General features: G+C 66.3%; 53 protein-coding genes (1 of these 53 only partly in view). 18 read left to right on the top strand and 35 right to left on the bottom strand.

Features of this window, described 5'->3' with window-relative positions; genetic code table 11:
* The 12 genes from mdcB to AB4Y98_RS04185 all read right to left on the bottom strand — a co-directional run.
* Positions 1 to 770, bottom strand: partial view of a triphosphoribosyl-dephospho-CoA synthase MdcB gene (gene mdcB, locus AB4Y98_RS04240; RefSeq protein WP_442243844.1) — the 5' portion only. 88 nt of this gene lie to the left of the window's left edge; only the first 770 of its 858 coding nucleotides appear in the window; it begins with the start codon at positions 768 to 770; its stop codon lies beyond the left edge, outside the window.
* Positions 767 to 1,417: a malonate decarboxylase holo-[acyl-carrier-protein] synthase gene (gene mdcG / locus AB4Y98_RS04235; protein ID WP_442243843.1), complete on the bottom strand. Its 651-nt coding sequence runs from the start codon at positions 1,415 to 1,417 to the stop codon at positions 767 to 769. The genes mdcB and mdcG overlap by 4 nt, the downstream gene beginning before the upstream one ends.
* On the bottom strand, positions 1,410 to 2,114 hold the full coding sequence (mdcE, locus tag AB4Y98_RS04230) for a biotin-independent malonate decarboxylase subunit gamma (protein ID WP_442243930.1): 705 nt from the start codon (positions 2,112 to 2,114) through the stop codon (positions 1,410 to 1,412). The genes mdcG and mdcE overlap by 8 nt, the downstream gene beginning before the upstream one ends.
* 2 nt (positions 2,115 to 2,116) lie before the next feature.
* Complete coding sequence (locus tag AB4Y98_RS04225; RefSeq protein WP_442243842.1) at positions 2,117 to 3,025, bottom strand: biotin-independent malonate decarboxylase subunit beta; 909 nt, start codon at positions 3,023 to 3,025, stop codon at positions 2,117 to 2,119.
* The gene (gene mdcC / locus AB4Y98_RS04220; protein ID WP_248150543.1) at positions 3,022 to 3,342 is read right to left on the bottom strand and encodes a malonate decarboxylase acyl carrier protein; all 321 of its coding nucleotides are present in this window, start codon (positions 3,340 to 3,342) and stop codon (positions 3,022 to 3,024) included. Before mdcC ends, AB4Y98_RS04225 begins: the two co-directional genes overlap by 4 nt.
* A gap of 10 nt (positions 3,343 to 3,352) precedes the next feature.
* A complete protein-coding gene (gene mdcA, locus AB4Y98_RS04215) occupies positions 3,353 to 4,996 on the bottom strand; it encodes a malonate decarboxylase subunit alpha (protein WP_442243840.1) in 1,644 nt (547 codons plus the stop codon).
* A gap of 261 nt (positions 4,997 to 5,257) precedes the next feature.
* Entirely contained in the window at positions 5,258 to 7,450 is a 2,193-nt protein-coding gene (locus tag AB4Y98_RS04210; protein ID WP_442243839.1) for a TonB-dependent siderophore receptor, read from the bottom strand.
* Positions 7,451 to 7,807: 357 nt separating this feature from the next.
* The gene (gene mqo / locus AB4Y98_RS04205; protein ID WP_442243838.1) at positions 7,808 to 9,505 is read right to left on the bottom strand and encodes a malate dehydrogenase (quinone); all 1,698 of its coding nucleotides are present in this window, start codon (positions 9,503 to 9,505) and stop codon (positions 7,808 to 7,810) included.
* A gap of 205 nt (positions 9,506 to 9,710) precedes the next feature.
* Complete coding sequence (locus tag AB4Y98_RS04200) at positions 9,711 to 10,157, bottom strand: GNAT family N-acetyltransferase (RefSeq protein ID WP_442243837.1); 447 nt, start codon at positions 10,155 to 10,157, stop codon at positions 9,711 to 9,713.
* Positions 10,158 to 10,235: 78 nt separating this feature from the next.
* Positions 10,236 to 10,820 carry a hypothetical protein gene (locus AB4Y98_RS04195; protein ID WP_442243836.1) on the bottom strand — a complete coding sequence of 195 codons (585 nt, stop codon included), beginning with the start codon at positions 10,818 to 10,820 and terminating at the stop codon, positions 10,236 to 10,238.
* 151 nt (positions 10,821 to 10,971) lie between these two features.
* Positions 10,972 to 11,406 (bottom strand): tetratricopeptide repeat protein, encoded by a 435-nt coding sequence (locus tag AB4Y98_RS04190; RefSeq protein WP_442243835.1) that lies wholly within the window; start codon positions 11,404 to 11,406, stop codon positions 10,972 to 10,974.
* Between the two features lie 160 nt (positions 11,407 to 11,566).
* Positions 11,567 to 12,472, bottom strand: coding sequence for a LysR family transcriptional regulator ArgP (locus tag AB4Y98_RS04185; RefSeq protein WP_089239508.1), 906 nt, complete (start codon positions 12,470 to 12,472; stop codon positions 11,567 to 11,569).
* Positions 12,473 to 12,612: 140 nt separating this feature from the next.
* Here AB4Y98_RS04185 and AB4Y98_RS04180 point away from each other — a divergent pair, with 140 nt between their 5' ends.
* The 4 genes from AB4Y98_RS04180 to AB4Y98_RS04165 all read left to right on the top strand — a co-directional run bounded on the left by AB4Y98_RS04180 (position 12,613) and on the right by AB4Y98_RS04165 (position 19,514).
* A complete protein-coding gene (locus tag AB4Y98_RS04180; RefSeq protein WP_165376533.1) occupies positions 12,613 to 13,248 on the top strand; it encodes a LysE/ArgO family amino acid transporter in 636 nt (211 codons plus the stop codon).
* A 166-nt stretch (positions 13,249 to 13,414) separates the two neighbouring features.
* Positions 13,415 to 15,382 carry an alpha/beta hydrolase family protein gene (locus AB4Y98_RS04175; protein WP_442243834.1) on the top strand — a complete coding sequence of 656 codons (1,968 nt, stop codon included), beginning with the start codon at positions 13,415 to 13,417 and terminating at the stop codon, positions 15,380 to 15,382.
* 94 nt (positions 15,383 to 15,476) lie between these two features.
* On the top strand, positions 15,477 to 17,462 hold the full coding sequence (locus AB4Y98_RS04170) for an alpha/beta hydrolase family protein (protein WP_442243833.1): 1,986 nt from the start codon (positions 15,477 to 15,479) through the stop codon (positions 17,460 to 17,462).
* A 66-nt stretch (positions 17,463 to 17,528) separates the two neighbouring features.
* On the top strand, positions 17,529 to 19,514 hold the full coding sequence (locus AB4Y98_RS04165) for an alpha/beta hydrolase family protein (RefSeq protein ID WP_442243832.1): 1,986 nt from the start codon (positions 17,529 to 17,531) through the stop codon (positions 19,512 to 19,514).
* Positions 19,515 to 19,569: 55 nt separating this feature from the next.
* On the opposite strand, the gene AB4Y98_RS04160 is transcribed toward AB4Y98_RS04165, so the two are convergent.
* Positions 19,570 to 21,324 (bottom strand): peptide MFS transporter, encoded by a 1,755-nt coding sequence (locus AB4Y98_RS04160; RefSeq protein WP_394196139.1) that lies wholly within the window; start codon positions 21,322 to 21,324, stop codon positions 19,570 to 19,572.
* A 72-nt stretch (positions 21,325 to 21,396) separates the two neighbouring features.
* Positions 21,397 to 22,545, bottom strand: coding sequence for a DUF1624 domain-containing protein (locus AB4Y98_RS04155; protein ID WP_442243831.1), 1,149 nt, complete (start codon positions 22,543 to 22,545; stop codon positions 21,397 to 21,399).
* 200 nt (positions 22,546 to 22,745) lie between these two features.
* Between AB4Y98_RS04155 and AB4Y98_RS04150 the strand changes: the two genes are divergently transcribed.
* The 3 genes from AB4Y98_RS04150 (at position 22,746) to AB4Y98_RS04140 (ending at position 28,381) form a co-directional block, all read left to right on the top strand.
* On the top strand, positions 22,746 to 24,710 hold the full coding sequence (locus AB4Y98_RS04150) for an OPT family oligopeptide transporter (protein WP_089239520.1): 1,965 nt from the start codon (positions 22,746 to 22,748) through the stop codon (positions 24,708 to 24,710).
* Between the two features lie 218 nt (positions 24,711 to 24,928).
* Positions 24,929 to 27,007: a S9 family peptidase gene (locus AB4Y98_RS04145; RefSeq protein WP_312109214.1), complete on the top strand. Its 2,079-nt coding sequence runs from the start codon at positions 24,929 to 24,931 to the stop codon at positions 27,005 to 27,007.
* Positions 27,008 to 27,136: 129 nt separating this feature from the next.
* Positions 27,137 to 28,381 (top strand): DUF819 family protein, encoded by a 1,245-nt coding sequence (locus tag AB4Y98_RS04140; RefSeq protein WP_442243830.1) that lies wholly within the window; start codon positions 27,137 to 27,139, stop codon positions 28,379 to 28,381.
* 61 nt (positions 28,382 to 28,442) lie between these two features.
* Here the strand turns inward: AB4Y98_RS04140 and AB4Y98_RS04135 are convergent, their stop codons facing one another.
* Genes AB4Y98_RS04135 through AB4Y98_RS04115 form a run of 5 tightly spaced genes read right to left on the bottom strand, consistent with a single transcriptional unit; the run spans position 28,443 to position 31,480 of the window.
* Positions 28,443 to 28,922 carry a hypothetical protein gene (locus AB4Y98_RS04135; protein WP_312785588.1) on the bottom strand — a complete coding sequence of 160 codons (480 nt, stop codon included), beginning with the start codon at positions 28,920 to 28,922 and terminating at the stop codon, positions 28,443 to 28,445.
* A 46-nt stretch (positions 28,923 to 28,968) separates the two neighbouring features.
* Complete coding sequence (gene minE, locus AB4Y98_RS04130) at positions 28,969 to 29,229, bottom strand: cell division topological specificity factor MinE (protein ID WP_005408532.1); 261 nt, start codon at positions 29,227 to 29,229, stop codon at positions 28,969 to 28,971.
* Positions 29,230 to 29,231: 2 nt separating this feature from the next.
* Positions 29,232 to 30,041, bottom strand: a complete 810-nt coding sequence (minD, locus tag AB4Y98_RS04125; protein ID WP_099819368.1) for a septum site-determining protein MinD — start codon at positions 30,039 to 30,041, stop codon at positions 29,232 to 29,234.
* Positions 30,042 to 30,077: 36 nt separating this feature from the next.
* Positions 30,078 to 30,938 (bottom strand): septum site-determining protein MinC, encoded by an 861-nt coding sequence (gene minC / locus AB4Y98_RS04120; RefSeq protein ID WP_442243829.1) that lies wholly within the window; start codon positions 30,936 to 30,938, stop codon positions 30,078 to 30,080.
* The gene (locus tag AB4Y98_RS04115) at positions 30,884 to 31,480 is read right to left on the bottom strand and encodes a GNAT family N-acetyltransferase (protein ID WP_100551840.1); all 597 of its coding nucleotides are present in this window, start codon (positions 31,478 to 31,480) and stop codon (positions 30,884 to 30,886) included. Before AB4Y98_RS04115 ends, minC begins: the two co-directional genes overlap by 55 nt.
* A gap of 150 nt (positions 31,481 to 31,630) precedes the next feature.
* Between AB4Y98_RS04115 and AB4Y98_RS04110 the strand changes: the two genes are divergently transcribed.
* The 4 genes from AB4Y98_RS04110 (at position 31,631) to AB4Y98_RS04095 (ending at position 35,272) form a co-directional block, all read left to right on the top strand.
* Entirely contained in the window at positions 31,631 to 32,836 is a 1,206-nt protein-coding gene (locus tag AB4Y98_RS04110; protein WP_394196130.1) for a sensor histidine kinase, read from the top strand.
* Positions 32,836 to 33,477 (top strand): response regulator, encoded by a 642-nt coding sequence (locus tag AB4Y98_RS04105; RefSeq protein WP_025873873.1) that lies wholly within the window; start codon positions 32,836 to 32,838, stop codon positions 33,475 to 33,477. The genes AB4Y98_RS04110 and AB4Y98_RS04105 overlap by 1 nt, the downstream gene beginning before the upstream one ends.
* A gap of 245 nt (positions 33,478 to 33,722) precedes the next feature.
* On the top strand, positions 33,723 to 34,796 hold the full coding sequence (locus tag AB4Y98_RS04100; RefSeq protein WP_442243828.1) for an SRPBCC family protein: 1,074 nt from the start codon (positions 33,723 to 33,725) through the stop codon (positions 34,794 to 34,796).
* 104 nt (positions 34,797 to 34,900) lie between these two features.
* Complete coding sequence (locus tag AB4Y98_RS04095) at positions 34,901 to 35,272, top strand: DUF423 domain-containing protein (protein ID WP_025873872.1); 372 nt, start codon at positions 34,901 to 34,903, stop codon at positions 35,270 to 35,272.
* Between the two features lie 263 nt (positions 35,273 to 35,535).
* Here the strand turns inward: AB4Y98_RS04095 and AB4Y98_RS04090 are convergent, their stop codons facing one another.
* From AB4Y98_RS04090 to AB4Y98_RS04065, 6 genes are read right to left on the bottom strand one after another with little or no spacing between them, the layout of a single operon-like run.
* Positions 35,536 to 36,345, bottom strand: a complete 810-nt coding sequence (locus tag AB4Y98_RS04090; protein ID WP_428703372.1) for a M15 family metallopeptidase — start codon at positions 36,343 to 36,345, stop codon at positions 35,536 to 35,538.
* A 9-nt stretch (positions 36,346 to 36,354) separates the two neighbouring features.
* Positions 36,355 to 36,948 carry a PH domain-containing protein gene (locus AB4Y98_RS04085; protein WP_394196125.1) on the bottom strand — a complete coding sequence of 198 codons (594 nt, stop codon included), beginning with the start codon at positions 36,946 to 36,948 and terminating at the stop codon, positions 36,355 to 36,357.
* The gene (locus tag AB4Y98_RS04080) at positions 36,945 to 38,234 is read right to left on the bottom strand and encodes an alpha/beta fold hydrolase (protein ID WP_442243827.1); all 1,290 of its coding nucleotides are present in this window, start codon (positions 38,232 to 38,234) and stop codon (positions 36,945 to 36,947) included. Before AB4Y98_RS04080 ends, AB4Y98_RS04085 begins: the two co-directional genes overlap by 4 nt.
* A 2-nt stretch (positions 38,235 to 38,236) precedes the next feature.
* Positions 38,237 to 38,416, bottom strand: a complete 180-nt coding sequence (locus AB4Y98_RS04075; protein WP_025873867.1) for a DUF4177 domain-containing protein — start codon at positions 38,414 to 38,416, stop codon at positions 38,237 to 38,239.
* Complete coding sequence (locus AB4Y98_RS04070; protein ID WP_005412615.1) at positions 38,413 to 38,592, bottom strand: hypothetical protein; 180 nt, start codon at positions 38,590 to 38,592, stop codon at positions 38,413 to 38,415. Before AB4Y98_RS04070 ends, AB4Y98_RS04075 begins: the two co-directional genes overlap by 4 nt.
* 45 nt (positions 38,593 to 38,637) lie before the next feature.
* A complete protein-coding gene (locus AB4Y98_RS04065; RefSeq protein WP_025873866.1) occupies positions 38,638 to 39,519 on the bottom strand; it encodes an SPFH domain-containing protein in 882 nt (293 codons plus the stop codon).
* 145 nt (positions 39,520 to 39,664) lie between these two features.
* Between AB4Y98_RS04065 and purT the strand changes: the two genes are divergently transcribed.
* A complete protein-coding gene (gene purT, locus AB4Y98_RS04060) occupies positions 39,665 to 40,852 on the top strand; it encodes a formate-dependent phosphoribosylglycinamide formyltransferase (RefSeq protein WP_363730482.1) in 1,188 nt (395 codons plus the stop codon).
* Between the two features lie 67 nt (positions 40,853 to 40,919).
* Here purT and AB4Y98_RS04055 read toward each other — a convergent pair whose 3' ends face one another.
* From AB4Y98_RS04055 to AB4Y98_RS04045, 3 genes are all read right to left on the bottom strand, one after another.
* Entirely contained in the window at positions 40,920 to 41,156 is a 237-nt protein-coding gene (locus AB4Y98_RS04055; RefSeq protein WP_442243826.1) for a hypothetical protein, read from the bottom strand.
* A gap of 120 nt (positions 41,157 to 41,276) precedes the next feature.
* Positions 41,277 to 42,482, bottom strand: coding sequence for an endonuclease/exonuclease/phosphatase family protein (locus tag AB4Y98_RS04050; RefSeq protein ID WP_442243825.1), 1,206 nt, complete (start codon positions 42,480 to 42,482; stop codon positions 41,277 to 41,279).
* 38 nt (positions 42,483 to 42,520) lie between these two features.
* Entirely contained in the window at positions 42,521 to 43,276 is a 756-nt protein-coding gene (locus tag AB4Y98_RS04045; protein WP_032975961.1) for an arginyltransferase, read from the bottom strand.
* Between the two features lie 156 nt (positions 43,277 to 43,432).
* Here AB4Y98_RS04045 and AB4Y98_RS04040 point away from each other — a divergent pair, with 156 nt between their 5' ends.
* Entirely contained in the window at positions 43,433 to 43,996 is a 564-nt protein-coding gene (locus tag AB4Y98_RS04040; RefSeq protein WP_442243824.1) for an EF-hand domain-containing protein, read from the top strand.
* Positions 43,997 to 44,047: 51 nt separating this feature from the next.
* Here the strand turns inward: AB4Y98_RS04040 and AB4Y98_RS04035 are convergent, their stop codons facing one another.
* From AB4Y98_RS04035 to AB4Y98_RS04020, 4 genes are all read right to left on the bottom strand, one after another.
* A complete protein-coding gene (locus AB4Y98_RS04035) occupies positions 44,048 to 45,265 on the bottom strand; it encodes an RNA polymerase sigma factor (RefSeq protein WP_442243823.1) in 1,218 nt (405 codons plus the stop codon).
* Positions 45,266 to 45,410: 145 nt separating this feature from the next.
* Complete coding sequence (locus tag AB4Y98_RS04030; protein WP_363730489.1) at positions 45,411 to 45,920, bottom strand: pathogenicity-like protein; 510 nt, start codon at positions 45,918 to 45,920, stop codon at positions 45,411 to 45,413.
* 3 nt (positions 45,921 to 45,923) lie between these two features.
* Positions 45,924 to 46,823: an acyl-CoA thioesterase II gene (gene tesB, locus AB4Y98_RS04025; protein ID WP_032951563.1), complete on the bottom strand. Its 900-nt coding sequence runs from the start codon at positions 46,821 to 46,823 to the stop codon at positions 45,924 to 45,926.
* Positions 46,824 to 46,976: 153 nt separating this feature from the next.
* Positions 46,977 to 47,753 carry an enoyl-CoA hydratase/isomerase family protein gene (locus AB4Y98_RS04020; RefSeq protein ID WP_428703367.1) on the bottom strand — a complete coding sequence of 259 codons (777 nt, stop codon included), beginning with the start codon at positions 47,751 to 47,753 and terminating at the stop codon, positions 46,977 to 46,979.
* A gap of 35 nt (positions 47,754 to 47,788) precedes the next feature.
* Between AB4Y98_RS04020 and AB4Y98_RS04015 the strand changes: the two genes are divergently transcribed.
* Complete coding sequence (locus AB4Y98_RS04015) at positions 47,789 to 48,238, top strand: copper chaperone PCu(A)C (RefSeq protein WP_442243822.1); 450 nt, start codon at positions 47,789 to 47,791, stop codon at positions 48,236 to 48,238.
* 53 nt (positions 48,239 to 48,291) lie between these two features.
* Here AB4Y98_RS04015 and AB4Y98_RS04010 read toward each other — a convergent pair whose 3' ends face one another.
* The 3 genes from AB4Y98_RS04010 to uvrA all read right to left on the bottom strand — a co-directional run bounded on the left by AB4Y98_RS04010 (position 48,292) and on the right by uvrA (position 52,497).
* Positions 48,292 to 49,017, bottom strand: a complete 726-nt coding sequence (locus AB4Y98_RS04010; RefSeq protein WP_442243821.1) for an enolase — start codon at positions 49,015 to 49,017, stop codon at positions 48,292 to 48,294.
* 76 nt (positions 49,018 to 49,093) lie between these two features.
* Positions 49,094 to 49,501, bottom strand: a complete 408-nt coding sequence (locus AB4Y98_RS04005; RefSeq protein ID WP_442243820.1) for an acyl-CoA thioesterase — start codon at positions 49,499 to 49,501, stop codon at positions 49,094 to 49,096.
* On the bottom strand, positions 49,501 to 52,497 hold the full coding sequence (uvrA, locus tag AB4Y98_RS04000) for an excinuclease ABC subunit UvrA (RefSeq protein WP_313249426.1): 2,997 nt from the start codon (positions 52,495 to 52,497) through the stop codon (positions 49,501 to 49,503). The genes AB4Y98_RS04005 and uvrA overlap by 1 nt, the downstream gene beginning before the upstream one ends.
* 319 nt (positions 52,498 to 52,816) lie before the next feature.
* On the opposite strand from uvrA, the gene rplU reads away from it, so the two are divergent.
* Genes rplU through obgE form a run of 4 tightly spaced genes read left to right on the top strand, consistent with a single transcriptional unit; the run spans position 52,817 to position 54,658 of the window.
* The gene (gene rplU, locus AB4Y98_RS03995; protein ID WP_004148331.1) at positions 52,817 to 53,134 is read left to right on the top strand and encodes a 50S ribosomal protein L21; all 318 of its coding nucleotides are present in this window, start codon (positions 52,817 to 52,819) and stop codon (positions 53,132 to 53,134) included.
* Between the two features lie 11 nt (positions 53,135 to 53,145).
* The gene (gene rpmA / locus AB4Y98_RS03990) at positions 53,146 to 53,409 is read left to right on the top strand and encodes a 50S ribosomal protein L27 (RefSeq protein WP_025873853.1); all 264 of its coding nucleotides are present in this window, start codon (positions 53,146 to 53,148) and stop codon (positions 53,407 to 53,409) included.
* 59 nt (positions 53,410 to 53,468) lie between these two features.
* Positions 53,469 to 53,606 (top strand): hypothetical protein, encoded by a 138-nt coding sequence (locus AB4Y98_RS03985; RefSeq protein WP_157804331.1) that lies wholly within the window; start codon positions 53,469 to 53,471, stop codon positions 53,604 to 53,606.
* Positions 53,603 to 54,658, top strand: coding sequence for a GTPase ObgE (obgE, locus tag AB4Y98_RS03980; RefSeq protein ID WP_025873852.1), 1,056 nt, complete (start codon positions 53,603 to 53,605; stop codon positions 54,656 to 54,658). Before AB4Y98_RS03985 ends, obgE begins: the two co-directional genes overlap by 4 nt.
* Positions 54,659 to 54,750 lie beyond the last annotated feature (92 nt).

The raw sequence follows: 54,750 nt of genomic DNA, 5'->3' as shown, positions 1-54,750 counted from the left end.
TCGCCGATGGACTGCAGGCGCATGCGCCAGTCCGGCGCGAAGGCGCCACCGGCGGAAAGGAATGTGGCCGCTTGTTGTTGCGCCCAGCGCAGGCCCTCGGTACCGCCGCGATGCAGCAGGTTCAGATCGTCCACCTGTGCCACCAGCTGCATCAGCGTCTGGCACAACGCGGCGTCGCGCGGCAGGCCGCTGTCCAGCGCATGGCGCAGGGCAGGCAGGGCCAGCTCACGCAGCACCGGGTAGCCGGCGGCAGCCTGTTCGCGTACGCCGCAGACCCCATGACGCGCACGTGCGCGCTGTCCCGGGCTGTGCGGGTCCAGCGGCGCAGCGATGAGCGCGTCTTTCCACTGCTGAACCGCCAGGCACACCTGCGCGCCCGACACGGCATGGCCATGCACGCGCCTGCGCTCAGCAGTGGCGGCCACCAGCAGGCCAAGGCTGAAGATCGCACCGCGATGGGTGTTGATGCCGGCGGTGGCGACCAGCATGGCCGCTTCAGCGGCGATACCGTGATCGCGTAGCACTTTGAAGGGGGCGCCGGCGGCACCGGCCCTGGCCACCGCCGTGAAGTAGTGGCGCAGGGCGAAAAGACTGCGCAGGAAAGTGCCGGCATCCATGTCGTCATGGCTGCCGCTGTCGAACGGGGTGACCAGGCCCGGCTTCGGGGCGCACGCCAGTTCGGCGTGCAGGCTGGCAATGGCCAGCCGTCCCAGGCGAGCACTGTCGACCACCGCGCCGCGTGCCGGCAACGGCTTCGGGGCGGCAATCATGCGATCGCCTCGCGCGTGGCGAACAGTGCATCACGCGCTTCCAATGCGGCTCCATCAAGACGTTTCACCAGTACCTGGCGACTGCGGCCGGCAAGTTCGCGCCAGTTCACCGCGCCACCATCGGGCAGGCACAGCTCGCCATCAAGGCGATGCGGGTGGCGGGTCTCCCATGCCAGCAACTGTGCGATCAGCGCCTCGGCCTGCGCGGCATCGGTCACCTGCCACAGCAGGTCGATGTCCGAACGCCCATGTACATAGGGCAGGGCGGTCAGCCATTGCCAGGCGAAGGCGCCGAACACACGGGCCGGGGCCAGTGCCTGCAGGTCGTGGAGTGATTCCTGCCACGGCTGTGGAACACCTGCGTCGCCTGCTGCCAGCAGCTCGCTCAACGTCGGCGGAGCGCGCATGCCAGCGACGTCGCACAGCGGTACGCGCAACGACAGGCGCTGCTTGCCTTCGGCCGGTGGCAACGGAACGCCCAATCGCAGGCGCGGATCGGCATCATCCGCGGCACGACGCGCGACCACTGCAGGGAAGCCCTGCGCGAACCAGGCGGCAAGACGCGGCTCGTGCACGGGCAGGTCGGCCCGCCAATCGGCATCGGCCGACAGCCAGACCAGCGTGTGCCGGGCCGGCCGCTCAGGCATTGCCGTGGCTCACAGCGATGGCCACCTGCGCAGCCAGCGTACGGCCACCCCGTTCGGCGCCCAGTGCAGCGCGATGGTCACCGTCGACGGCTGCACGCAGTGCTTCCAGCAGGTGATGCGCCAGATCGCCATCCCACAGCGATTGCACTGCGCCCATCGCCACGTAGTTCTCCACGCCCGGTGCGAACACCGGCGAGGTCAGGCTGAGCGCCTGCAGTTTTTCCAACGGCTGCTTGGTCACCCGTGCCATCGCGCGCAGATCCATCACCCGCACCTGCGCATCGGGCAGGGCATGGATGAGGTCGGCCATCAGCCCGAACGACAGGAAGCCGCCGCTGACCGATTCGCCGTAGACCAGCGTGACCAGGCGCGCGCCACGGCGGCGGGCCAGGTCCAGGGTCTGTGCGAGGTGGGCGAAGTAGCCGTTGATGCCCAGCAGTTCATCGCGGCGCGCCAGCCGCTGGCCGGCGGTATCGACCAGCATCACGATGGGACGCTGCGGATGTGCAGCGGTGCTGGCCAGCACGGTGTCGGCCAGCACCAGCGCGTGGTCCACACCGACTTCGATCCTGTCGGTGGTGCCGATCACCGTCACCTCACCGTCGTCGGTGGTCGCTGTGCCGGTCAGTACCGAATCGTTCACCGCGATCGTATGGCCACGCGGGAACAGTGCGTCCAGCAGCGAATTCAATGGCAGGCTCATGGCAGGCTCCGGTGCGCAGTGGCGGCAAGGAAGGCATCGGTTTCCAGCAGCGCCAGACGTTCCGGGTCGGCAATGCCCTGGCGTGCCCAGATCTGCAGGCCATCGTTGCAGTCGCCCCACGCCTGTACGCGCGCCTTCAACGCGGCGTGGCGTGCCTGCAGCGCAGCCAGTGCCGCGTCGGGGTCGGCACTGGCGGTGTCAGGCTGCAGCGCATCAAAAGCCGCCTGCGCAAACGCGCTGATCGCATCGGGCACCAGCACCTGCGCCTGGTCGATCAGGTAGCGGTGCTTGCCACCGGTCACCCGCCACACCAATGCGCGGTCGCGCGAATCGAATTCCTCCACGCCGCGCACGGTCTCGATCACTTCGGGGCCGGACAGCGACAGCCGTCCTTCTTCGGACATGATCACCGTACTGCAGCAGCGGGCGACGATGCCCATGCCGCCGAAGGCGCCGTTGCCGCTGCCGATCAGCGCCACCACCGGTATCCCGGCGGCCCGCGCGCCGAGCGTGGCGCGCATGATTTCGGAAATGGCGATCAACCCGGCGTTGGCTTCATGCAGGCGCACACCGCCGGTATCGAGCAGCAGCAGCACGCCATCGGGATGGGGGTCCGCCGCGCGGCGCAGCAGGCCGGTCAACTTGGCACCATGCACCTCACCCACGCCGCCGCCCATGAATTCACCCTGCTGTGCGGCCACCAGCACGTGCTTGCCGTGCAGGTGTCCCTCACCGACGACGATGCCATCGTCGAAGGCGGCCGGCTGGTCCAGCTGCGCCAGATGCGGGCTGATGGCGCGCTGGGCTGGGCCGAGAAATTCGCGGAACGATCCTGCATCAAGCAGCCCGGCGATGCGCGCGCGGGCATCGGCTTCGTAATAGCTGGTGCGCTGTGCGAGCGTCATGGCTGGCCTCCGGCAAGCAGGGTCTCGACGGCCTGGTCCAGGCGCAGGCTGACCACCGCCGGTGTAGCGCCGGCATCGTTGATCGACACGCGTACATCGCGCAGGGGATGACGCTGGGCGAAGTCGGCGATCACCGCCTGCCAGACCGTGCCGAAGCCACGTGCAGCGGTGATGATGCGCACGGTCATCGCACCGTCCAGGTCGGCCGGTTCCAGCAGGATTTCCAGGTTGCCCGAGGCCAGTACGCCCACCAGCACCGCATCGGTGGGGAAGCACACGGGCGTCGTGCCGGCGAATCGATAGTCGAGGGTTTCCATGGCGTGGCCCTTACCAGTTGCGGAAGCGCTTGGGCGGGTCGTACAGACCGCCGGACCAGCGCACCAGGTCTTTCACCGAACGCGCGGCAAGAAGATCGCGGCTGGCATCGCGCACGTTGATGCCGAGATCGTCCGGGCGGCGGATCACTCCGCGGTCGCGCAGGTTTTCCACCATGGCGCGGTCGCGTGCCCTGCCCACGGCGGTATAGCCGGCCACGCCGCGGATCGCCTGCTCGCGTTCTTCCGGGCTGCGGCACAGCAGCAGGTTGGCGATGCCTTCTTCGGTCAGCACATGGCTGACGTCGTCGCCGTAGATCATCACCGGCGGCAGCGGCATGCTCGCGCGCTCGGCCAGTTCCCAGGCATCGAGGCGGTCGACGAAGGCCGGCGCCATGTGCTCGCGGAAGGTTTCCACCATCTGCACCACCAGTTTGCGCCCGCGCGGCATCTCGCCGGGCCGCGCGGCCTGCTGGCCCGCCTTGATCCAGGCGTCGCTGGCGTGGCGGCGGCCGCGTGCATCCGAACCCATGTTGGGTGCACCGCCAAAGCCGGCGATGCGGTCGCGCGTTGCGGTGGAGCTGTTGCCCTGCAGGTCGATCTGCAGGGTGGAGCCGATGAACATGTCGCAGGCATACAGCCCTGCGGTCTGCGAGAACGCGCGGTTGGAGCGCATCGAACCATCGGCGCCGGTGAAGAACACATCACCGCGCGCGGCGATGTACTTCTCCATGCCCAGTTCCGAACCAAACGAGTGCACGGATTTGACGAAACCCGATTCGATGGCTGGAATCAGCGCCGGGTGCGGATTGAGCGCCCAGTGCTGGCAGATCTTTCCCTTCAGCCCGAGCGATTCGGCGTAGGTGGGCAGCAGCAGTTCGATGGCTGCGGTATCGAAACCGATGCCGTGGTTGAGCCGGTTCACCCCGTACTCGGCGTAGATCCCTTTGATGGCCATCATCGCCATCAGCACCTGGATCTCGGAGATCTGCGCCGGGTCGCGGGTGAACAGAGGTTCGATATGGTTCGGGCGAGGTGCCTGCACCACGAAGTTGACCCAGTCAGCGGGGATATCGACGCGGGGGAGGGTGTCGACGATCTCGTTGACCTGGGCGATGACGATGCCGCCACCGAACGCGGTGGCCTCCACGATCACCGGCGTGTCTTCGGTGTTGGGGCCGGTGTAGAGATTGCCGTGGCGGTCGGCGGCGTGCGCCGCGACCAGCGCCACGCGCGGGGTCAGGTCGATGAAGTAGCGGCCGAACAGTTCCAGGTAGGTGTGGATGGCGCCGATCTGGATGCGGCCCTCGGCCACCAGGTTTGCCAGCCGTACCGACTGCGGCCCGGAGAAGGAGAAGTCCAGCTTCGAGGCAATGCCGCGCTCGAACACATCCAGGTGCGAGGGCAGCGACAGCACCGACTGCACCATGTGCAGGTCATGCACCCGCGCCGGGTCGAGGTCGGCCAGGGCCTGGGCCAGAAAGTCGGCCTGCTTCTGGTTGTTGCCTTCCAAGCAGACCTTGTCGCCCGGTTCCAGCAGCGAGTGCAGCAGTTCGGCGACATCGCCGGCCGCCACCTCGTGGCCCCTGGCCCATGGCGCGGCGCGTTCCAGCCGCGCCTGGCGGCCCCGCTCCAGCGTGTCCCAACTCGGGTTCATCGACGGACTTCCGAATGGCGTTGGGATAATTACGCCATAATTACGGAGGGGTGTGCAACCCGCAGTGCAGCAAAGAAAAGGCCCGCGCGGTGGCGGGCCCATTCAGGTGGGCCACGACCGTGGGTCGTGGCGGAGCGTCAGAAGCGTGCCGACCAACGGTCGGCACCCACCCCCAACAGTGGGCACCCACCCCCAACGGTCAGCACCCACCCCCAGCAGTGGGCACCCCCCAATGGTCGGCACCCACCGTTCCCGGGGGGCTCAGAACTTCCAGCGCAGGCTGGCCGCCACGAAGCGCGGTTCGCCGTAGTTGTTGTAGTCCAGGTTGGCCCAGTAGGTCTTGTCCAGCGCGTTGCGCACGCTCAGCGTCGCCGTCCAGTTGTCGCTGATGCGGTAGTTGGCGTTGAACTGCACCAGCGCATACGCCGGCTGGTTCACCGTCACCGTGCCGCCGAGCGGGTAGGGGATGTTGTAGCCCTGCACCTTGCTCTGCCACTGCACGCCACCGCCGATGCTCAGGCGTTCCAGCGCGCCGCGCAGCTGCAGCTGGGTGTTGAGCTGCAGCAGGTCTTCGGCCGGGTTGGCGTACAGCAGATCGGTGGCCGCACGGGTCACCTTGACGTGGGTATAGCCGGCATTGACCGTCCAGCCCGGCAGGATCTCGCCGTTGACGTCCACCTCCCAGCCGCGCGCCTTGGTGCCGTTGACCCCGATGTAGGCCGAGCTGCCGTCGCTGAGTGAGCCTTCCGGCACGCTCATGTCACGCACCGCGTAGTTGTCCTGCTTGGCTTCGAACACCGCCGCGTTGGCGGTCAGGCGACCGTCGAACCACTGCGTCTTCAGGCCCGCTTCCAGGTTGGAGCCCTGCACCGGCGCCAGCAGGTTCTCATTGCGGTCCTTGTAGTTCTGCGGGTTGAAGATCGCGGTGTAGCTGGCATAGGCCGCCACGTTCGGGGTGATGTCGTACACCAGGCCCACGTACGGGGTGATTTCATCGCTCACCTTGTACGCGCCGCTGGTGGCGGTGTAGGCGCCGGCCGCGTTGTAGGCGCGGGTCTGGGTCTGCCAGCGGCTCAGGCGTGCGCCGGCGATCAGCGCCAGCGGATCGGCCAGGCGCAGGCGGGTGGCCAGGTAGAAGCCGCTCTGCGTGGTCTTGGCCACGCGGCGTGCGCCGGTGAGGGTGTAGGTGACTTCGGAGATGTCGCCATCCCAGGTGTGCACGTTGGGAATGTAGTAGCAGCGCTCGCTGCCGCAACGAGCCCAGTCACGCGGATAGTTCAGCGCAAGGGTGTTGGTGGTGCCTTCCAGGTCGGCCCACTGCGCGCCCACGGTCACGTCGTGCTGCTGGCCCCACAGGTTGAAGGTGCCGGTCAGGTAGGCGTCGACGTTGCGGCGGGTGTCTTCCGAATCGCCGGCGGCGGTGCGCAGGTAGATGCCCGCGCCGGTCACCGGGTCGGGATTGCCGGTGCCGTACAGGCGCATGTTCTGCACGTTGCCACGCGTGTAGGCGGTGTTGATCTTCAGCAGCCAGTTGTCACCGAAGCGCTGCTCCAGGTTGGCGAACACCGTGCTGGTCTCGCGCTGCCAGTAGCTCCACTTCGGTGCCAGGTTGGTCGAGCGCGGCAGATGGGCGAAGTTGCCCTGGCTGTCGAAGAACGGCACGGTGCCCCAGGTCGAGCCCACCGGGTTGTTGTCCTGGGTCTGGTAGCCGACGGTCACCGTGGTGCTGTCGGTCACATCGCCTTCCAGCACGGCCATGCCGGCCATCTTGTTCTCTTTGTAGCGGTCGTAATAGAAATCGCGATCGGTGTAGGCGGCGACCACGCGGCTGCGGAAGCGGCCGTCGGTGGTCAGCGGCGCGGTCACGTCAGCTTCCATGCGGCGGTAGTCCCAGCTGCCGGCGCTGACCGAGAACGAAGCGTCGAACTCCTTGCCCGGGCGCTTGCGCAGCAGGTTCACCGTGGCCGACGGCACACCCGCGCCGCTGAGCAGGCCGTTGGCGCCGCGGATCACTTCCACCCGGTCATAGAAGGCGGTGTCGTATTCCTGGTTGGTCGAGCCGCTGTAGGTGGGAATGCCATCCACCTGGAAATCGGTGATGGCAAAACCACGCGCGTAGTACAGCGGGCGCTGGGTGTCATAGAAGGACACGCTGACGCCGGTGACATTGCGCATCACGTCGTTGAGGCTGAACAACGATTCGTCCTGCAGGCGCTGCAGGCCGATCACCGTGGACGACTGCGGCGTTTCCTGCAGGGTGATCGGCAGGCGGGTGGTGCTCGATGGCGGCGCGGACTGCTCGGCGCGCACGCTCACCCGGTCCAGGGTCTTGGCATCGGAGGCGTCGGCAGCGACCTCGGCCAATGCCGACGGCGCAGCCAGGGTGAGGCAGGACAGCAGGGCAGCGGGCAGCAGCGCACGGCGGGGCAGGCGGCTGGGGAAAATCTGGGTCATGGCGGGCTCGAAGCGTAGAGGCGGGGAAGGGGCGGCAACAGTCGTCCAGCACCCGGGGCGGCGGCTTCGGGCACGTCAGGTCCATCTGGGAGGGGCGCGGTCACTGCGCAGGACGCAAATGTAAATAATTCTTAACAACATTACAATTCGCGTCATTGCGCAGGGACTTTCAGGCGCGCAGCAAGCGTCAGGGTGGGGTTGGATCCCACTGCCGCAGGCACTGGGCCCTGGTCCTGCGAGGGGCCTCCCGGAACGGGGCAGAGCCCTCCCGTGCGGGAGGGCTCCGCCCCGTCGCCGCGCGCAAACGCAGACGGCCACCCGAAGGTGGCCGTCCGCAGGCATCCGCCAAGCGCAGGCTTACAGCGCCTGCAGCTCTTCGTTGGCGTTGCGCTTTTCCTTGGCCGGGGCCGGCGCCGGCGCGGCCGTCGGTGCCAGTGCAGGCGTCGTACCTGCTTCCACCGGAACCTCCAGGTAGGGCAGGTGCAGGGTCTGGCTGGTCAACGTGCGGATCTCGTTGGTCAGCGCGGCACTTTCGTTGAGCTTGCGGCCGTACGAAGGAACGATCTCGCGCAGGCGGGCTTCCCAACCGGCCTTCATCTGTTCCGGGAAGGCCTTGGCCATCAGGTCGAGCATGATCGGCGGCGAGGTCGAGGCACCCGGCGAAGCGCCCAGCAGCGCAGCGAGGGTGTGGTCCTTGTCGGTCACGATCTCGGTACCGAACTGCAGCACCGCGCCCTTCAGCGGATCACGCTTGATGATCTGCACGCGCTGGCCAGCGGTGACCAGCTTCCAGTCGCCCGGCTTGGCGTTGGGGAAGTACTTGACCAGTTCGGCCTGGCGATCGGCGTCGTTGAGGCGCGCTTGGCCCATCAGGTACTGAACCAGGTCCAGGTTGTCCTTGCCCACTTCCAGCATCGGGCCGACGTTGTTGTGGTTGACCGACGAATACAGGTCCCACCACGAGCCGTGCTTGAGGAACTTGGTGCTGTACAGCGCGAACGGCCCGAACAGGACCACCGGCTTGCCAYCCAGCTTGCGCGCATCCAGGTGCGGCACCGACATCGGCGGCGAACCGGTTTCGGCCATGCCGTAGGCCTTCACGCCATGGCGCGAGGTCACGTCCTGGCCCTGGAAGGCGAGGAACTGGCCGCCCACCGGGAAGCCGGCGTAGTCCTTCGATTCCGGGATGCCCGACATCTGCAGCAGCTTCAGCGCGGCGCCACCGGCACCGATGAACACGAAGCGGGCGTGGGTGGTGGATTCGGTGCCGGCCTTGAGGTCCTTCACCGTCACGTTCCAGCTCTTGTCCACGTTCTGCCGCAGGGCGCTGACCTCATGGTTGAGGTGCAGGCCGAAGTTCGGGCTGTGCTGCAGGCCGGCGGTCAGCTGGCGGGTGATGACACCGAAGTTGACGTCGGTGCCCAACGGCATCCAGGTCGCGGCGACCTTCTGCTTCGGGTCGCGGCCTTCCATCAGCAGCGGTGCCCACTGCTTGATCTGCGCCGGGTCCTCGGAGTACTGCATGCCGTAGAACAGCGGGTTCTTCACCAGCGCCTGCTGGCGCTTGTGCAGGTAGGCGATGTTGTCATCGCCCCAGACGAAGCTCATGTGCGGGGTCGGGTTGATGAAGTCGCTGGGCTGGCTCAGCCGCCCTTCCTTCACCTGGTGCGACCAGAACTGGCGCGAGACCTCGAACGATTCGGCGATGCCGACCGCGCGCTTGGTCTCGATGCTGCCATCGGGCAGTTCCGGGGTGTAGTTCAGTTCGGCGAATGCCGAGTGGCCGGTGCCGGCGTTGTTCCAGCCGTCCGAGCTTTCACCGGCGACGCCGTCGAGGCGCTCGTAGACCTGGATGTTCCAGTCCGGCTGCAGTTCCTGCAGGTAGGTGGCCAGGGTGATGCTCATGATGCCGGCGCCGACCAGCACGACATCGACGGGCTTGTCGTTGCTCGCGGCGGGCACCGAGCGCTGGGTCAGCGGCCAGTACAGGAACAGTGCGGCGACCAGCAACAGCAGCACGAGCAGGGCGAGTAGGGCCTTGCCAAATTTCTTCATGGGGGCGGAATCGTTGGCGGGGAAAGGGGTCAGGATGCGCAAGAAGCAGGGAAAGAGCGTGAAGAAACAACGCCTTGCAGCATTCCAGGGGCAATTTTAACCGCTTCTGGTCCGATTTTGATGCAACGCAGCATCCGGCCTGCGCGTTCGACCCCATCCCCGGTAGCGCCGGGCGATGCCCGGCGGCTGTTCCCGGCGCCGCGCGTCAAGGCAGCTCAAGAATCTCGTCACCGGCCTCGTCGACCTCGCCGGTCGCCTTCCAGCCCAGATGCCGATAGAAGCCATGAGAACGCGAATGCGGGTCCGCCGAGCAGGCCAGGAACAGGCGGGTGTGGCCTGAATCGCGGGTCAGGCTGACCACCTCCTGCAGCAGCTGCCGGCCGATGCCGCGGTTCTCGAATTCCGGCAGCAGGGCCAGCACCAGCACCTCGCCGCTTTCGCGGTCGGCAAAGCAGTAGCCGGCCATCCGCTCGCCCTCCCAGGCGACGCGGCCAATCGAATCGCCATCGGAGATGCCGGCGGCCCAGCTCTCTTCGGTGATGCCCAGTTCGGCCAGCTGCGCGGCGCTGAAGGCGTTTTCGCGGGTGCGCCCGCGAAGGTCGATGCAGGCAGCGGCATCATCGGGGAGGGCATCGCGGTAGTGGATCGTCATCTGGGAAACCTGTGGTCGAACGGAACCAGATGAGTGTGGACGACCAGGATGGAGATTGGATGGAGACGGTGGCGGTCTTCAATCACTGCCGATGGTGAAGTATTCCGCCGCGAAGTAGCCCAGTTGATAGGCCAGCGTCGATGCGGCCAGTACCAACTGCATGCGCGCGCTGCGCAGATGCCATCCCAACGCGGCAACGATGAGCATCAGCGCCGTGTGCAATGGGTACGCATCCCCCAGCAGCCGCCAGCGGCTTCCTCCCTTGATCGCGGTGTCCACAAGGTCCAGAAGCGTCAATATCGCGATCACCCCGAAGATCCAGCGCCGCCGCTGCATCAGGTAGTGGCCGTAACTGCCGTAGTCGCGCAGGTCGTCGGGAAACAGCAGCGCGCACAACAGGAACCAGGTCGCGCTGTAGGTGATCACGAACAGATAGGTTTCAAATGTCCAGCGGTGCACTTCGACGAGGCGGAATTCCCACCACCAGAAGGTGACCAGCGACACCAGCGTCCACATCACCCAGCACAGGTGCAGCGCCGAACAGCCGCGCCGCTGGGGGTGCTCGATGATCTGCGCCAACCCCTTCAGCAGGGTGGTGATGGACAGGCCGAGGATGATCCCCATCACCACGCGGATATGCAGGAATACCGGTTCGGTTTCCATCGGCCAGCCCCATCGTCGGTTGCGCCGATCCTTGCATGAAAAGGGGACGGAGGGGATCAAGTCGTTTCCAGCCCGACCTCTCCATGGCTGAGACTCAACGAGTCCTGACTACCAAGGGCTGCATTCCCAAAGCTTGGCTGTCTTGGTGGTATCAAGGCGAAGTGAGGCCGTGCTGATGCAGCAAGGCAAGGTACTTCCCGCCTTCATCGTCAGCGTCGAATATGTCCTCGCCATCCAATGCATAAGCCCTGAGCAGGTACTCCAGCGCCTGATCCCGTTGTCCTTGAAGTTCATGACATTGGCCAACCCGATACAGGATGAAGGGGTTCGCATGACCGTCCGGACCATTCAGCGCATCCACGAAGTACTGTAGGGCTTCGGGAAAATGTCCTGACATAAAACTCGCGTCGCCAAGCGAGGCGCAGAGCCACGTGTAGGCTTCCCAATCGTTGGCAGGGGCAGGCAACTTGTCCAAGGCCTGCAGCCAGCAGCGCATTGCGCCAGCGTGATCATCGGCATCCATGCAGGTGTTTCCCTGCTCGGAGAGCTCAGTGACCTGCTCGTAGATGTCGTCAGGAAGCTCCATTCGGTTTGGCTCGCAATCAATGAACCCTCAAGCCTACGCGGGACCTCTGCAACTGTCGGCTGGCAATGACGCAATTGAATGTCGGGATCGCCCTGTTCCCGTATTCGTGAGCAGTAGGTTCGAAGCCGACCAAAGTCGGCATCCACCAATGCGCGTCCGCTCAGCGCCTGCGCTGCACCAGCGCCGAGGCGGCGTCCAGCACCGCCCGGGTCAGCAGGGCCATGGTCTGCACGTCGCCCTTCCAGTGCTGCCAGTACAGCGGCACGTCTTCCCACGCGCGCTGCCGCACGTAGACCAGCCGTCCTGCATCCAGATGGCGCTTCACCAGCGGCAACGGGTTCATCGTCCAGCCGAGCCCGCCGAGATTGGCTTGGACGAAGGCGCGGGTGGAGGGAATCCACCAGGTGGGGGCCGTGCTGGGCAGGTCGGCGCCGGCCATGCGCCGGGCAAAGCGCGACTGCATGTCGTCCTTGCGGTTGAACACCAGCACCGGAGCCTGCGCCAGCGCCTGTGCGGTCACGCCCTTGGCGAAGTGGCGCTCGCGGAACTCCGGCGTGCAGGTCGCGGCGTAGCGGATGCTGCCCAGTGCGTGGATCTGGCAGCCCTGCACCGGCTCGTCCAGGGTGGTCACCGCACCCAGCACGGTGCCCTGGCGCAGCAGCTCGACCGTGTGATCCTGGTCTTCCACCCGCAGGTCCAAGGTGGTGCCGGTGCTCTGCGCGAACTGCTGCGCGGCCTGCGGGAACCAGGTCTCCAGGCTGTCGTGGTTGACCGCCACCGGGATGCTCGCCTGTGGCAGGTCCTCGTCGGCCAAGCCCATGCGGTGCAGGGCATCGTGCTCCAGCAGGGCGGTCTGCTCGGCCAGCTGCACCAGCAGCTGGCCCTCTGCGGTAGCGGTTGCCGGGGTGCCCCGTTTGACCAGCAGGCGGCCGATGCGGTCTTCCAGCGCCTTGACCCGCTGCGAGATGGCCGAGGGGGTGACGTTGAGCGACTGCGCGGCACGGTCGAAGCTGCCTTCGCGGATCACCGCAGCCAGGGCCCGCAGCTGGGCATGGTCGATGCGCATGGCAATTAAGCTCCGCTAATGTTGGTTTAGTAAGTTTAGCTCGTCTTTTCTATGTTGCGGCGCGACAATGGCGCCCGTTCCGGTGCTGTCCGCCTTCGCGAGGCACCGCTCCCCCCAAGCAAGACAAGGTAGTGAATCCCATGTTCTCGGTCATCTCCGCCAGCACCGGCCTCGGTGCCTGGTTCAGTGGTGCGGCTACCGGCGTCGGCCTGTTTGCCGTGGTCGGCGCCCAGAGCGCCTTCATCCTGCGCCAGGGCATCCTGCGCAAGCACATCGTGCCGGTGGTCGCCACATGTGCGGCCATCGATGCGATCTTCATCTTCGCCAGCGTGGCCGGCCTGCGTACGCTCACCACGGCGCTGCCGTGGCTGACCACCGCCGTCCTCTGGACCGGCGTGGCCTTCCTGGCCTGGTATGCGATGAAGTCGGCGCGCCGTGCGATCGCCGGTGGCGGCGGCATGGGCGAGGCCGACAGCGATGACGGCAGCCGTCGCTCGGTGCTGCTGGCCGCGGTCGGCTTCTCGCTGATCAACCCGCACTTCTGGCTGGACATGATGGTGATCGGCTCGATCGCCGAGAACTTCGGCAATGCACGCATGGCCTTCGCGGCCGGCGTGGTCACTGCCAGCTGCCTGTGGCTGACCGCGCAGGGCCTGGGCGCGCGCCTGCTGGCACCGCTGTTCACCAAGCCCAGCACCTGGCGCGTGCTGGACGGCACCATTGCGGTGATCCTCAGCATCCTCGCCCTCACTCTGGCCGTGCGCGGGGTCCATTGAGCCGGCGCACGCCCCCCGAACCCACGTCCTGACTCTCTCTCCAAGGTAGTGGTAACAACGGCACCGGCAACGGTGCCGTTGTTTTTTGTGCCCACTGGCGGGGCGGCCGCTGGCCTGCCTAGAATCGGCCAGCCGGGACAAGGCGTCCAGGCGCAAGGGGGGAAGCATGCGCAGGTATGGGTTGGCCGCCATCATCGTGGCAGGGATGTCGTGGGGGACCGCTGCTGCGGTTGATCTGGACGCTTACGTGCGACCGGACAAGTTCGAGGATGTGATCCTGTCGCCCAGCGGCGACTACCTGGCCGCGACCGTGCCCGGTGATGGCTTCACCGCGTTGATCATCCTGCGTACGGACGACAACACGCCGGTGGGTAGCCTGCGGCCGCCACGCAATTCCCATGTCTTCGACATGCACTGGGTCAACAACGATCAGGTGATGTTCGGCTTGGCCCAGAAGTTCGGCACCCGTGATGCGCCCTGGGCCACCGGCGAACTGCTGGCGCTCGACGCGCGTACCGGGCGTACGGACGTGCTGGTCGGCTACCGCAGCCTGGGACTGCGCCTGCGGCCCAGGTACCACAGCGAGGCAGCGGCGTTCCTCAGTGACGCCCTGCCGGGCGACGATGGCCAGGTGGTCATTGCAATGGGTGGGTCGCGCCTGGACGCCAATGGCTATGCAGCCCGGCTCGATCTCGCTACGGGCAAACAGCGCATCCTGGCCCGTGCGCCGGTGCCGGCGTCTTCCTACACGATCGACCCCAAGGGTGACGTGCGTTTCGTGCGTGGCACCGGCAGCGACAACGGCAGCCGTCTCTACCACCGCAACGGTGGCGAATGGGCGCTGGTGAATGATGAAACGGCCAGTGGCCGCATCGAGGCGGCACTCGGTTTTTCCGCCGATGGCCAGCTGGCCTACCTGCAGAGCGAGCAGGCCAGTGGGCCTGATGCCATCGTCAGCTGGAACCCGATCACGCAGGAACGCAGGGTTGTTCTGCGCGACGATGTGGTCGATCCGGCACGGGTGATCCGCAGTCCAGGCAGCAGGGTGCCGGTCGGCGCACTGTTCCTGGGCGATACCCCGCGCACCCGCTTCTTCGATGAAGCATCGGCCGAAGCGCAGCAGTACCGCAGCCTGGAGGCGGCATTTCCCAGGCGGGCGGTGTTCATCACCTCCAGCACCCGTGATGGACGAAAGCTGCTTCTGGAAACCTGGTCAGGCGCCAATCCGGGCGAGTTCTACCTTTATGACGTCGACCGCAGACAGGCGCGCTTCCTGCTGGCGCGCAGCGAATGGATCGATCCGGCTACGACCGCATCGGTGCGGTCCATCAGAGTGAAGGCACGCGATGGACTGGACCTGCATGGGTTCCTGACCGTGCCGCACGGCAGTACAGGCCGCGACCTGCCGATGGTGGTGCTGCCGCATGGGGGCCCCATCGGCGAGTTCGACGACGGCCGTTTCGCGCACGAGACGCAGTTGCTGGCAGCAGCCGGCTATGCCGTGCTGCAGGTGAATTTCCGCGGATCCGGCAACTTCGGCCGTGCCCACATGCGTGCGGCTGTGCGGCAATGGGGTCGTGCCATGCAGGATGACGTGACCGATGCAACGCGCTGGGCCATCGCCGAGGGCATCGCCGACAGCAAACGCATCTGCATCTACGGTGCCAGCTATGGCGCCTACGCGGCGATGATGGGGCCGGTGCGCGAGCCGGGGCTGTACCAGTGCGCGGCAGGCTACGTGGGCGTCTATGACCTGCCGTTGATGTACACCCGTGGCGATGTGGGCGACAGCCGTTTCGGCGTGGCCTATCTGCAGCAGTGGCTGGGCGATCCGGCCTCGCTGGGTGAGGTGTCGCCGGTTGCGTTGGCGGATCGCATCAGGGTGCCGGTATTCCTGGCCGCTGGTGGTGAGGATGCGCGTGCGCCCATCCTGCACAGCAAGCGGCTGCAGGCCGCGCTGGAACGGGCTGGTACCCCGGTGGAAGCCCTGTACTTCCGCACCGAAGGCCACGGCTTCTACACCCAGGCGCATCGCAGCGAGTACTACGGACGCCTGCTGGCGTTCCTGTCGCGCAGCCTGGGGGGAGCCACCGCACAAACGCAGGCCACCGGTGATGCGGAGAAGGCGCCCTGAGTCTGGCGATGGCGCGCTCGTCACTGGCGCAGCCATCGTCGGCCTGCCTAGAATCGGCAAATCTGGACAGGGTGTCCGGCAGGGAGGGGGAAGGATGCGCAGGACTGTATTTGCCGCGCTGCTGTGCGCGGTGGTGGGCGGGACGTCGGCGGGTACTGGCGGGGTGGACCTGGAGAAGTACCTGAAGCCGGAGTCGTTCTCGGACGTCAAACTCTCGCCGGGCGGCGAATACGTCGCCGGCACCGTACCGCTGGACGATTCCACCGCGCTGATCATCCTGCGCACGTCCGACCGCAAACCCGCGGGTGTGTTCCGGCCACAGGACAAGAACCACGCAAACACCTTTGAATGGGTGAGCAATGACCGCCTGCTGGTCGGCCTGGCCGAGAAGCTTGGCGCGCTGGATACCCCGCAACCGACCGGTGAACTCTACGGCGTCAATGTCGATGGCAAGGGCGGCGAACTGCTGGTCGGCTACCGCGTGCAGGGCCGTGGGCTGGGCACGCGCATCCAGCCGAAGAAGGTGGAGGACGTCGCGGCTTTCCTCACCGACGAGCTGCCCGGCGATGACCGCAATGTACTGATCGCGGTGTGGCCCTTTGCCGATGATCCCTATACCCGCGTGGAGCGGCTGGATGTGGTCAGCGGGCGCCGCGTGCGCGTTTCCGGCTCGCCGGTGCAGCGCGCCAGCTTCACCACCGATCATCAGGGCGAAGTGCGCTTTGCTCACGGCGCTACCTCGGACAACGTCAACAAGCTCTACTACCGCGCTGGGACCAATGCGCAGTGGTCACTGGTCAATGACGAATCGCTGAGCCACCGGGTGGAAGGGGCCATCGGCTTCTCCGAAGATGGTGCACTGGCCTATCTGCAGGTCGAGCAGCCCACCGGGCCCGATGCCATCCTCAGCTGGAACCCGCAGACCGGCGAACGGCGCGAGGTGCTGCGCGATGGCGTGGTCGATCCTTACGCGATCATCTTCCGCCCGGGCACCCGCGTGCCGGTGGGCGCGCTGTATGTCGGCGATGCACCGCGCACCCGGTTCTTCGATGAGAAGGGGGCCGATGCCCGTCAGTACCGCAGCCTTGAGGCGGCGTTCGGCGGCCCGGTGCTCATCACCTCCAGTACCCGCGATGGCGGCAAGGTGGTGGTGCAGACGTGGTCGGGCAGCAACCCCGGGGATTTCTACCTGTTCGACACCCGCGCGAAGGCGGCAGAGCATCTGCTCAGCCGCAGCGAATGGATCGACCCGAAACTGGCCGCCACGGTTCGCCCGTTTGCATTGAAGGCCCGCGACGGCGTGTCGCTGCATGGATTCCTGACATTGCCGCAGGGCAGTGATGGTCGCAATCTGCCAATGGTCGTGTTGCCGCACGGCGGCCCCTTCGGCGTGTTCGATGAAGGCAGCTACACCAGCGAGCCGCAGATGCTGGCAGCCGCAGGGTATGCGGTGCTGCAGGTCAACTTCCGTGGTTCGTCCAATTATGGGCGCGCCTTCGCCCAGGCGGGTGCGAAGCAGTGGGGCGCGGCTATGCAGGACGATGTGACCGACGCCACGCGCTGGGCCATCGCCGAGGGCATCGCCGACAGCAAGCGCATCTGCATCTATGGCGCCAGTTACGGTGCGTACGCGGCGATGATGGGGCCGGTACGCGAGCCGGGGCTGTACCAGTGCGCGGCCGGCTATGTCGGCGTGTATGACCTGCCGCTGATGTTCACTGGGGAGGCGCAGTTGAGCGATTCGGCCATGCTTTGGCAGCGCGATTGGGTGGGTGATCCGAAGACGCTGGGTACCCGTTCGCCGGTGAATCTGGCCGCGCAACTGAAGGTGCCTGTATTCCTGGCCGCCGGAGGCGAAGACCGTCGCGCGCCGATCAAACACACCGAGCGCATGGAGGCCGCACTGAAGGCGGCCGGCTCGCCGGTGGAAAGCCTGTATTACCGCACCGAAGGCCATGGCTTCTACCGGCCCGAGCACCAGCGCGAGTACTACAGCAGGCTGCTCGCCTTCCTGTCACGCAGTCTGGGCGGCAACACCGCCAGCGCCAGCGCCACCGCAGGTGCTGACAAGGCGCCGTAAGGAAATCCAGCCGCAGCCAGCGGACCCGATGCCGGGCAGGGGATGCCCGGCTTCAAGGAGGAAGTGATGAAGCATGCAAAGGTGCTGGCCGCATTGATGGCCATCTGCGGCGCCGCTGGGGTGGAGGCTGCGGAAGTTTCGCTGGACGGCTATGTGCGTCGTGCGGAGTTCAATGACATCCAGCTCTCGCCCACCGGCGAATACATTGCCATGACCTTGCCGCTGGAGGGCGCGACCGCCGTGGCGGTGCTGCGTACCGACACGATGGAGCTGGTCGGCAATTTCCGGCCGCCACGCAACAATCATGCCGCCGAGGTCGACTGGGTGAGTGACAGCCGCCTGCTCATCGGTCTGGCCGAAAAATGGGGGCCGTTGGACCAACCGCGGCCGACGGGCGAACTGTATGCCATCGACGCCAATGGCAAACGCGGTGATCTTCTGGTCGGCTATCGCGCCCGCCCGGATGAGCCCGGCTTCGTGACCGGGCGCGTGGTCGAGCCGGTCGCCGCCTTCCTTGCCGATCCGCTGCCTGCCGACGAGCGCAACGTGTTGATCTCGCTGTGGCCATTTGCCAACGACACCAATACGCGTCTGGAACGGATGGACGTGATCACCGGGCGTCGCATCCCGGTATCGCGTTCACCGGTGCAGCGCGCGACGTTCACCACCGACAATCAAGGGGAACTGCGCTTCGCCCATGGTGCCGCCGCCGACAACGTCAACAAGCTCTACTACCGCGAAGGTCGCGATCATTGGACGCTGGTCAACGACGAAGGCAACAGCCGCCGCATCGAACGCCCGATCGGCTTCTCTGCCGACAACCGCCTGGCTTACCTGGTGGTGGAGCAGGCCCGCGGCCCGGACGCGGTGGTCAGCTGGGACCCGGTCAGCGGAGAGCGGCGTACGCTGCTGCAGGACGATACCGTTGACCCTACCCATGTGGTCTACCAGCCTGGCACGCGCGTGCCGGTGGGCATCCAGTTCGTCGGCGCTGCCACGCGCACGGCCTTCTTCGATGAGCAGTCGCCGACCGCCGGCATCCAGCGCAAGCTTGAAAAGGCGTTTCCAGGGCAGGCGGTGAGCCTGGTCTCCGGCACCCGCGACAACACACGTCTGCTGGTGAAAGTGAGCTCGGCAACCAATCCCGGCGACTATTTCCTGTACACCACGGCCACCCGCAACGCCGCGTTCCTCACCAGCCGCCATCGCTGGTTTGATCGCGATGGCGGTGCCAGCGTTCGCCCGATCACCCTGGCTGCGCGGGACGGCCTGCCGCTGCATGGCTTCCTGCCCCTGCCCAGGGGCAGTGATGGCCACAACCTGCCGATGGTGGTGGTCCCGCATGGTGGCCCGATCGGCGTGTTCGATGATGGTGGTTTCGAGCGCGAGAACCAGTTGCTGGCCGACGCCGGCTACGCGGTGCTGCAGGTCAACTTCCGCGGCTCGGGCAACTACGGCCGTGCACATACCCAGGCCGCTGCCCGGCAATGGGGCCGCGCGATGCAGGACGATGTGACCGACGCCACCCGCTGGGCGATCAGCCAAGGCATCGCCGACAGCGCACGCATCTGCATCTACGGTGCCAGCTACGGTGCGTACTCGGCCATGATGGGCGCTGTGCGCGAGCCGGGGCTGTACCGCTGCGCGGCCGGCTACGTCGGGGTGTACGACCTGCCGTTGATGTTCAAACGGGGCGACATCCAGGATCGCGCCTCCGGCGTGACCTATCTACAGGAGTGGCTGGGTGATCCGGCCACCCTGGCGGCAGTGTCGCCGGTGAATCTGGCGGCGAGTATCAAGGTGCCGGTGCTGCTGGCCGCTGGTCGCGAAGACCTGCGTGCGCCGGTACAGCACACCGAACGCATGGAAGCGGCGTTGAAACAGGCCGGCGTGCCGGTGGAAGCGCTGTATTACCCGCGGGAGGGGCATGGTTTGTATGCCGAGGCCAACCAGCGCGACTACTACAGCCGATTGCTTGCCTTCCTGTCACGCAGCCTGGGGGGCGGTACCGCAGCGGCCGCGACGTCTTCCGACAAGGGCAAGGCGCCCTGAAACACGCGCGGCGGCAACCATCATGGTTGCCGCCGCAGTGAGCTGCCAATGGGCGTTACTTCACTCCATGCATCATCCGCTTCAACAGCGGTGCGGCGATGAAGGCCAGCAAAGCGCAGCCCAGGCCGATCCACATCAGCAGCCAGAACAGGTGCGCATAGGCACCGGCCGCAGCGGCCATGTCCAGCGTTTCGCCTTCAGGTACGTCGATCGCCGCCAGCTTGCCGAACAGCGCGGCCAGCGTTTCGGAGAAGGCGGTCGCCAGGAACCAGGTGCCCATCATCAGGCTCATCACCCGGGGCACCGCCAGCTGGGTGACCGCCGACAGGCCGACCGGCGACAGGCACATCTCGCCGCTGGCCAGCAGGAAGTAGGCCAGCACCAGCCACCACACGCTGGCCATCTCGCCGGTCGTACCAACGTGCTGCGCGGCCAGCGCCAGCGGTACGAACGACAACGCACCGATCACCAGGCCCCAGGCCGACTTCACCGGCTTGCCCGGCTCCCAGCCGCGACGGTCCATCCAGGTCCACAACGCGGCGAAGGCCGGCGCCAGCAGCACCAGGAACAGGCCGCCGAGGTAGGTCAGCGAACCGGCGGTCTGCGGAATCACCAGACAGTCGCGCACCAGCAGCACCAGCATCAGCGCGACGATGGCGATGAAGAACGTACGCGGTGCGGACGAGCCGGGACGTCGCTCGGACAGGCGCGCGCTGACCACGAAGCCCAGCGGTGCCAGCAGCAGCGAGAGGATCGACCACGGCAGCGGCGAGCCTTCGCGGATCACCAGCGCCGGTACGATGTCCTTGGTCAGCAGGCGGTCGGTGAAGGTCACCCACGAGCCATACGACTGCTCGTACATCGTGAAGAACACCAGTGCCATGAAGATCAGCACCATCAGCGCGATCATCTGCTGGCGCTGCACCGGCGTGCACTTGCTGCCAGTGAACCAGGCGAACCAGACCAGCACGCCGCCGAGCACCACCAGCATCAGCATCAGCGCCAGGCTGATTTCACCACCAAGCGCGAAGGCACCGTTGCCGGCCGCCCACATCAGCCAGGCCACCGGCAGCACGCCGATCACCGCGCACAGGTAGATCAGCCATTCGCGCGGCAGGCCCAGCACCTTCTGCTTCAGCGTGGCCGGCTGCGGCGGTTCGGCATGGCCCTGCAGGTATTTCTGGCCCCACAGGAACATCGCCAGGCCGGCAATCATGCCGATGCCGGCCGCACCGAAACCGTACTTCCAGCCGTAGACCTCGCCGAGGAAACCGCACACCAGCGAGGAGAACAGGGCACCCAGGTTGATGCCGGCATAGAACAGCGAGAAGCCCGAATCGCGGCGCGGATCGTCCTGCGGATAGAGCTTGCCGACGATGGTGGAGATGTTCGGCTTGAGGAAGCCGACGCCCATGATGATCAGCGCCAGCGACAGATAGGTCACTGCCAATGCCGAGGTGTCGCGCACTACTTCGCCATTGACCCGGTATGCGGCGTGGCCCTCGAAGGCCATGCCGAGGTGGCCGAGCACCAGCAGGATGCCGCCGAACAGCACCGCGCGGCGCATGCCCAGCCAGCGGTCGGCGAGCATGCCGCCGAATACCGGGATGCAGTACACCAGGCCGCCATAGGCACCGAGCAGGTCCAGCCCGGCCTTGTCACCGAACAGGTGGTACTTGGTGAGGTACAGCAACAGCAGCGCCTTCATGCCGTAGAAGGAGAAGCGCTCCCACATTTCGGTGAAGAAGCAGACGTAGACGCCCTTGGGATGGCCCAGGAAGTCGTCGGAAGCGATAGCAGTGGAATTCATCGCGGAATTATAGGCCCGCGCCCGCTTTCAGTAGATCCACGCCATGCGTGGATGGCCGCCCCGGTGCATGGTCTACAGGTACCGCAACCAGGCCAGGTCGCGTCGCCGTGCCTTGAACCGCGCGAATGCCCGCGTCGGTGGGTACAGCACCACCGCCAGCGCGCAGGCCACCAGCAGCAGGCCGGCCACCGAGTCCAGTGCATACAGGCAACCGTGGGTCGGGCCCCAGGTCTTCAGCGCGGCCAGGTACAGCAGCTTCAGCACGTACAGGTGCAGCAGGTAGAAGAACATCGGCGCTGCACCGATATCGGCCAGCGGCCGCAGCGCGCGCGCCAGCGGCGGCCACTCATACAGCCGCAACAGCAGCAGGCCCACGCCCAGTGTCAGCAGCAGGAACTGCAGCGACGGCGGGTACTTGGTGATGTTGAACACGCTCATCCACGTGCGCAGCGTGCTGGTCTGGTACTGCCAGGGTGCATCGCCATAGTCGTTGGCGAAGCGCAGCAGGGCGAAGGCGGCCAGTGCGCCCAGCCCGGCCCACAGCAACCGCTGCCGCCGCTGTTCGGGATCGCTGCCGGCGGCGAACCACGGTGCCATCAGGTAGCCCAGCGCGATCACCCCGATCCACGGCAGCACCGGGTAGGAGGTACGCAGGCTCAACCGCCCAGCCTCGATCCAGTCACGCTGGTGCAGCACTTTCCACAGCACCGCCACCGCGCCGTCGCCCTGCACGCGCATGCCATCCAACAGGTTGTGGCCAACCACCAGCGCTACCGCCAGCACCGCCAGCACCGGCCGCGGCAGCCACAGCAGGCCGGCCAGCGCGATCATGCTCAGGCCGATCGCCCAGATCACCTGCAGGTACACCGTCTCCGGCGGGAACTGGAAGGTCCAGGCGAAGTTGACCAGGGTCAGTTCCAGCACCACCAGGAACAGGCCGCGCTTGAGCAGGAAAGCCGCAATGGCACGGCGCGGATCGGCATGGCGCTGGCCGTACAGCCAGGCCGACAGGCCGGTCAGCAGCACGAACACCGGCGCGCACAGGTGGGCCAGCAGGCGGCAGGCGAACAGGGCAGGGGACACGGTCGCCGCGTCCATCGGATCGCTGACCTGATGCTGCAGGAAGAATGTCTCGCGCACGTGGTCTAGCAGCATCAGCAGCATCACGGTGCCGCGCAACTGGTCGATGGAGGCCAGCCGGGAGGAGGGGAAGGAGGACATGCGGTGGGCGGGTACAGGTCAACGGAAAGTTATAACATAGCGTTTGCGGAGTGCCCACTTGGGCTTTGCCGCATCGGCTGGCTCGCGGTGCCGCTGCGGGCCCGTGCCTGTTCCAGCTGCAACCCCCATCCTTTGGCACGCTGGACTTGCTGCCCCCTGAACGCTAGCGTGACAGGGATTTTTTGCCAGCAGGGGCTTTCATGAACCATGACGCTGCGCCCAAGCAGCTCACTTTCCGCGCGGTGGTCCTGGCCATCGTGCTGGCGGTGGTGCTGTCGGCCGCAAACGCCTATCTCGGTCTGTTCGCAGGCCTGACCATCGCCACCGCGATTCCCGCCGCGGTCATTTCCATGGGCGTGCTGCGCCTGCTGGGGGGCGGCTCGATCCTTGAGAACAACATCGTGCAGACCGGCGCTTCGGCCGGTTCGTCGATCGCCGCCGGTGTGATCTTCACCATCCCCGCGCTGGTGATCATGGGCTACTGGCCGGACTTCAAGTACTGGTGGGTGCTGGGCATCGCCGGTCTCGGCGGCCTGCTGGGCGTGCTGTTCTCGGTGCCGCTGCGCCGTTCGATGATCGTCGAGGACCCGCTTCCGTTCCCGGAAGGCAAGGCGGCGGCTGAAGTGCTCAAGGCCGGTGAAAACCCCGGCCCGGGCCTGAAGATCCTTGGCCTGTCGGCGGTGATCGGTGCGTTCGTCAAGCTGGCTGCGGAAAGCGGCATGCGCTTGATCCCCGACGCCTGGGCTACCTCGGCCTACGTCGGCAGTTCCAAGATCACCGCGTTCATCGGTACCAACCTGTCGCCGGCGCTGCTGGGCGTGGGCTACATCGTCGGCCTCAACGTCGGCATCGTGGTGGTGTCCGGCTCGATCCTGACCTGGCACATCGCCATTCCGATCTACCAGGCGTTCTTCATGAACACCGATCCGGCGCTGGCCGCCTCGATCGCCACCGCCTCGTCCACCGAAGCGGCGTTCGCCATCTGGGGCGCGAAGATGCGTTACCTGGGTGTCGGCGCGATGCTGATCGGTGGCATCTGGACCCTGATCTCGCTGCGCAAGTCGCTGCTCAACGGCGTCAAGAGCGGCTTCGCCGCCGCCCGCAAGAGTGGCGGCCCGGTGCTGGCACATACCGAGCGCGACCTGCCGATGAAGTGGATGCTGGTGGCCTTGGTGGTGTTCACCCTGCCGCTGCTGGCGCTGTACCAGGCCATCGTCGGCCAGTGGCACGTGTCGATCCCGATGACCCTCATCATGATCGTCGCCGGCTTCCTGTTCGTTTCGGTGTCGGCCTACCTGGCAGGCCTGATCGGGTCGTCCAACAACCCGGTCTCGGGCATCACCATCTCCACCATCCTGTTCGCTTCGGCGGTGCTGGTGCTGCTGCTGGGCAAGGACGGCCTGCAGCCGGTCGGTGCCTTCGGTGCGCCGCTGGGCGCGGTGGCCGCGATCATGATCGGCGCGGTGGTGTGCTGTGCCGCCGCCGTCGGCGGTGACAACCTGCAGGACCTCAAGGCCGGCTACATCGTCGGTGCCACTCCGTGGAAGCAGCAGCTGATGCTGGGCATCGGTGCGTTCTCGTGCGCGCTGATCATGGCCCCGGTGCTGAACCTGCTGGCTACCGCCTACGGCATCGGCGTCAAGTCGGAGCTGCATCCGAATGCGCTGGCCGCACCGCAGGCCAACCTGATGGCCTCGGTGGCCAAGGGCCTGTTCGGCGGCGAGCTGCCGTGGACCTTCATCGGCATCGGTGCCGTGGTCGGTGCCGCCATCATCGCGTTCGACAGCTGGCTGAAGTCGCGCAACTCGCGTTTCCGCGTGCCGGTGCTGGCCGCGGCGATCGGCATCTACCTGCCGCTGGAACTGATGGTGCCGATCTTCCTCGGTGGCCTGATCTCCTACCTGGTCGAGCGCTTCCACAAGGTACGCGCCGATGACGAAGAGGGTCGCGACCGCGTGCACAAGCCGGGCGTGCTGTTCGCTGCCGGCCTGATCACCGGTGAGGCGCTGATGGGTATCGCCATCGCCGTGCCGATCGTGGTCAGCAGCCGTGCCGACGTGCTGGCCGTGCCGTTCCATCTGCCGGCCGCGCAGTGGATCGGCCTGGCCGTGCTGTTCCTGGTCGGCTGGCTGATCTACCGCACCGGCAAGCGCGCCGTGGCGTAAGTGATGGGGGAGTGCCGGCCGCTGGCCGGCAACCCTGGAACCCGTGACGCCCCATGGTTGCCGGCCAGCGGCCGGCACTACCGGTGTCCCAAGCAAACCGCGCTACGGCGCGGTTTGCTTTTTCTGGCGGCAGCTCAGCCACGGCCATGACCGATGGCCTTGGCAGGCCCGGCCGCGCAGGCCTACCATCGGTTTTTTGCCGTCCTGCGGAGACCCCGATGAAACTGCGTCATGCCCTGCTGCCACTGAGCCTGCTGGCTGCCCTGCCCAGCGTCGCCGCTGCCCGTGGCCTGGAAGTCCGCGACATGGTGGCCATGGACCGCGTCTCCGCGCCGGTATTGACCGCCGACGGCGGCACCGTGGTGTTCGCCAAGCGCAGCACCGATGCCAACCTCAAGGCCAGCACCGCACTGTTCGCGCGCAACCTGCGCACCCGCGACGCGGCACCGCCGAAGCAGATCACGCCGGCTGGCTGGAACGTCAACTCCGCCTCGCTGTCGGCCGATGGCCAGACCGTGTACTTCCTCAGCGCCAAGAACGGCAGCCAGCAGCTGTACGCACAGCCGATCAGCGGCGGCGCCCCGCGCCAGCTGACCGACTTCCCGGTGGACGTGGACAGCTACCACGTGTCGCCGCAGGACGACCGCGTGCTGTTCAGCGCCGGCGTGTTCCAGGCCTGTGCCTCGGACCTGGCCTGCACCGAAAAGAAGCTCAAGGACGTGGAAGGCGCCAAGGCCAGCGGCAAGGTCTTCGATTCGCTGTTCGTGCGCCACTGGGATACCTGGAACGACGGCCGCCGCAACACCCTGTTCGTCGCCCCGTTGCCGGCAGCCAAGGCCGGTGCGGTCAAGGGCGCTTCGGCGCTGAGCGCGACCATCGACGGCGACGCTCCGTCCAAGCCGTTCGGTGGCAATGACGATTTCGCCTGGTCGCCGGATGGCAGCAGCGTGGTCGCCAGCATCCGCGTGGCCGGCAAGCAGGAGCCGTGGTCGACCAACTTCGACCTGTACCGCTTCGATGCTGCGGGCAAGCAGGCGCCGGTCAACCTGACCGCGTCCAACCCGGCCTGGGATGCCGGCCCGGTGTTCAGCGCCGACGGCAAGACCCTGTTCTACCGCGCGATGAAGCGCCCAGGCTTCGAGGCGGACCGCTTCGGCCTGATGGCGATGGACTTGGCCAGCGGCAAGACGCGCGAGATCGCTCCGCAGTGGGACCGTTCGGCTGGTGGCATTGCGCTGTCCGCCGACGGCGCCAGCATCTACACCACCGCCGATGACCTTGGCGAGCACCCGCTGTTCCAGATCGACGTGGCCAGCGGCAAGGCCACCAAGCTGATCGGCGATGGCAGCGTGACCTCGGTGGACGTGGCCGGCACCAGTGTGGCGATCACCCGCAACAGCCTGAAGAGCAACGACCAGGTGCTGGTCGGCCTGCTGCCGGCCGCTGGCGAGCCGATCGGCGCGCTGCGGGCGCTGACCCCGGCCGCTGGCGAGGTGCTGAAGGATGTTTCCTTCGGCGACTACGAGCAGTTCGAGTTCAAGGGCTGGAACAACGACACCGTGCACGGTTACGTGGTCAAGCCGCACAACTACCAGGAAGGCAAGTCCTACCCGGTCGCGTTCCTGATCCATGGCGGCCCGCAGGGCAGCTTCGGTAATGGCTGGAGCTACCGCTGGAACCCGCAGACGTACGCCGGCCAGGGCTACGCCGTGGTGATGATCGACTTCCATGGCTCCACCGGTTACGGCCAGGCCTTCACCGATGCGATCAGCCAGCACTGGGGCGACCGTCCGCTGGAAGACCTGCAGAAGGGCTGGAGCGCGGCGCTGAAGAAGTACGACTTCCTCAACGGTGACAAGGCCTGCGCACTGGGCGCCAGCTACGGCGGCTTCATGGTCAACTGGATCGCCGGCAACTGGAACAGCCCGTTCAAGTGCCTGGTCAATCATGACGGCGTGTTCGACCAGCGCATGATGGGCTATGCCACCGAAGAACTGTGGTTCACCGAATGGGAGCAGGGCGGTACCCCGTACCAGAAGGCGGCGAACTACGAGAAGTTCAACCCGGTCAACCACGTGGCTGACTGGAAGAAGCCGATCCTGGTGATCCATGGCCAGCAGGATTTCCGCATTCCGGTCGAGCAGGGCCTGGCTGCCTTCACCGCGGCCCAGCGCCAGGGCATCGAGTCGAAGTTCCTGTACTTCCCGGACGAGAACCACTGGGTGCTGAAGCCGAACAACAGCATCCTCTGGCATGACACCGTCAACGCTTGGCTGAAGCAGCACATCGGCGAGTAAGCGATACCGGCGCCGCCCTTGTGGCGGCGCCCGGCTTTCCGGTAGTGCCGGCCGCTGGCCGGCAACTGCACGTTGCGACCTACCTACATGGGGTTGCCGGCCAGCGGCCGGCACTACCAGGATGCCTGCATGCCCTCGACTGCCCTGATCCAGAACGACATCGTCGTCTTCGGCCTGATCGCCGCCACCCTTGGCGCCGTGTTCTGGACCGCTTCGCGCGAGCAGGGCCTGTGGAAGCGCTTCTATACCTTCGTGCCGGCGCTGCTGCTGTGCTATCTGCTGCCGGGCATCTACAACACGTTCGGCCTGATCGACGGGCAGAACACCAAGCTGTACAACCCGGTCGCGCGTGACATCCTGCTGCCGGCGGCGCTGATCCTGCTGACCCTGGCGGTCGACATCAAGGGCATCCTGCGGCTGGGGCCAAAGCTGGTGCTTATGTACCTGGGCGCCTCGGCCAGCATCATGCTGGGTGCGGTGGTCGCGTTCCTGGTGATGCGTGCCATCCATCCCGACACCGTCGCCGGCGATACCTGGTCCGGCATGGCCGCACTGGCCGGCAGCTGGATCGGCGGCGGTGCCAACATGCTGGCCATGCGCGAAGTGTTCGATGTCAACGCGACCACGTTCGGCCAGTTCGCGGTGGTCGATGTGGGTGTTGGCTACGTGTGGATGGCGGCGTTGATCTTCCTGGCCGGGCGCGCGGCGAAGATCGATGCACGCAGCGGTGCCAATACCTCCGCCATCGACGAGCTGAAGGAGCGCATCACCCGCTTTCAGGCCGAACACGAGCGGATTCCCAGCCTGACCGACCTGATGCTGATCGTGGCCGTGGCCTTCGGTGGCGTCGGCCTGGCCCATGCCATCGGAGCGCCGCTGGCGGCGTGGTTCAAGGTCAATGTCAGCTGGGCGTCGCAGTTCAGCCTGGATGCGCCGTTCGTCTGGGTGGTGGTGCTGTCGACCACGCTCGGCCTGGGCCTGAGCTTTACTCGGGCTCGCAACCTGGAAGGTGCGGGCGCTTCACGACTGGGCTCTCTGCTGCTGTATTTCCTGATTGCCTGCATCGGCATGCAGATGGATCTGCTGGCGCTGCTGGACCGCCCGTGGCTGTTCCTGCTTGGCATCATCTGGATCAGCGTGCACATCGCGCTGCTGTGGTGCCTGGGCAAGCTGCTGAAGGTGCCATTCTTCTACTTCGCCATCGGTTCGCAGTCGAACATCGGCGGCCCTGCTTCGGCACCGGTGGTAGCCGCCGCGTTCCATCCGGCGTTGGCGCCGGTAGGCGTGCTGCTGGGCACGATGGGCTATGCCACCGGTACCTATCTGGCGTATGTGGTCGGCATCACCCTGCGCGCACTGGCGGGGCAGGGTTGAGGGCGATGGGGGCGGATCCCTTTTGCTGCGCAAAAGGGATCTGACCCTGGTCCACGGTGGATCACGCCACCGGCAAGCCGCGTTCGATCAGCCACGCCTTCGCGTCTTCGGCGTCCTGTTCAAACCACGCCTTCGTCGACCCCAATCGATACGTATACCCCCACGCATCCATGTCGGCCATCAGCCGCTCACTGCCGACACCGGGCAGGTGCCCGGCCAGCACGATCTGCAGGTAGCAGGTGGCATCTTCTTCGGGCACCGAATCGGTGGCGTCGGTATGCACCTGCGCGCGCCGCTCCGGCGGCAGCACGATCAGGTGGCAGGCCTCGTGCAGCATCGAGTGTACTGGCGTGTCATCGCGCACGTACACGTCGCTGGCGATGATGCCCGCCTCGGGCTCGCCCCAGTAACTGCCCGGGATCGGCTCGCCGGGCGCAACGAGGTGCAGCCGCAGCTCATGTGCAGCGAGCAGGCGCTGGGCATCGGCGAAGGCGATGTCGCCGACGCGGGTAACGTTCGGTTCGGGCGTGGTATCAGTCATGCGGGTCAGGCAGCCCCGCCCATGCAGGCACGGGCGGGGCGCGGGGTCAGGGTTTGTCCGGGCCTTCAGGCAGCGCCACGGAGATGTCCAGCACGTCGTGCTGGCCATCCTTGACCAGGTCCACCTTCACTGCATCGACGTCGATGTTGACGTACTTCTTGATCACTTCCAGCAGCTCGCGCTGCAGCAGTGGCAGGTAGTCGGGACCGCCACGGTGGCTGCGCTCCTGCGCGATGATGATCTGCAGGCGATTCTTGGCGGTTTCGGCGGTGGTCTTCTTCGCTTTGAGGAAATCAAACAGGCCCATGCTTACCCTCCGAACAGCTTGCTGAAGAAGCCCTTCTTCTCGACGTTGGTGAAGCGCATCGGGCGTTCTTCGCCGAGGATGCGTGCGACGGCGTCGTCATAGGCCTGGCCGGCAGCAGATTCGCCATCCAGGATGACCGGCTCGCCCTTGTTGGAGGCATTGAGCACGTCGCCCGATTCGGGGATCACGCCGATCGCCTTCAGGCCAAGGACCTCCTCGACGTCGGCGATGCTGAGCATCTCGCCGCTTTCCACGCGCACCGGGGTGTAGCGGGTCAGCAGCAGGAAGGCTGGCACGTCCTGTCCGGATTCGGCCTTGTGGGTCTTCGAATCGAGCAGGCCGATGATGCGGTCCGAGTCGCGTACCGAGGACACTTCCGGGTTCACCACCACCACTGCGCGGTCGGCGAAGTACATCGCCAGGAAGGCGCCCTTCTCGATGCCGGCCGGGGAGTCGCAGATGATGTAATCGAAGCCGTCGGCGGCCAGGTCCTTCAGGACCTTGCCCACGCCTTCCTGGGTCAGTGCATCCTTGTCGCGGGTCTGCGAGGCAGCCAGCACGAACAGGTTGTCGAAGCGCTTGTCCTTGATCAGGGCCTGCTTGAGGGTGGCTTCGCCGTGCACGACATTCACGAAGTCGTACACCACGCGGCGTTCGCAGCCCATGATCAGGTCGAGGTTGCGCAGGCCGACGTCGAAGTCGATCACCGCCACCTTCTTGCCACGCTTCGCCAGGCCGCACGCAAGGCTGGCGCTGGAAGTGGTCTTGCCGACGCCGCCTTTGCCGGAGGTGACTACGATGATTTCAGCCAAAGGACTTCTCCTGATGATTCTGTTTGAGGTGCTGCGTCAGTCCAGCGCAGCGATCTTGATCTGGTCCTGTTCCAGCCACACCTGCACGGCCTTGCCGCGCAGGGTTTCCGGGACATCGTCCAGCACCTTGTAGTGGCCTGCAATGGCGACCAGTTCCGCATGGAAATCACGGCAGAAAATGCGTGCCGCGGTGTTGCCCTGGGCCCCTGCCAGCGCACGGCCGCGCAGGGTTCCGTAGATATGGATGCTGCCATCGGCGATGACTTCGGCGCCGGCGCCGACGGTGGCCATCACGGTCAGGTCGCAGTTTTCCGCATACAGCTGCTGCCCCGAACGCACGTTGCCCAGCTGCATGCGGCCAGGCTGTGGCGCGGCGGCATCGGCAGCCTTGCCCATCGGCGTGGCCGGAGCCGGTGCCGGTGCGGCCTTCGCTTCGGCCCGCGCAGCACGCCGCGGTTCCGGTGCGGGTGCCGGTGGCGGGGCAGACTCTGCTTCGGCGCGCTCGTACTGGGCACGGAACTTGGCCAGCAGCGGCAGGCCGAGCTGCTGCGAGAGCAGGTCAACTGCACTGGTGCCATAGGCCAATGCAACCGGCAGTACGCCAGCACCGCGCAGGCCATCCACCAGGGCCTGCGCCGTTGCCACGTCGGGCACCTGGCTGAGGCCACCGAAGTCCAGGATCACCGCCGCACGGCCGAACAGCTTCGGCGCACGGCTCACCCGTTCCTGCATTTCCTGCACGAGGCGTTCAACATCAAGGGTGCGGATGCGTAGGTTGGCAATGCCCACCTGGCCGATCTTCAGTTCACCAGCCTGTTCGTAATCGAAATTCACCGCCACGCTCAGGTCCCCGTCGACCGCTGTGCCTGCGCCGGCAGCTGCCGGTCGCGCGCCCATGCCACATCGGGCAGCTTGCCGCCATAGGTTTCGTTCACCCATGGGAAGCTGCACAGTTCCTTGGCCAGCATGCTGGCCCGCACGTCCACCTGCGGCATGGTGTTCTGGCCCAGCTCGCGGAAGCCGAAGCTGCCGTGGAAGAGCAGGGCGGCATCGGCGCCGTGGTCCAGGAACACCTCACAGGTCATCTGCGGGTAGCGCAGCTCGGCGAAGCTCTGCGCGTCGGCATAGAACGCACGGCCGACGCCACCACCGCGACGGCGGCTGGCGACCACGATGCGGTCGATATAGAAGAAAGGGGTGTTCAGCTGTTGCTTGAACCAGGCGAAATTGCTGCTGTCGTGCTGGCTGTCGCTGCCGAAGCCGATCAAAAAACCGGCCAGGTTGCCGTCGCGCTCGGCGACGCGGAAATACTCAGCGGTTGCATAGAACAGGCGCAGGCGCTCGGCATCCAGGGGAAGGATGGCCAGGCCAGCATTGTTGTTCAAAGCCAGGACGGAATCGAGCTCGTGCTCGCGCACGTCGCGGATGACAATCGACATTGTGACTCCGTGGGGTAACGCGGTTGGTCCATTACAAGACCCTGCGCACGATTATTGCATGCCCGGGGTGGGCTGCGGCATGAACAGGGGGATATGCCCAAGCATGACTTTCGGCGCTTGGGAGCGGCCGCACACAGGCTACGATGGGTGATGCTGGCCCGACTCAACCACAATGCGATGCTGCGCTACTCCGGGTTGTTCACCTGGGGCACCGTCGGCCTTTGGCTTGCGATCTACCTGATCGACCCGGTGTCGCTGACGCTGGAGAGCCTGGATGGCGAGGCCGGCTACCGGATCATTCCCTGGGCCTCGGCCTACCTGGCCTTCGGCTTCGTGTACTGGGTGCTGACCCGCTCGCTGGGCGAAAGCCGGCCCGGCTTCTTCGACCATGCCGCGCTGATCCTGCTGACGGCCTGCGCGATCGGCGTGAGCTATTTCTCCGGCACCGCACTGGGCAGCATCCTGCTGATGGTGGTGGCCGGCCTGCTGCCCTGGCTGCTGGGCCCGCGCATCGGTGTGGTGTGGCTGGTGGCCAGCAACCTGGCCGTGCTGCCGGTCTACATCCAGCCACTGGGCTTCCCGCCGGTCATCGCCGTGCTGCAGGCCGTCGGCTACATGGGCTTCTCCAGCTTCGTGTTCGTGATCGCGCTGGTGGCGCGCCGCCAGGCCGAGGCGCGCGAGGAGCAGCGCCGCCTGAACGCCGAGCTGCGCGCCACGCGTGCGCTGCTGGCCGAAAGCGCGCGGGTGAACGAGCGCACCCGCATTTCGCGCGAACTGCATGATCTGCTGGGCCACCAGCTGACCGCGTTGACCCTGAATCTGGAAGTGGCCGGCCACCTCGCCGAAGGGCAGGCGCTGGAGCACGTGAAGCGCTCGCATGCCCTGGCCAAGCTGCTGCTGGGCAACGTGCGCGAGGTGGTCAGCCAGCTGCGCGAGACCGGCGCCATCGACCTGGCCGCTGCGCTGCGTCCGCTGACCGAGCACGTGCCGTCGCTGGACATCCAGCTGGAGATCGAGGAGCCGCTGAACGTGGAAGACCCGCAGCGGGCCCACGTACTGCTGCGCTGCACCCAGGAGATCATCACCAACACGGTGCGCCATGCCGGCGCCCGCCACCTGTGGTTGCGGGTGTACCGTGAGGTCCCCGACCAGGTCGTGGTGGAAGCCCGCGACGACGGTGTCGGGGCGGAAACGGTCAATGTGGGCAATGGTTTGCGCGGCATGCGCGAACGCCTGCAACAATGTGGAGGCCAGCTGCAGGTGGAGACCCGCCCCGGCGAAGGCTTCCGGCTGCGGGCGACGGTACCGGCAACGGTGCTGGCGGCCCTTACCCAGGTTCCTGAAGGAGTGCGTTAATGATTCGCGTCTGCCTGGTCGACGACCAAACCCTGGTGCGGCAGGGGATCCGCTCGCTGCTGGCGCTCGACGACGGCATCGAAGTGGTGGCCGAGGCCGCCGATGGCCGCCAGGCGGTCGAGCTGATCCCGCAGATCCGCCCGGACGTGGTCCTGATGGACATGCGCATGCCGGTGATGTCCGGGCTGGAGGCGCTGCAGGTGCTGTCACGGCAGGAACAGCTGCCGCCGACCATCATCCTGACCACCTTCGACGATGACCAGCTGGTGCTGGCCGGGCTCAAGGCCGGTGCCAAGGGCTACTTGCTCAAGGATGTGACCCTGGCGCAGCTGGTCGGGGCGATCCGCACGGTGGCCGATGGCGGTTCGCTGGTGCAGCCAGCGGTGACCCAGCGGCTGCTGTCCGGGCTGGAGCACATGCGCAACGATTTCGTCAGCCTGGACCGGCCCGACCCGCTGACCGACCGTGAGACCGAGATCCTGCGGCTGATGGCCAGCGGTTTCTCCAACAAGGAGATCGCCAATTCGCTGGGGGTCGCCGAGGGCACGATCAAGAACCATGTGTCCAACATCCTTTCCAAACTGGGCGTACGTGACCGTACGCGTGCAGTCCTGAAAGCGTTTGAACTCCAGTTGGTGTGAGGAAAATCCTTTAGCGACAAAGACTTGGCACGCAGCCTGGGCCCGGATTCAGGGTTGCCCCCCACTTGCCCCCTACATGCCGGGTACGCGGATGCGTTACCCTTCGAATTCTTTGTGCATACAAATGCGCAGCCGGCACGGAAACCGGTGCGCCAATCCCGATAACCAATGCCCGCGAAGCCTGCTAGGATTGGCGCTTCGCTTCAATCAACCCGGCCGTGGGATCGGCCCCGGAGACTCTCTGAATGACCCGTATTATCGAGTTCCTGATCGCCTTGGGGATCGTGGCTGGCCTGTTCGTCATCATTGGCGTCTGTCTGCCGGGCGAGCGTCACATCACCGAAAGCATCGAGACCAACCGCAAGATGACGATCGTGTACGACACGGTCAGCAGTCTGCGCCGCTTCAAGGACTGGAACCCGCTGGTACTGCGCGATCCCGCCGTTGAACTGAAGCTGTCCGGCCCGGCCTCCGGCGTCGGTGCCACTCTCGACTACACCTCCAAGGACCTGGGCACCGGTTCCTGGAAGGTGACCGAAGCCGAAGAGAACAAGCGTGTTGTTATCGCCATCGACGACGCCTCCAAGGGTCACGACAAGGTCAGCACCTTCACCCTGGAGCCGACCGGCAAGGGCGGTCGCAACGTCAAGATCACCCAGGACTACTCGGTGAAGTATGGCTTTGACCTGTTCGGTCGCTACGCAGGCCTGTATGTCAGCCGCCAGATCGGCGATGACATCAAGATGGGTCTGTCGCGCATGGCGAACATGCTGGCCACCGTGCCGAATGTCGACTACCGCACTTCCGAAGCTCCGTTGACCGATCTGGGCATCGTCGATGTCCCGGCCGAGGACCTGCTGGTCGTCACCGCCGGCAACGTCGACCGCGGCCAGGAGTCCATCAGCAAGTCCATCAAGGACAACCAGGAGTGGATCAAGCGCGTGATCGAGGCCAATGGCCTGGAAGCCGCCGGTCCGCTGCGTATCATCACCACCGATTTCGGTGCTGAGAAGTACGCCTTCGACATCGCCCAGCCGGTGAAGAAGAAGGGTGCCGAAGGCGTGCCGGCCGAACAGCTGACCGTCAAGATCGACGGTGGCGCTCCGGTCAAGTACGTCCGCGTTGCTCCGCACCGTTCGGCGCATGCGGCCTACACCGGTCACATGGCAGGCCTGGACGTTGCCCGCAGCGCCCTGCGCGCCTGGGCCGTGACCTCGGGCAACGAAGTCATCGACCGTCCGTACGAAACCTGGAAGGACGGCGTGGACAAGTCGTTCACCCCGGAAGCGACGTACGACATCTACTGGGCCGTCAAGTAAGCCTCGGCTGACCCATGTAGTGTTGGACATGAAAACGCGCCGCTTCCTGCGGCGCGTTTTTTTTCATCCCGAGCCCGGTGTCGGGCATTGCGCAAGGAGCAGTCATGTTCAATTCCGAACGACGCGCGCGTAAACCGTCGTTGCTGGCCTGTCTGGGGGCGCTGCTGGCGGCCGCCTCGATCGGTCTCTCGGCCTATGCCGCGCATGGCGTGTCCGATCCGCTGGCGCAGCAGCACCTGAACATGGCAGCGTTGTACGCCTTTGCCCACGGAGCGGTACTGGCCGCCCTCGGCCCGCGCGCGCAGGGCGCGATCGCGCATCTGGCGTTGTACGTGTTGCTGCTGGGCGTGCTGCTGTTCTCCGGCAGCCTGGTGGGCGGTGCGCTGTGGCAATGGCCGACCCGGCTGGCGCCGGTAGGTGGCACCACGCTGATGGCCGGATGGGTACTGCTGGCGATCAACGCGCTGCGGCGCTAGCCGCAACGCCCAAGCACTGGTAGCGCCGGGCCACGCCCGGCGTCGAGCGCAGCGACCCGCGTCTGCCTTTGCTTTTTTTGTTTGTTCAATTCCGTGGCGGACGCACCCGGAAACTGTCCGTGGCCGGGATGGTGGGCGGCGCAGGGGCGTAAGCGCCATGGATGGCGCGCCCGAGCTTACATGGACGTACTTGCAGCGACCCCTGCGCCGCCCACCCTCCCGGCCAACCCGAGGACCGCAGTCGAGCAGCTGCCACGAGGGGCTCAGCCGTTGGCCGGTTTCCAGCACCAGTGCCACGGTTCGTAGACGATCCCATGCGGGTTGTCGCGCGGATAGCTCAAGTGGAACCCGTGCGCCGCGGCATTGGCCTGCAGCCACGCAAACGCAGCCGTCGCCTCGAAGCTCTCCTCTGCCGGCGCATCCCCCGGTGTGCCGATGTCCAGCGCGTGACCACTGTGGTGTTCGCTGAAACCAGGGGCGGCATTGACCTTCAGGATCTGCGGCACGCTCTGCCCGCGCGCCAGCTTGCGTTCGAAAATGCCGAGCTGATACGCATGGCTGCGGAAGCCGGAGATCGCATCCAGTGCAATGCCATCCCGGGCGGCATGCAGGCGCATCCGTCGCCAGCCCTGCGCGGCACCGCGGCGCAACCACAACGGGCGGGCAAAGCGATCACGTCCGGCCAAGTGCAGCACGCACGGCTCGGCTTCCAGTGCCAGCCCGCTGTCGTGCGCATAGCGCTGTGCATCCAGGCCCAGCTGCTGCAAGCGCTGCTGCAGGCCAACCAGCGGCAGCCACTGGTCTTCCAGTGCAGCGCCGAACGGTCGTGACCGTGCGCCATCCAGCAGGGCCAGCGCTTCCTCCACGCCGGGCTCGCGTGGCAGGCGCGGCACCAGCGAGTGCACACCGTGCGCCAGTACTGCCGCCAGGTAGCGGCCATCGCGCTTGCGCCGCAGTACCCATTGCGCGCGGGCCAGCAGGCGGGCGTCGAGATTGCTGCGCGCGCGCAGAAGCGGCGCAGGCCACAGTTCGACGGTCTCGGTATTGATCAACAGCGGAGTGCTACGGTGCATCGATCCAGCTTACTGCCGTGGCGCCGTGGCGGCCACCTTGCGCAGCGCTTCCAGCAAGGCCTGCGGGCGCTCCATGCTGAGCAGCAGGGTGCTGCCGCCGCGCACCGGAATCACCAGCGTGCGTGCGCGGTCGGTGACCAGGGCAAAGCCCTTGCCGCCGCCCTGCAGGCGGAAGTGCCCGGAGTAGAAGCCGGGCATGCTGTAGCCGTTGGTCTTGAAGCGGATGCCGTAGCGACGATCACGGCCCAGGTCGACCACCTCGGCCTGGTCCAGCAGCAGGTCGGCCACCGGCGTGCGGCGACGGTACAACGTCGAACGCACGTCCAGCACGTTGCCTGCCAGCTCCACCCGGCGACGGAAGAACGCCCAGCCCAGGCCGATGCCCATCAGCACGATCACCGCCAGGCTCCATGCCGCGCTGCCGCCCATCAGGAAGAACGGCGGCGACAGGGTGACCTCCATCCAGGGAGCCTCGCTGCGATTGTCGTGCAGCTGTGCCCACATGCTCACGCCCAGTACCGCCAGCAGTGGCAGCAGCACCCACAGCACCCGCAGCGAAGAACTTTCGGCAACCTCGAACGGGCGTGCATCACTGCCGCTCATCGCTGCGCCTCCACCCAACGCGCCACGTCATCGATCAGCTGCCCATCGACGTGGCCCGGCTGTGCGTATTCCTTCAATGAACTGGGGCCGCTGCCGGCGATGCCGATGTGGTTGAGGGCAGGGTAGGCCTTCCATTGCACGTCCCGGCGATCGGCCAGGGCTTTTTTCCACAGTGCCCAATCCGTTTCCGGTACCTGGAAGTCGCGGCCCCCGTGCAGCATCAGCAGTGGTTTCTTCAGCGCAACCGCGTCGCCGCGTGCGTTCACCGCTTCGATGCTTTTCCAGAACGTCTGCGGCACGCCCAGTGGCAGTTCGCTGGTCGGCACAGTGGTGTCGCTGCGGGCTGCGGCGATCTGTGCTGCCAGCTTGTCCAGGAACGCCTGTTCCGGGGCGCTGATCGAGCCGTCCAGCGACAACAGGTAGCGGTTCTGCTCCGGCAGCAGTTCAAGCAATGTGCGCGCCGGCGCGGCCCACAGGATCGCGCCGCGCGCCTGTGGCCAGCGGCTGGCGATGCGCGGGGCGAGCATGCCGCCCTGGCTGTGGCCGAGCACGAAGATCCGCTTGCCGTCGATGCGTGGGTCCGCCGCCAACGCGCTCAACGCTGCGACGGCGTCGTCGGTGGTCTCGTCATCAACGTTGAAGGTGTCGCTCTGGAAGTCCTGGGGACGGGCATGGGTGCGCTTGTCGTAGCGCAGCACGGCGATGCCCTGTGCGGCCAGGCCGCGGGCGATGTCCAGGAACGGGCGGTTGCCACCGATGGTTTCGTCGCGATCCTGTGGGCCGGAGCCGTGCACCAGCACTACGGCCGGAAACGGTCCTTTGCCCTTGGGCAGGGACAGTGTGCCGGGCAGCGCACCGCGTGCCTGTGGCACGCTGAAATCGGCTTCGCTGTAGTTCGCGTCGGCCGGCGGTGGCGCTGCCTTGGCGGCCGGGGCCGGGCGCAGCAGCAGGCCCGCTACTTTGTCCTGCCCGTTCACCGCAACCTGCGCGATCACCGCGCCACTGGCGAACTGCAACGGTACTTCCACCAGGTGCAGGCCCTGCTGCTCACTGCTGTGCGCCGGGCCGCGCTGCTTCAGTTCACCCAGCGACTGCCACAGGCCCTGCAGCTTGTCGGCAGGCACGGCCGCGGCCATCTGCGGTGTCAGCATGGCTTCGGCATCGGCGGTGCGCCCTGCCTGCAGGTGATCGAGCAGGCGTGCTGCGACCTGCTGCGGTTCGCCAGCGGATGCACTGGCGGACAACAGGGCAAGGGAAACAGCAAGCAACGAGCGGCGTGCGCTCATGGTCACAGCTCCTTCTTGAAGACCAGCAGGGCCGGGCGCATTGGCGCCGGGACGATGATGTTGACCAGTTCCCAGCCGAGCTGGCCCTGGCGGCTGAGTTCGGCCTGAATGTCGTCAGCTTTCTGCAGGCCCATCATGGATGTCTTGACCTCGACGGTCAGGTAGCTCCAGCGCTTGCTCATTCCTTGTCCTCCGGCGATGGCTTGGGTTTCGGCAGGCGGCCTGCCTTGCGCAGTGCGTCGCGCAGCACGTATTCGATCTGTGCGTTGAGGCTGCGCAGTTCATCGTCCGCCCAGCGCTGTGCGGCCGCCAGGACCTCGGCGTTGATGCGCAGCGGATAGGCTTTTTTCTCGCTCATGCAGACTCCTGGCGGGGCGGTGGGGCGCCCCGTTGCGAGGGTGGCTCAGTACAGCGAGCCGGTGTTGACGACCGGCTGCGTGCCGCGGTCCGAGCACAGCACGGTCAACAGGTTGCTGACCATGTGCGCCTTGCGCTCCTCGTCCAGCTGCACCACGCCGTTCTTCTGCAGCTCGGCCAGCGCCATCTCGACCATGCCGACCGCACCGGCGACGATGCGCGTGCGTGCGGCGATGACCGCATTGGCCTGCTGCCGCTGCAGCATCGCCTGGGCGATTTCAGCGGCGTAGGCGAGGTGGCTGATGCGCGCATCGATCACCTGCACGCCGGCATCGGCCAGGCGCTCGGCCAGTTCGTTCTTCAGGTGCTGGGAGATCTCGCTGGCATGGCTGCGCAGCGCCAGCTGACCGTCCTCGTGCTGGTCATAGGGGTAGCTGGTGGCCATCGCGCGCAGCGCCGATTCGGACTGGATGTGCACGAAGCTCTCGTAGTCGTCCACGTTGTAGACCGCTTCGGAGGCATCGACCACCTGCCAGACGATCACCGCAGCGATCTCGATCGGGCTGCCGTCCAGCTCGTTGACCTTCAGCTTGCCGCTCTCGAAATTGCGCACGCGCTGGCTCACGCGGCGCTTGCTGAAGAAGGGATTGTTCCAGCGCAGGCCGTTGTCCTTGACGGTGCCGACGTACTTGCCGAACAGGCTGACCACCGCCGCCTGGTTGGGCTGCACGGTGTACAGGCCGGCCAGCGCGACCAGCGCCAGCGCAGCGATCAGCAGGCCGGCCAGGATCAGCAGCACGTTGGGCGAGCCGGTGCTGGCCTTCGCCGCGACCCCGGCCACGAACAGGGCGCCGCCGGCGAGGGCTACGACCAGGGACCCGGCGAGCGCGCCCAGGCCGTTGAGGGAGGACAGCGACTTCTCTTTCATGGCGGTACGTCCTTGAGGGTTCGAATTGAAGATATCAAAGTGATATCACATTCTGGCTACCGTTCGTCGGCTGGGCTTGCCCAGGCACTGCGGCTGGACCGGCTAGAATGCCCACCCGCCTTCACATCGCTGCTGGAACCCCGCCATGGCCAAGCTTGGAACCCCGTTGTCCCCCTCCGCCACCCGCGTGCTGCTGCTGGGCTCGGGCGAACTTGGCAAGGAGGTGGCCATCGAGCTGCAGCGGTTGGGTGTGGAAGTGATCGCTGCCGACCGTTACGCCGATGCCCCGGCCATGCAGGTGGCACACCGCTCGCACGTGATCGACATGCTGGATGCAATGGCCCTGCGCCAGTTGATCGCCCAGGAGCAGCCGCACCTGGTGGTGCCCGAGATCGAGGCGATCCACACCGAGACCCTGGTGCAGCTGGAACAGGAGCAGGGCCTGCGGGTGATCCCGACCGCGCGTGCTGCGCGCCTGACCATGGACCGTGAGGGCATCCGACGCCTGGCCGCCGAGACGCTGGGCCTGCCGACCTCGCCGTACCGCTTTGTCGACACCGAGGCCGAGTACCGCGCCGCCGTAGCGGCAATCGGCCTGCCGTGCGTGGTCAAGCCGGTGATGTCGTCCTCGGGCAAGGGCCAGAGCACGCTGCGCAGCGAGGCGGACATCGCCCCCGCATGGGAATACGCACAGACCGGTGGCCGCGCCGGTGCCGGCCGCTGCATCGTCGAAGGTTTCATCGACTTCGATTACGAGATCACCCTGCTGACCGTACGCCACGCCGCCGGCACTTCGTTCTGCGCGCCGATCGGCCACCTGCAGAAGGAGGGCGACTATCGCGAAAGCTGGCAGCCGCAGCCGATGTCGGACAAGGCGTTGGCGCGTGCCGAGGAGATCTCGCGCGCGATCACCGATGACCTCGGGGGCTGGGGCCTGTTCGGTGTCGAGCTGTTCGTGAAGGGCGACGAGGTCTGGTTCAGCGAAGTATCGCCGCGTCCGCATGACACCGGTCTGGTGACGCTGGTGTCGCAGGAGCTGAGCGAGTTCGCGCTGCATGCCCGGGCCATCCTCGGCCTGCCGATCCCGGTGATCCGCCAGAGCGGCCCATCGGCCTCGTGCGCGCTGCTGGCGCATGGTGAGGGCGTGCCGTACTTCAACAACGTGGCCGCCGCGCTGCAGGTGCCGGACACCGCGGTGCGCCTGTTCGGCAAGCCGAGCGTGCATGGCCATCGCCGCGTGGGCGTGACCCTGGCGCGTGCGGAAACCATCGACGAGGCGCGTGCCATCGCGCGTGATGCCGCCGAAGCGATCGGCGTCGAGCTGCGCCCGTAAATCGGTAGCGCCGGGCCATGCCCGGCGGCCGTTCAGCCGCGCCCGCACGCTCGGCGCGGCGATGCCGTCAGGCGCGGCGCCAAGGCAGCAAGGTGACGTGGATGATGGCGATGATGCCCAGCACCGAGCCGTACAGCCACCAGGTGCCGAAGCGGTCCGCGTAGCCCTTCCAACAGGCTACGCCGGCAGGAAGCAGGCCGATCAGGACGAACGGAATGAAATTGAAGGCCCAGTTCTGCCGGGCCACCACCAACAGCGCGATCATGGCGAAGACGCCAACGATGATCAGCAGGTTCCTTTTCAAGTGCGGCGGCTCCCCCTGACGTTCCGTTGCGGGACTGTAACAAGAATGCAGGCGCGCGCATGCCCGGCAAGGCGATGCCGGTCGTCCTGACCGGCACCCTCAGTCGACTGACAGTTGCCTCTACCGCACGTCCACCCACACCAGGTGGTGGTCGCTGCCATCGGCGATCTTCGCTTCCGGACTTTCATTGGCCGGCCAGAACACGCCGCTGCCGATGTACTCGAATCCGGTGGACGGCAGCACGTAGTCCAGGCGCATCGTGCCCGACTTCGGGCCAAAATCACCGGTGGCATGGAACGGTGCGCCCTTGCGGGCGATGCCCTTGGCTGCATAGGCCAGGCTGGTCTGCTCGGCGCCGACGCTGCGCGGGGTGGGGTAGCGCAGCACACGGGCGTTCTCGATCAGTTCGACGATCGCCTCGTGGCGGCCATCGCCATCGACCGGATCGTTGTTGAGGTCGCCAAGGATGACGAAGCGTGCATCCTGGGCCAGGCCGCCGCACTGGCCCTTGTCGTCGCACAACCACGGCTTGTCACCGTTGGACAGGTATTCCTGCCACAGGCGCAGTTCGTCGTGGTTGCGCGCGGCGTTGCGCTTCTCCGGGCCGTCGAACACCGGCGGCGTCGGGTGCGAGACCAGCGCGTGCACCACGCCGGCCGGGGTCTTCACCGGTACATCCCAGTGCGACTTCGACGACAGCCGCAGCTGCGACCAGACGGTGTCGTTGTAGAAGCTCTTGCCGGTGCGCGGATCGACCGGGCGGATCGCGCCGGGCATCGCACTCCACTTCAGCAGCTGGAAGCTGCGCACCTTGGCGTCGTCGATCGGGTAACGCGACAGCACCAGCATGCCGTACTGGCCCGGGTGCAGGCCGTAGCCCCAGGCGTCGTTGCCGCGGCCACGGCCTTCACCGCCGACCACGCCGTTGTTGTCCAGGTCCAAGCCACTGGGCACGCCGGTGTTCACCGGCGCCAGGTAGCGGTAGGCGAAGTGCAGTGGCTTGCCGCCACCGGGCTGGGCCACTTCCAGGTAGCGCTTCTGGAACAGATCGGCGGCGCGATGGGCGTCATCGAAGTCGAACTCGTTCAGCAGCACCAGGTCAGGGCGCGCCTGCTGCAGTACCGCGGCGATCTTGCGCGCGTGTTCGCTGTCGCCTTCCAGCTCGGCGATCAGGCCGCCGGCTTCGTCCGAATACAGCGAGGTGTTGTAGGTGGCCAAGCGCAGCGCTGCAGACGGTTTTTCGGTCATCGCGGGGGACGTGGCGAAGGCGGGAGCGGCGGCGCCACAGAGCAGGGCCAGGCCGAGGATCAGGGGTTTGGCGTTCATGGGCCATATTGTGCACCTGGCCCGGTGTCAGTGGTTTGTCAGCGTCCGTCCAGTTCGTCATCGAAATCATGCCAGCGGCGGCCATCGTAGGCCTCCAGTGGGCGATAGCGCCGCTTGTAGTCCATCTTCTGGTGCTCGCGTATCCAGTAGCCCAGGTACAGGTGTGGCAGGCCTTCGCGGCGGGCCCACTCCAGCTGCTGCAGGATCGCGAACGTGCCCAGCCCGCGCGCGGCATGGGCGGGGTCGAAGAAGGTATAGACCGCCGACAGCCCGTGCTCGGTCACATCGGTTACTGCCACGCCCAGCAGCTGGCTGGGCTGGCCATCGTGGCCGGGCAGACGCATTTCCATGAAGCGCGTGTGCGACCAGCTGCCGATCAGGAACTGTTCGAATTCGTGCGGGCCGTGGTCGTCCATGCCGCCCTTGGCATGACGATGCACCAGGTAGCGGTGGTACAGCTCGAACAGATCCTCGCGTGGCATGGCCGCGGTGATGCGCACTTCCAGATCGGCATTGCGGGCGGCGCAGCGGCGCTGGCTACGATCCGGGGCGAAGCGGGCCACCGGAATGCGCACGGCGACGCAGGCGTGGCAGTTCGCACAATGCGGGCGATAGACCAGGTCGCCGCTGCGTCGGAAGCCCCAGCTCAGGGCCAGCGGGTACAGCCCGCCGAGGCGACGGTCCTGCGGGTCCAGCACCAGGTCGCGTGCAACCCGGTCCGGCCAGTACCCGCAGGGGTGCTCGCCGGTCTGGAACAGTCGCAGTTCGTCGTCTCTGTCGCCGTGTCTCGCCATGGGCACAGCATAGCTCCAGCCCGTCGCAATGGCGGCGACTGTCCGCCGGATGAATGGAACGGGCGGCTGCGTCAACCGAGGTCGTGGTCAGGCGTTGTTGTCCTCCGAGGGTGAGGTGTTCACCCCGATGCCAATCCCATTCCCAGGAGTGACCCCATGATCCGTACCCCCCTGCTGCTGGCCCTGCTGCTCGGCACCTCCGCGACCGGTATTGCCCTGGCTGCCGACACCCCGGCTGCACCGGCGCAGCGTCCGGCCAAGCTGGATACCAATGGCGACGGCGTCATCGACCGCAGCGAAGCGGCGGCCAACCCGCGCCTGGCCGCAAAGTTCGACGAGCTGGACAAGAACAAGGACGGCAAGCTCTCGCGTGATGAGCTGCCGCGCTGGAAGCATGGCCGCCACGGTGGTCGCGGCGGCGAGCGCTGGGCCAAGCTGGATACGAACAAGGATGGCCGCATCAGCCGTGAGGAAGCCAAGGCCGATACGCGCCTGGCCGAGCGTTTCGACCAGCTCGACCTCAACAAGGATGGCTACCTGGACAAGGCCGACCGCGAGCTGCGCATGAAGCAGCATCGTGACGCCTGGTTCGCCGCAGCCGATACCAACAAGGATGGCCAGCTGAGCAAGGCCGAGTTCGACGCCGCCAAGGGCCCGATGCACGGTGGCCCGCGCCACGGCGGCCCGCGTGACGGCGCCGCGCCGAAGCCGCAGCGCTGATTTTCAATGCAGTGATCGACGACAACGCCGGCGCACTGCCGGCGTTGTCCGTTACAGGCGCCCGCTGAGCGTCATCGTGTAGGCCAAGGCACCGATGACCACCAGGTTCACCGCCATCATGCCGGTCAGGCCGTACATGGATTCGTACTTCCAGTTGATCCCGTTACGCCCACGCCGGGCTGCATCACGCGCGAGCAGCGGCGCCATGATTCGCCGCAGCGTCACCAGGCACTGGTAGTTGACCACCACCAGGCCCAGTGCCAGCACCAGCAGCTGCGCCCACATCGGCGCCTGCAGCAGCACGGCAAACAGGATGGCCAGGCACCAGCCCAGGCTCGTGCCTGTGCTGAGATTGACGAAGCGGCGGACTTGTACCTGCTCGGCGCCGGTCTCGGCGTACGACAGCAGGAAACGGCCGCCGAGATAGCTGCCGAGCGCGCCACCGACGACACCACCGATGATCGCAGCCCAGCTTGAGGCAGGCAGCATCTGCAGTTGGCCCAGGGTTGCGGTCAACGAGCCGAGCGCGGTGCCGCCGGCAGCGCTGGCGCCACCGAGGCCGAGCTTGCTGCCACCCACGCCGACGCCGGTTCCCAGCAGGATCGCCGCGCTGGCGGTGCCGGGCGCGGCGATCATCACCATCGATACCACCGCCGTTGCGAACGCTGCGCTGGGTGCGCTGCTGCGTGCGAATTCGCCGAAGCGCTGCAGCAGGCCCTCGCGTACCTGCGCACGGGCACGTGACAGGCGCTTGCGTACCGCTGCGTCACTGAGCCCGAGCAGGTCAGCGACCTGCTGCGAATGCTGGCCCTCGCGGTAATACAGCAGGAGCACTTCGCGGCTGTCGGCGGGCAGGCCAGAGATGATGTCTTCGGCAGCGATTTCCTCTTCCAGCCGCTGCAGGCGATCGGCCACGCCGGGGGTCGGATCCGCAGCCATGGTCAAGGCCACTTCGGCAGCCTCGCCGCTCAGCGGTCGGCCACGTTGTGCGCGCAGCCAGTCACGGGCGAGGTTGCGGGTGATCTGCCGCAGCCAGGGCAGGAAGCTGCTCGCGCTGCGCAGTTGGTGCAGCTGCTGCCAGCCCTTCACGAACGCTTCCTGGGCGATGTCCTCGCTGGCCTGGCGGTCGCCGGTAATGGCCAGTGCGATGGCGGTGACCGTGTTCTGGCAGGCCAGCACGATGCGGCCATAGGCATGCTGGCAACCGCCGGCCGCCGAGGGCAGGTCGCGTTCAAGGGTCTCGTCGATGCTTGAGGCGAAGGTCGTCATGGCGGCGGGCTCCTGCAGGGATTGTGTCCCATGACGGAGGCGCGTGCAGAATGTGACTGACCCTTCCCCAAAGGTAGTGCCGGCCGCTGGCCGGCATCCTCATGGAGCCGCTCGGTATGCTGCGGTTGCCGGCCAGCGGCCGGCACTACTTCGCCGGCTGGATGCGGACCCGCACTTCCTCTTCTTCCGGCGGTGCAGGTGCGGTCGGCTGTGCTTGCTGCGGCTGTGCCTGCGGGGCGGGCACCGGTGCGCTTGGGGCAGGGGCACCGCGATGGCGCAGACCGATCACCAGCGCCACCCCGGCGATCACCACCAGCAGGGCGATGCGGATGCGCCAGGCCCAGCCACGGCCACCGGTGCTTTCCTGCACATCATCGCGGAAGGCGAATTCGGCGGTCGGGTGGTCACGACGGGTGGTGTCGAGCAGGCGGGCGTCGCGCAGGATTTCGCGCGCACGCGGCTGGTCGTCGGCACGCACGACCCAGACCGCCGGGTAGGCGCCTGCATTGCCCAGGTCGGTATAGCTGAACTGACCCCGGCGACGGGTCTTGTATGAGCGTCCGTTGGTGACCTTCACCTGGATGTCGTGGCTGCGCAGGAGCTCGGCCACGCCTTCCACGGTTTCCACGCGCTGGCTGCTGAAAATCTGACGCATCGGTCAATCCTTGGCTGGCACGGCGGCCGCTGCTGCCTGGTCCGGAACCACGCGGATCAAGCCTTCCTGGGCGGTGCTGGCAACCAGCACGCCATCACGGGTGAAGAACTGGCCGCGGGCCAGGCCGCGCGAATCCTGCGCACTGGGGCTGTCCAGCGAGTACAGCAGCCAATCGTCGGCGCGGAACGGGCGGTGGAACCAGATCGCGTGGTCCAGCGAGGCCATCTGCACGTGCGGATGGTAGTAGCTGATGCCGTGCGGGAAGGTCGCCGTGCCCAGCAGGTGGAAGTCCGACGCGTAGGCCAGCAGTGCCTGGTGCAGCTCGGGAGCATCGCCCACGCGCTCGCTCAGGCGCAGCCAGACCTGGTGGTAGGGCGGGCGCTTGGGCGGGTTCAGTTCATCGCGGGGATACACATGGCGGAACTCGAACGGACCGCCGCGCGAGAGCCAGCGCTGCACCTTGATCGGCAAGCGCTCAAGCACCTCCGCCGGCAACGGCCGGTTCGGTTCGATGTCTTCCGGTTGCGGCACTTCGGGCATCTTGTGCTGGTGCTCGGCACCGGATTCGGCCTGCTGGAACGAGGCCGCGCAGAAGAAGATCACCTTGCCATGCTGGATCGCGGTCACCCGGCGCACCGAGAAGCTGCCACCGTCGCGGGTACGGTCGACGTCGTAGACGATCGGATGGTCGATGTTGCCGGCGCGGAGGAAATAGGCGTGCAGCGAGTGCACATGGCGACCATTGTCGACCGTGGCCTGCGCGGCCGCCAGGGCCTGGCCCAGCACCTGCCCGCCGAACACGTACTTGGTACCGATGTCGCGGCTCTGGCCGCGGAACAGGTTGTCCTCCAGCCGCTCCAGGGTGAGCAGATCGATCAGCTCGGAGACGACGGGTTCGGGCATGTCGTTCAAGGGGGCGGCCACAGCGATGAAAGAGGGGTCGATTATACCGGTGTAGGCCGGATGCCCCATCTTCGGTAGTGCCGGCCGCTGGCCGGYATCCGCAGGCGTCCCGGAAGGATCGCCAGGCTGCCGGCCAGCGGCCGGCACTACCGTTTACTTGCCGAGACGCGCCGCCAGCGCCTGCAGCGCGTTCTGCGCATCCGGGGCGAACCAGGCCTCGACGAAGCGGTCGAGCTGGATCAGGTCCGGGTGCAGGGCGTCGTGCAGCTCGGCACGGGCGATGGCACGGGTCAGCAGCATCGGCTGCCGCGGCTGCTTCAGCAGGTCCTGCAGCCAGGCCACCGCACGGGCCGCCACCAGTTCGCCATCCACCAGTTCATCGACCAGGCCGATCTGCAGCGCCTGTTCGGCCGGTACCAGCGCGCCGGTGGCCAGCAGCACGCTGGAACGGTGCGCCCCCACCGCACGGCGCAGCAGGCGCTGGATGCCTTCCGGTGCGATCAGGCCGACCTGCACTTCGTTCAGGCCGATGGCATACGGGCGCGCCGGATCGGCACTGCGTGCCATCACCCGGTAGTCGCAGCACAGGGCCAGCACGCAGCCGCCCGCCGGTGCATGGCCGGTGATCGCCGCAACCACAGGAATGCGGCTCTCGGCCAGCGTGCGTACCGCGCCGAAGAACGCGTTCCAGGTGTCCAGCAGCTTGTGCTTGTCATCGCCATGCGAGAGCAGGTGCGGCACGTCCATGCCGCCGGTGAAGATGCGCTCGCTGCCGGACAGCACGATGCCGTGCGCGTCCTCGGCCATCGCCAGTTCGATGGCATGGATCAACTGCCGGCACAGCTCGGTGTCCAGTGCATTGACCGGCGCCCGCGCCAGTCGCAGTTCGCGGATGGGGCCATGGTTGATCACCTCGATGAGCGTCGTCATGCTGCGGGTCTCGTTGCGAAGAAGGAACCTGGGCGATGATAACCAAACCATTCGTTGGCGTACTGTTGGTTCTGTGTGCGGCCGCAGCATCGGCTTCCGCCGCCGAGACGAAGTGCGTCACCGTCGAGCAGGGCTGGGTACGTCTGCCGCCCAGCCCGACGGCGACGCCCATGACTGCGGGCTATGGCGTGATCCGCAACGGCTGCTCCACCGCGGTGACCATCATCGGTGCGCGCAGTGCGAGTTTCGGTGATGTGTCGTTGCACGAGACCCGGATCGTCGACGGGGTCAGCCGCATGCGTGCTGTCGAGCGCCTGCCATTGGCGCCGGGCGAACGCGCCGTGCTCAAGCCCGGCGGCCTGCACCTGATGTTGATGGACGGCAGGCGCGTATTGGAGGAGGGGCAGCCCGTGTGGCTGCAGGTGCAACTGGAGGGGGGCACCGAAGTCAGCACGGCCCTGATAGTGCGCAAGGCCGCGCCGTAACGCGGCGCTCGTTCCGCCGGGCCATGCCCGGCGAGCGCGCAGCGCGGTGGGGCTTACGACCAGTCGTACGAGAACAGCACCGTGCGGCTTTCCGGCTCGTACAGCATCACGATCGCATCGGCACCGGTTGCACACCAGTTGTAGCCGGCCACTTCTGCCACGGCGAAGAACTTGTTGCCATCGCGGGTGATGATCGCGCACTCGGCATCGTCCGGCGCATGGCGGTCGTCGGCAGCCTCGGTGAACGCCAGTGCGAAGGCGGCCGGAATCTCCGCGGTTTCGATCCAGTTGCCGGTCGAGATCTGCCCACCCAGCACATCGAGGTAGGCCTGCTCGCCGGGCTCGCCGTCGCCATAGCGCGAATAGCTGGCCAGGCGTCCATGCTGCTGGAAGTACGCACGTGCCTTGCTGTAGCTCTCACGCATCTCCGTGATGTGCTCCAGCGCGTGCTTGTCCTGCACCTGGTCGCCGATGAAGTAGCCCTCGTCGCCGAGAAAGCGCATGCGGTTGTCGGCGGTCAATTCAAAAGCGATCCAGTTGGTGCCGGTGAACGCGTTGTGGTGTTCTTCGGTGGCTTCGCCGATGCAGCCTTCATAGGGCTCGATCGGACACAGCAGGGTCGCGGCCTGGCCGGCCAGTTCCGGGCGCAGCACGCCGAGGTCGATCTTCAGCAGCGGCAGCAGATGCTGGCCAAGCCAGGCCTGGTCATCCGGGAACACGTCGGCGGGGAAGGGGACCATGCCGGGCAGCAGGTCGCGCAGTTCAGTCTGGTGGATCATGTCAGTCCTTTGATTGGAACGGTCGCGCCGGGCCATGCCCGGTGGGGAGAGTGCCGGCCAGCGGCCGGCACTGCCTTCAGGTGGATGCGCTGCGGATCGCGTCCGGCAGCGGCGCGCTCTTGCCGGTCTGCGTGTCCATCCAGACCACCACCACGTTGCCGTCCGAATACAGCTTCGACTCGTCCTGCTGGTCGACGATGCGATGGCCGATGGTCACGCTGCTGTTGCCCAGGCGTTCGACGAACAGCTCGACCAGAATGTCGTTGGGCCACACGATCGGCAACCGGTAGTTGACGTTGGTGGCAGCCACCACCGGTGCGATGCGGTCGTTCATCGACACGCCTTCCACGCCCAGCATCCAACGCACGCGTGCCTCTTCCAGGTAGGAGATGTACTTGGCGTTGTTGACGTGGCCCATGCTGTCCATGTCACGCCAGCGCACGCTGATCGGAATGCGGGCCAGGATCTTGTGTTCGCTGCTCATCAGGCGTCCTTCTTCTTCTTGGTGCCGGCCGTGGCGGTCTTGCTGGCCTTGCCGGTGCTCTTGGCGGCGGCTGCCTTCTTCGCCGGCTTCTCGGGCTTCACCTTGCGCGGCGGGCGCGCATCGGGCTTGTTGGCCACGGCGGCGGGCTGGTCCGGTCGCGCAGTAGTGGACGGCAGCATCCGTGCGAGGAACTGGCCGGTGTACGAATCCGGGCACGCGGCCACGTCTTCCGGCGTGCCGGTCACCAGGATGGTGCCACCGCGATGACCGCCTTCCGGACCCAGGTCGACGATCCAGTCCGCGGTCTTGATGACATCCAGGTTGTGCTCGATCACCACCACCGTGTTGCCCTCGTCGCGCAGCTTGTGCAGCACGCCGAGCAGCGCCTCGATGTCGTGGAAATGCAGGCCGGTGGTCGGCTCGTCGAGGATGTACAGGGTGCGGCCGGTATCGCGGCGCGACAGTTCCTTGGACAGCTTCACGCGCTGCGCTTCACCACCGGACAGCGTGGTCGCGCTCTGCCCCAGCTTGATGTAGCTCAGGCCGACATCAACCAGGGTCTCCAGCTTGCGGGCGATGGACGGGACCGGTTCGAACAGCTTCAACGCATCTTCGACGGTCATTTCCAGCACGTCGTTGATGTTGAAGCCCTTGTACAGGATCTCCAGCGTTTCACGGTTGTAGCGCTTGCCATGACAGACGTCGCAGGGCACGTACACGTCCGGCAGGAAGTGCATCTCGACCTTGATCAGGCCATCGCCCTGGCAGGCTTCGCAGCGGCCACCACGCACGTTGAAGCTGAAACGGCCCGGCGAATAGCCGCGCGCACGCGATTCAGGCACCTGTGCGAACAGTTCGCGCAGCGGTGTGAACAGGCCGGTATAGGTAGCCGGGTTCGAGCGCGGGGTACGGCCGATCGGCGACTGGTCGATGTCCACCACCTTGTCGAACAGGTCCAGGCCATCGATCTCCTTGTACGGCGCGATCGGGTGCGAGGCGCCGTTGATCTCGTTGGCAGCCAGCGAGAACAGGGTGTCGTTGATCAGGGTTGACTTGCCCGAGCCGGACACGCCGGTCACGCAGGTCAGCAGCCCTGCCGGAATGGCCAGGTCCACGCCCTTCAGGTTGTTGCCGGTGGCGCCACGCAGATGCAGCGTCATCTTCGGGTTCGGCTTGTGCCGGCGCGCCGGGATCTTGATCGCGCGCTTGCCCGACAGGTACTGGCCGGTCAGCGAACGCGGTGCATCAAGGAGGTCCTGCAGGCTGCCCTGGCCGACGATCTCGCCGCCATGCACGCCCGCGCCGGGACCGATGTCCAGCACGTAGTCGGCCAGTCGGATCGCGTCTTCGTCATGCTCGACCACGATCACCGTGTTGCCGAGGTCGCGCAGGCGGGTGAGGGTGCCCAGCAGGCGCTCGTTGTCGCGTTGGTGCAGGCCGATGGATGGCTCATCAAGCACGTACATCACGCCCACCAGGCCAGCACCGATCTGGCTGGCCAGACGGATGCGCTGTGCCTCGCCACCGGACAGGGTGTCGGCCTTGCGCTCCAGGGTCAGGTAATCCAGGCCGACGTCGACCAGGAAGCCGAGGCGTTCGCCGATCTCCTTGACGATCTTCGCGGCGATCTCGCCACGCCAGCCCGGCAGGCTCAGTTCACTGAAGAACTTCAGCGCTTCGTCGATCGGCAGCACCACCAGTTCCGGCAGCGGTCGATCCGCCACGAACACGTTGCGTGCGGCCTTGTTCAGGCGCGCGCCGTTGCACTCGGGGCAGGCATGTTCGCTGATGTACTTGCCCAGCTCTTCCTGCACCGCCGCCGATTCGGTTTCCTTGTAGCGGCGTTCGAGGTTGGGAATGATGCCTTCGAAGCGGTGCTTGCGCTGGGTGCGGCCACCGGCCTCAGTGAAATAGGTGAAGGTGATCGCTTCCTCGCCACTGCCATACAGCACGGCCTGCTGCACCTTGGCCGGCAGCGAGTTCCACGCCGCGTCGGTGTCGAACTTGTAGTGCTTGGCCAGCGAGGCGATCAGCTGGAAGTAATAGGCATTGCGGCGATCCCAGCCACGCACGGCACCGGCCGCCAGCGACAGCTCCGGATGCACCACCACGCGCGAGGGGTCGAAGAACTCGGCCATGCCCAGCCCGTCGCAGCCGGGGCAGGCGCCCATCGGTGCGTTGAACGAGAACAGGCGCGGCTCCAGTTCCGGCAGCGAGTAGTCGCAGACCGGGCAGGAATACTTGGACGAGAACAGGGTAGGGGTCGCAGCGGCATCGTCCAGCGACTGCACCGACGCCATGCCATCACCCAGCTTCAAGGCGGTTTCGAAGCTCTCGGCCAGGCGCTGCTTGATGTCTTCGCGCGGGCGGAAGCGATCGATCACCGCTTCGATGGTGTGCTTCTGGCGCAGCGCCAGCGGCGGCACCGCATCGATTTCGTACAGTTCGCCATCGACGCGCACACGCACGAAACCCTGCGCGCGCAGTTGGTCGAATACCTGCGCATGCTCGCCCTTGCGGTCGCGGATCACCGGTGCCAGCAGCATGTAGCGCTGTTCCGGGTCCAGGGTCAGCATATGGTCGACCATCTGGCTGACCGTCTGCGCTTCCAGCGGATAGCCGTGATCGGGGCAGCGCGGGGTGCCGACACGTGCGTACAGCAGGCGCAGGTAGTCGTAGATCTCGGTGATCGTGCCGACTGTCGAGCGCGGGTTGTGCGAGGTCGACTTCTGCTCGATCGAGATCGCCGGGGACAGGCCTTCGATATGGTCCAGGTCCGGCTTTTCCATCACGCTCAGGAACTGCCGCGCATACGCCGACAGGGACTCGACGTAACGCCGCTGGCCCTCGGCATAGATGGTGTCGAACGCCAGCGACGACTTGCCCGAACCGGACAGGCCGGTGATCACGATCAGTTTGTCGCGGGGCAGGTCGAGGTCGATGTTCTTGAGGTTGTGCGTCCGCGCGCCGCGGATGCGGATGAAATCCATCGCCATGGGGAATCCGGTTGTGGGGGCGTGGCTGGGCCGCCGGGCCAGCGAAAGGGCGGCAATCGGTCAGCCTACCGAGGTGACCAGATGGGGGCAATGGGCGACAATGCCAGCCCGGTGTCTCACCCGGTGAGACCGCCTGTCAGGCAGGGGTCAGATCCCTTTTCACGTGGTGAAAAGGGATCTGACCCCGTTCCGGCCCGGCCTCCAGAGCCGTTCAGGGGTTGACTTGACCCGTCCCCGGTGGTCCACGTACAATTCCGCTCCTGTCCGCCCTCGACGGCGGCAGTCCATAGACCACAATAACTACAGAGGAAGTCTGGTCATGTACGCAGTACTGGTCACCGGCGGTAAGCAATACCGCGTGGCGCAGGGCGAAAAGCTCCGCATTGAAAAGCTCGAAGTCGAAGTCGGCAGCGAGATCAAGTTCGACAACATCCTGCTGCTCGGCGACAGCGATGGCATCAAGATCGGCGACGCCCTGAGCGGCGCTGCGGTCACCGCCACCGTCCTGTCCCAGGGTCGTGCTGACAAGGTCCGGATCATCAAGTTCCGTCGCCGTAAGCACCACATGAAGCGCCAGGGTCACCGTCAGTACTACACCGAAATCGAGATCACCGGCATTGCCGGTGGCAGCAAGTAAGGAGATAGGTCATGGCACATAAAAAAGGCGTAGGCTCTTCGCGCAACGGTCGCGACTCCAACCCGAAGTACCTCGGCGTCAAGATCTTCGGCGGCCAGGCCATCGAAGCCGGCAACATCATCGTGCGTCAGCGCGGCACCCAGTTCCATCCGGGCACCGGCGTCGGCCTCGGCCGTGACCACACCCTGTTCGCCCTGACGGACGGCAAGGTGGAGTTCACCGTGAAGGGCCCGAAGAAGCGTCGCACCGTCAGCGTCGTCTCGGTCGAAGCCTGATAAGGCTGCGTCCGGCGCCCATGCCTCGGCATGGCCGTGCTGGATGAAGAGCTCGCTGCATGAAGAGCCCCGCTTCGGCGGGGCTTTTCGTTGGAATCAATGGTAAAACGGGCATCGCCCGGTTGTCGGCCAGCGGCCGGCACTACATCAAGGTGGCGGCGTGCATGCCGCGCCCATCGCAGGCATCGAAACAATGAAACTGGTAGACGAAGCAGAAATCGAAGTGTTCGCCGGCAACGGCGGCAACGGCTGCATTGGCTTCCGTCGCGAGAAGTTCATTCCGCTCGGCGGCCCGGACGGCGGCGACGGCGGTGCGGGCGGCAGCGTGTGGATCCGCGCCGACGAAAACCTGAACACCCTGGTCGACTTCCGCCATGACCGCATCTTCAAGGCGCAGCGCGGCGAGAACGGCATGGGTCGCCAGGCCTATGGCAAGGGCGGCGAAGACATGGTCATCACCGTGCCGGTCGGCACCGTGATCATCAACGTGGCCACCGATGAAATCATCGGCGACCTGACCCAGCATGGTGATCGCCTGCTGGTGGCCAAGGGCGGCCGCGGCGGCCTCGGCAACATGCATTTCAAGAGCTCCACCAACCGCTCGCCGCGCCAGGCTCTGCCGGGTGAGCCGGGTGAGGAGCGCACGCTGAAGCTGGAGCTGAAGCTGCTGGCCGACGTCGGCCTGCTGGGCTTCCCCAATGCCGGCAAGAGCACCCTGATCCGCGCCGTCTCGGCGGCGACGCCGAAGGTGGCCGATTACCCGTTCACCACGCTGTACCCGAACCTGGGTGTGGTGAAGGTGGAAAACTACCGCAGCTTCGTGATCGCCGATATTCCGGGCCTGATTGAAGGTGCTGCCGACGGTGCCGGCCTGGGCGCGCAGTTCCTGCGCCACCTGCAGCGCACCCGCCTGCTGCTGCATCTCGTCGACATTTCGCCGATGGAAGGTGGTGTGGAAGGTGTGTCGCCGGTCGAGCAGGTGCGTGCCATCGAGCGCGAACTGGAAAAGCACGATCCGGAGCTGCTGGCCAAACCGCGCTGGCTGGTGCTGAACAAGGCCGACCTGATGTTCGAGGACGAGGCCAAGGCCGCTGCCGAGAAGATCGTCGCAGAGCTGGGCTGGAAGGAGCCGTGGTTCCTGGTGTCCGCACTGGGTCGCGAAGGCACCTTCCCGATCATGAGCCGGATCATGGCGTTCTTCGATCGCCAGAAGGAAGACGAGCTCGAGGCGGCACGCAACGCGCAGTAATGCCGTTGTGGTTCCCGCGAAAAACCCGGCTTCGGCCGGGTTTTTTTGTACGTGGGTAGTGCCGGCCGCTGGCCGGCAATCCACCGAGGTTG

The sequence above is a fragment of the Stenotrophomonas sp. 2YAF26 genome (genome assembly GCF_052114625.1).
GTDB classification, from domain to species: domain Bacteria; phylum Pseudomonadota; class Gammaproteobacteria; order Xanthomonadales; family Xanthomonadaceae; genus Stenotrophomonas; species Stenotrophomonas indicatrix.
Note: the sequence above shows the minus strand (reverse complement) of the source record. Positions and strands in the feature narration are given on the sequence as shown.

What these genes read in the sequence shown, in the direction of transcription:
- mdcG (WP_442243843.1), bottom strand. Translation starts at nt 1,417, where the DNA reads ATGCCTGAGCGGCCGGCCCGGCACACGCTGGTCTGGCTGTCGGCCGAT.
- AB4Y98_RS04225 (WP_442243842.1), bottom strand. Translation starts at nt 3,025, where the DNA reads ATGACGCTCGCACAGCGCACCAGCTATTACGAAGCCGATGCCCGCGCG.
- mdcC (WP_248150543.1), bottom strand. Translation starts at nt 3,342, where the DNA reads ATGGAAACCCTCGACTATCGATTCGCCGGCACGACGCCCGTGTGCTTC.
- mdcA (WP_442243840.1), bottom strand. Translation starts at nt 4,996, where the DNA reads ATGAACCCGAGTTGGGACACGCTGGAGCGGGGCCGCCAGGCGCGGCTG.
- AB4Y98_RS04210 (WP_442243839.1), bottom strand. Translation starts at nt 7,450, where the DNA reads ATGACCCAGATTTTCCCCAGCCGCCTGCCCCGCCGTGCGCTGCTGCCC.
- AB4Y98_RS04200 (WP_442243837.1), bottom strand. Translation starts at nt 10,157, where the DNA reads ATGACGATCCACTACCGCGATGCCCTCCCCGATGATGCCGCTGCCTGC.
- AB4Y98_RS04195 (WP_442243836.1), bottom strand. Translation starts at nt 10,820, where the DNA reads ATGGAAACCGAACCGGTATTCCTGCATATCCGCGTGGTGATGGGGATC.
- AB4Y98_RS04190 (WP_442243835.1), bottom strand. Translation starts at nt 11,406, where the DNA reads ATGGAGCTTCCTGACGACATCTACGAGCAGGTCACTGAGCTCTCCGAG.
- AB4Y98_RS04185 (WP_089239508.1), bottom strand. Translation starts at nt 12,472, where the DNA reads ATGCGCATCGACCATGCCCAGCTGCGGGCCCTGGCTGCGGTGATCCGC.
- AB4Y98_RS04180 (WP_165376533.1), top strand. Translation starts at nt 12,613, where the DNA reads ATGTTCTCGGTCATCTCCGCCAGCACCGGCCTCGGTGCCTGGTTCAGT.
- AB4Y98_RS04175 (WP_442243834.1), top strand. Translation starts at nt 13,415, where the DNA reads ATGCGCAGGTATGGGTTGGCCGCCATCATCGTGGCAGGGATGTCGTGG.
- AB4Y98_RS04170 (WP_442243833.1), top strand. Translation starts at nt 15,477, where the DNA reads ATGCGCAGGACTGTATTTGCCGCGCTGCTGTGCGCGGTGGTGGGCGGG.
- AB4Y98_RS04165 (WP_442243832.1), top strand. Translation starts at nt 17,529, where the DNA reads ATGAAGCATGCAAAGGTGCTGGCCGCATTGATGGCCATCTGCGGCGCC.
- AB4Y98_RS04160 (WP_394196139.1), bottom strand. Translation starts at nt 21,324, where the DNA reads ATGAATTCCACTGCTATCGCTTCCGACGACTTCCTGGGCCATCCCAAG.
- AB4Y98_RS04155 (WP_442243831.1), bottom strand. Translation starts at nt 22,545, where the DNA reads ATGTCCTCCTTCCCCTCCTCCCGGCTGGCCTCCATCGACCAGTTGCGC.
- AB4Y98_RS04150 (WP_089239520.1), top strand. Translation starts at nt 22,746, where the DNA reads ATGAACCATGACGCTGCGCCCAAGCAGCTCACTTTCCGCGCGGTGGTC.
- AB4Y98_RS04145 (WP_312109214.1), top strand. Translation starts at nt 24,929, where the DNA reads ATGAAACTGCGTCATGCCCTGCTGCCACTGAGCCTGCTGGCTGCCCTG.
- AB4Y98_RS04140 (WP_442243830.1), top strand. Translation starts at nt 27,137, where the DNA reads ATGCCCTCGACTGCCCTGATCCAGAACGACATCGTCGTCTTCGGCCTG.
- AB4Y98_RS04135 (WP_312785588.1), bottom strand. Translation starts at nt 28,922, where the DNA reads ATGACTGATACCACGCCCGAACCGAACGTTACCCGCGTCGGCGACATC.
- minE (WP_005408532.1), bottom strand. Translation starts at nt 29,229, where the DNA reads ATGGGCCTGTTTGATTTCCTCAAAGCGAAGAAGACCACCGCCGAAACC.
- minC (WP_442243829.1), bottom strand. Translation starts at nt 30,938, where the DNA reads ATGGGCGCGCGACCGGCAGCTGCCGGCGCAGGCACAGCGGTCGACGGG.
- AB4Y98_RS04115 (WP_100551840.1), bottom strand. Translation starts at nt 31,480, where the DNA reads ATGTCGATTGTCATCCGCGACGTGCGCGAGCACGAGCTCGATTCCGTC.
- AB4Y98_RS04110 (WP_394196130.1), top strand. Translation starts at nt 31,631, where the DNA reads ATGCTGGCCCGACTCAACCACAATGCGATGCTGCGCTACTCCGGGTTG.
- AB4Y98_RS04105 (WP_025873873.1), top strand. Translation starts at nt 32,836, where the DNA reads ATGATTCGCGTCTGCCTGGTCGACGACCAAACCCTGGTGCGGCAGGGG.
- AB4Y98_RS04100 (WP_442243828.1), top strand. Translation starts at nt 33,723, where the DNA reads ATGACCCGTATTATCGAGTTCCTGATCGCCTTGGGGATCGTGGCTGGC.
- AB4Y98_RS04095 (WP_025873872.1), top strand. Translation starts at nt 34,901, where the DNA reads ATGTTCAATTCCGAACGACGCGCGCGTAAACCGTCGTTGCTGGCCTGT.
- AB4Y98_RS04090 (WP_428703372.1), bottom strand. Translation starts at nt 36,345, where the DNA reads ATGCACCGTAGCACTCCGCTGTTGATCAATACCGAGACCGTCGAACTG.
- AB4Y98_RS04085 (WP_394196125.1), bottom strand. Translation starts at nt 36,948, where the DNA reads ATGAGCGGCAGTGATGCACGCCCGTTCGAGGTTGCCGAAAGTTCTTCG.
- AB4Y98_RS04080 (WP_442243827.1), bottom strand. Translation starts at nt 38,234, where the DNA reads ATGAGCGCACGCCGCTCGTTGCTTGCTGTTTCCCTTGCCCTGTTGTCC.
- AB4Y98_RS04075 (WP_025873867.1), bottom strand. Translation starts at nt 38,416, where the DNA reads ATGAGCAAGCGCTGGAGCTACCTGACCGTCGAGGTCAAGACATCCATG.
- AB4Y98_RS04070 (WP_005412615.1), bottom strand. Translation starts at nt 38,592, where the DNA reads ATGAGCGAGAAAAAAGCCTATCCGCTGCGCATCAACGCCGAGGTCCTG.
- AB4Y98_RS04065 (WP_025873866.1), bottom strand. Translation starts at nt 39,519, where the DNA reads ATGAAAGAGAAGTCGCTGTCCTCCCTCAACGGCCTGGGCGCGCTCGCC.
- purT (WP_363730482.1), top strand. Translation starts at nt 39,665, where the DNA reads ATGGCCAAGCTTGGAACCCCGTTGTCCCCCTCCGCCACCCGCGTGCTG.
- AB4Y98_RS04050 (WP_442243825.1), bottom strand. Translation starts at nt 42,482, where the DNA reads ATGAACGCCAAACCCCTGATCCTCGGCCTGGCCCTGCTCTGTGGCGCC.
- AB4Y98_RS04045 (WP_032975961.1), bottom strand. Translation starts at nt 43,276, where the DNA reads ATGGCGAGACACGGCGACAGAGACGACGAACTGCGACTGTTCCAGACC.
- AB4Y98_RS04040 (WP_442243824.1), top strand. Translation starts at nt 43,433, where the DNA reads ATGATCCGTACCCCCCTGCTGCTGGCCCTGCTGCTCGGCACCTCCGCG.
- AB4Y98_RS04035 (WP_442243823.1), bottom strand. Translation starts at nt 45,265, where the DNA reads ATGACGACCTTCGCCTCAAGCATCGACGAGACCCTTGAACGCGACCTG.
- AB4Y98_RS04030 (WP_363730489.1), bottom strand. Translation starts at nt 45,920, where the DNA reads ATGCGTCAGATTTTCAGCAGCCAGCGCGTGGAAACCGTGGAAGGCGTG.
- tesB (WP_032951563.1), bottom strand. Translation starts at nt 46,823, where the DNA reads ATGCCCGAACCCGTCGTCTCCGAGCTGATCGATCTGCTCACCCTGGAG.
- AB4Y98_RS04020 (WP_428703367.1), bottom strand. Translation starts at nt 47,753, where the DNA reads ATGACGACGCTCATCGAGGTGATCAACCATGGCCCCATCCGCGAACTG.
- AB4Y98_RS04015 (WP_442243822.1), top strand. Translation starts at nt 47,789, where the DNA reads ATGATAACCAAACCATTCGTTGGCGTACTGTTGGTTCTGTGTGCGGCC.
- AB4Y98_RS04010 (WP_442243821.1), bottom strand. Translation starts at nt 49,017, where the DNA reads ATGATCCACCAGACTGAACTGCGCGACCTGCTGCCCGGCATGGTCCCC.
- AB4Y98_RS04005 (WP_442243820.1), bottom strand. Translation starts at nt 49,501, where the DNA reads ATGAGCAGCGAACACAAGATCCTGGCCCGCATTCCGATCAGCGTGCGC.
- uvrA (WP_313249426.1), bottom strand. Translation starts at nt 52,497, where the DNA reads ATGGCGATGGATTTCATCCGCATCCGCGGCGCGCGGACGCACAACCTC.
- rplU (WP_004148331.1), top strand. Translation starts at nt 52,817, where the DNA reads ATGTACGCAGTACTGGTCACCGGCGGTAAGCAATACCGCGTGGCGCAG.
- rpmA (WP_025873853.1), top strand. Translation starts at nt 53,146, where the DNA reads ATGGCACATAAAAAAGGCGTAGGCTCTTCGCGCAACGGTCGCGACTCC.
- AB4Y98_RS03985 (WP_157804331.1), top strand. Translation starts at nt 53,469, where the DNA reads ATGAAGAGCCCCGCTTCGGCGGGGCTTTTCGTTGGAATCAATGGTAAA.
- obgE (WP_025873852.1), top strand. Translation starts at nt 53,603, where the DNA reads ATGAAACTGGTAGACGAAGCAGAAATCGAAGTGTTCGCCGGCAACGGC.